The sequence below is a fragment of the Paenibacillus eucommiae genome, assembly GCF_017874215.1.
In the GTDB taxonomy this organism is placed as follows: Bacteria; Bacillota; Bacilli; order Paenibacillales; family NBRC-103111; genus Paenibacillus_AI; species Paenibacillus_AI eucommiae.
Map to the genome: position 1 here is coordinate 57,672 of NZ_JAGGLB010000019.1, position 57,671 is coordinate 115,342.

The 57,671-nt window shown below is 45.3% G+C and carries 52 protein-coding genes, 1 tRNA gene and 1 riboswitch (2 of these 54 cut by a window edge); of the genes, 5 read left to right on the forward strand and 48 right to left on the reverse strand.

The annotated features are described in order from the left end of the window. The 5 genes from ytxC to metA all read right to left on the reverse strand — a co-directional run. Positions 1-484, reverse strand: the 5' portion of a protein-coding gene (gene ytxC / locus J2Z66_RS24515; RefSeq protein WP_209975342.1) for a putative sporulation protein YtxC. 428 nt of this gene lie to the left of the window's left edge; the window shows 484 of its 912 coding nt (coding positions 1-484); its start codon is at positions 482-484; its stop codon lies beyond the left edge, outside the window. A 116-nt stretch (positions 485-600) separates the two neighbouring features. After that, the gene (gene mqnC / locus J2Z66_RS24520) at positions 601-1,737 is read right to left on the reverse strand and encodes a cyclic dehypoxanthinyl futalosine synthase (protein ID WP_209975344.1); all 1,137 of its coding nucleotides are present in this window, start codon (positions 1,735-1,737) and stop codon (positions 601-603) included. 146 nt (positions 1,738-1,883) lie between these two features. After that, positions 1,884-3,059, reverse strand: coding sequence for a trans-sulfuration enzyme family protein (locus J2Z66_RS24525; RefSeq protein WP_209975346.1), 1,176 nt, complete (start codon positions 3,057-3,059; stop codon positions 1,884-1,886). Further along, entirely contained in the window at positions 3,060-4,226 is a 1,167-nt protein-coding gene (locus J2Z66_RS24530) for an aminotransferase class I/II-fold pyridoxal phosphate-dependent enzyme (RefSeq protein WP_209975348.1), read from the reverse strand. 28 nt (positions 4,227-4,254) lie between these two features. Further along, positions 4,255-5,166, reverse strand: a complete 912-nt coding sequence (gene metA, locus J2Z66_RS24535) for a homoserine O-acetyltransferase MetA (protein ID WP_209975350.1) — start codon at positions 5,164-5,166, stop codon at positions 4,255-4,257. Positions 5,167-5,260: 94 nt separating this feature from the next. Further along, a riboswitch (SAM riboswitch) is annotated at positions 5,261-5,390 on the reverse strand. A 486-nt stretch (positions 5,391-5,876) separates the two neighbouring features. Between metA and corA the strand changes: the two genes are divergently transcribed. After that, positions 5,877-6,812, forward strand: a complete 936-nt coding sequence (gene corA, locus J2Z66_RS24540; RefSeq protein ID WP_209975352.1) for a magnesium/cobalt transporter CorA — start codon at positions 5,877-5,879, stop codon at positions 6,810-6,812. A 102-nt stretch (positions 6,813-6,914) separates the two neighbouring features. Here the strand turns inward: corA and J2Z66_RS24545 are convergent, their stop codons facing one another. After that, positions 6,915-7,322: a hypothetical protein gene (locus tag J2Z66_RS24545; RefSeq protein ID WP_209975354.1), complete on the reverse strand. Its 408-nt coding sequence runs from the start codon at positions 7,320-7,322 to the stop codon at positions 6,915-6,917. Positions 7,323-7,436: 114 nt separating this feature from the next. Beyond that, a complete protein-coding gene (locus J2Z66_RS24550; RefSeq protein WP_209975356.1) occupies positions 7,437-8,438 on the reverse strand; it encodes an HRDC domain-containing protein in 1,002 nt (333 codons plus the stop codon). 208 nt (positions 8,439-8,646) lie between these two features. On the opposite strand from J2Z66_RS24550, the gene J2Z66_RS24555 reads away from it, so the two are divergent. Beyond that, a complete protein-coding gene (locus J2Z66_RS24555; RefSeq protein ID WP_209975358.1) occupies positions 8,647-8,940 on the forward strand; it encodes a DUF3055 domain-containing protein in 294 nt (97 codons plus the stop codon). A 94-nt stretch (positions 8,941-9,034) separates the two neighbouring features. Next, complete coding sequence (locus tag J2Z66_RS24560) at positions 9,035-9,337, forward strand: hypothetical protein (RefSeq protein WP_209975360.1); 303 nt, start codon at positions 9,035-9,037, stop codon at positions 9,335-9,337. Between the two features lie 76 nt (positions 9,338-9,413). Here J2Z66_RS24560 and J2Z66_RS24565 read toward each other — a convergent pair whose 3' ends face one another. The 35 genes from J2Z66_RS24565 to J2Z66_RS24735 all read right to left on the reverse strand — a co-directional run bounded on the left by J2Z66_RS24565 (position 9,414) and on the right by J2Z66_RS24735 (position 43,741). Further along, positions 9,414-10,022, reverse strand: a complete 609-nt coding sequence (locus J2Z66_RS24565) for a sigma-70 family RNA polymerase sigma factor (protein ID WP_209975362.1) — start codon at positions 10,020-10,022, stop codon at positions 9,414-9,416. Between the two features lie 31 nt (positions 10,023-10,053). Next, positions 10,054-10,626, reverse strand: a complete 573-nt coding sequence (locus J2Z66_RS24570) for a hypothetical protein (RefSeq protein WP_209975364.1) — start codon at positions 10,624-10,626, stop codon at positions 10,054-10,056. Between the two features lie 237 nt (positions 10,627-10,863). After that, entirely contained in the window at positions 10,864-11,901 is a 1,038-nt protein-coding gene (locus J2Z66_RS24575; RefSeq protein ID WP_209975365.1) for an ATP-grasp domain-containing protein, read from the reverse strand. Between the two features lie 16 nt (positions 11,902-11,917). Then, a complete protein-coding gene (locus tag J2Z66_RS24580) occupies positions 11,918-12,742 on the reverse strand; it encodes an HAD family hydrolase (protein ID WP_209975367.1) in 825 nt (274 codons plus the stop codon). Next, the gene (locus J2Z66_RS24585; protein WP_209975368.1) at positions 12,739-13,878 is read right to left on the reverse strand and encodes a cysteine protease StiP family protein; all 1,140 of its coding nucleotides are present in this window, start codon (positions 13,876-13,878) and stop codon (positions 12,739-12,741) included. Before J2Z66_RS24585 ends, J2Z66_RS24580 begins: the two co-directional genes overlap by 4 nt. Continuing rightward, positions 13,871-15,307, reverse strand: a complete 1,437-nt coding sequence (locus J2Z66_RS24590; protein WP_209975370.1) for a phosphoribosyltransferase family protein — start codon at positions 15,305-15,307, stop codon at positions 13,871-13,873. The genes J2Z66_RS24585 and J2Z66_RS24590 overlap by 8 nt, the downstream gene beginning before the upstream one ends. After that, positions 15,264-16,457 carry an HpcH/HpaI aldolase/citrate lyase family protein gene (locus tag J2Z66_RS24595; protein ID WP_209975372.1) on the reverse strand — a complete coding sequence of 398 codons (1,194 nt, stop codon included), beginning with the start codon at positions 16,455-16,457 and terminating at the stop codon, positions 15,264-15,266. The genes J2Z66_RS24590 and J2Z66_RS24595 overlap by 44 nt, the downstream gene beginning before the upstream one ends. Positions 16,458-16,551: 94 nt before the next feature. After that, positions 16,552-17,292 (reverse strand): MeeY/MeeF family manganese export membrane protein, encoded by a 741-nt coding sequence (locus J2Z66_RS24600; protein ID WP_209975374.1) that lies wholly within the window; start codon positions 17,290-17,292, stop codon positions 16,552-16,554. Positions 17,293-17,324: 32 nt separating this feature from the next. Then, positions 17,325-18,644, reverse strand: a complete 1,320-nt coding sequence (locus J2Z66_RS24605) for a TerD family protein (protein ID WP_209975375.1) — start codon at positions 18,642-18,644, stop codon at positions 17,325-17,327. Between the two features lie 72 nt (positions 18,645-18,716). Continuing rightward, positions 18,717-19,304 carry a TerD family protein gene (locus J2Z66_RS24610; RefSeq protein WP_209975377.1) on the reverse strand — a complete coding sequence of 196 codons (588 nt, stop codon included), beginning with the start codon at positions 19,302-19,304 and terminating at the stop codon, positions 18,717-18,719. Between the two features lie 46 nt (positions 19,305-19,350). After that, on the reverse strand, positions 19,351-19,932 hold the full coding sequence (locus J2Z66_RS24615) for a TerD family protein (RefSeq protein ID WP_209975379.1): 582 nt from the start codon (positions 19,930-19,932) through the stop codon (positions 19,351-19,353). A 39-nt stretch (positions 19,933-19,971) separates the two neighbouring features. After that, complete coding sequence (locus J2Z66_RS24620) at positions 19,972-20,574, reverse strand: TerD family protein (RefSeq protein WP_209975381.1); 603 nt, start codon at positions 20,572-20,574, stop codon at positions 19,972-19,974. Between the two features lie 103 nt (positions 20,575-20,677). Continuing rightward, entirely contained in the window at positions 20,678-21,124 is a 447-nt protein-coding gene (locus tag J2Z66_RS24625; protein ID WP_209975383.1) for a tellurite resistance TerB family protein, read from the reverse strand. A 174-nt stretch (positions 21,125-21,298) separates the two neighbouring features. Then, on the reverse strand, positions 21,299-22,174 hold the full coding sequence (locus J2Z66_RS24630) for a 5'-3' exonuclease (protein WP_209975385.1): 876 nt from the start codon (positions 22,172-22,174) through the stop codon (positions 21,299-21,301). A gap of 99 nt (positions 22,175-22,273) precedes the next feature. Beyond that, entirely contained in the window at positions 22,274-22,834 is a 561-nt protein-coding gene (ssuE, locus tag J2Z66_RS24635) for an NADPH-dependent FMN reductase (RefSeq protein WP_209975387.1), read from the reverse strand. A 128-nt stretch (positions 22,835-22,962) separates the two neighbouring features. Then, the gene (locus J2Z66_RS24640; protein ID WP_209975389.1) at positions 22,963-26,127 is read right to left on the reverse strand and encodes a glycosyltransferase family 39 protein; all 3,165 of its coding nucleotides are present in this window, start codon (positions 26,125-26,127) and stop codon (positions 22,963-22,965) included. 123 nt (positions 26,128-26,250) lie between these two features. Continuing rightward, positions 26,251-26,478: a DUF7667 family protein gene (locus J2Z66_RS24645; RefSeq protein ID WP_209975390.1), complete on the reverse strand. Its 228-nt coding sequence runs from the start codon at positions 26,476-26,478 to the stop codon at positions 26,251-26,253. 171 nt (positions 26,479-26,649) lie between these two features. Continuing rightward, positions 26,650-26,913: a hypothetical protein gene (locus tag J2Z66_RS24650; protein WP_209975391.1), complete on the reverse strand. Its 264-nt coding sequence runs from the start codon at positions 26,911-26,913 to the stop codon at positions 26,650-26,652. Positions 26,914-27,231: 318 nt separating this feature from the next. Continuing rightward, positions 27,232-28,416 (reverse strand): DNA sulfur modification protein DndB, encoded by a 1,185-nt coding sequence (locus J2Z66_RS24655; protein WP_209975392.1) that lies wholly within the window; start codon positions 28,414-28,416, stop codon positions 27,232-27,234. Next, positions 28,416-29,552, reverse strand: a complete 1,137-nt coding sequence (locus J2Z66_RS24660; protein WP_209975393.1) for a DNA sulfur modification protein DndB — start codon at positions 29,550-29,552, stop codon at positions 28,416-28,418. Before J2Z66_RS24660 ends, J2Z66_RS24655 begins: the two co-directional genes overlap by 1 nt. Positions 29,553-29,683: 131 nt before the next feature. After that, on the reverse strand, positions 29,684-30,769 hold the full coding sequence (locus J2Z66_RS24665; protein ID WP_209975394.1) for a site-2 protease family protein: 1,086 nt from the start codon (positions 30,767-30,769) through the stop codon (positions 29,684-29,686). Positions 30,770-30,775: 6 nt separating this feature from the next. Continuing rightward, positions 30,776-31,141: an arsenate reductase family protein gene (locus J2Z66_RS24670; RefSeq protein ID WP_209975395.1), complete on the reverse strand. Its 366-nt coding sequence runs from the start codon at positions 31,139-31,141 to the stop codon at positions 30,776-30,778. 45 nt (positions 31,142-31,186) lie between these two features. Then, positions 31,187-32,164, reverse strand: a complete 978-nt coding sequence (locus tag J2Z66_RS24675) for an RluA family pseudouridine synthase (protein ID WP_209975396.1) — start codon at positions 32,162-32,164, stop codon at positions 31,187-31,189. Then, the gene (locus tag J2Z66_RS24680; RefSeq protein ID WP_209975397.1) at positions 32,161-32,730 is read right to left on the reverse strand and encodes a cob(I)yrinic acid a,c-diamide adenosyltransferase; all 570 of its coding nucleotides are present in this window, start codon (positions 32,728-32,730) and stop codon (positions 32,161-32,163) included. Before J2Z66_RS24680 ends, J2Z66_RS24675 begins: the two co-directional genes overlap by 4 nt. 153 nt (positions 32,731-32,883) lie before the next feature. Continuing rightward, a complete protein-coding gene (locus tag J2Z66_RS24685) occupies positions 32,884-33,408 on the reverse strand; it encodes a hypothetical protein (RefSeq protein ID WP_209975398.1) in 525 nt (174 codons plus the stop codon). A 67-nt stretch (positions 33,409-33,475) separates the two neighbouring features. Continuing rightward, entirely contained in the window at positions 33,476-33,742 is a 267-nt protein-coding gene (locus J2Z66_RS24690) for an aspartyl-phosphate phosphatase Spo0E family protein (RefSeq protein ID WP_209975399.1), read from the reverse strand. A gap of 68 nt (positions 33,743-33,810) precedes the next feature. Then, positions 33,811-35,007, reverse strand: coding sequence for an aminotransferase class I/II-fold pyridoxal phosphate-dependent enzyme (locus J2Z66_RS24695; protein ID WP_209975400.1), 1,197 nt, complete (start codon positions 35,005-35,007; stop codon positions 33,811-33,813). A 13-nt stretch (positions 35,008-35,020) separates the two neighbouring features. Then, complete coding sequence (locus J2Z66_RS24700) at positions 35,021-35,512, reverse strand: Lrp/AsnC family transcriptional regulator (RefSeq protein ID WP_209975401.1); 492 nt, start codon at positions 35,510-35,512, stop codon at positions 35,021-35,023. Positions 35,513-35,670: 158 nt separating this feature from the next. Further along, positions 35,671-36,000 carry a GNAT family N-acetyltransferase gene (locus tag J2Z66_RS24705; protein ID WP_209975402.1) on the reverse strand — a complete coding sequence of 110 codons (330 nt, stop codon included), beginning with the start codon at positions 35,998-36,000 and terminating at the stop codon, positions 35,671-35,673. Between the two features lie 225 nt (positions 36,001-36,225). After that, positions 36,226-37,134, reverse strand: a complete 909-nt coding sequence (cysK, locus tag J2Z66_RS24710; protein ID WP_209975488.1) for a cysteine synthase A — start codon at positions 37,132-37,134, stop codon at positions 36,226-36,228. A gap of 23 nt (positions 37,135-37,157) precedes the next feature. Then, entirely contained in the window at positions 37,158-38,549 is a 1,392-nt protein-coding gene (locus J2Z66_RS24715) for an MFS transporter (protein WP_209975403.1), read from the reverse strand. An 857-nt stretch (positions 38,550-39,406) separates the two neighbouring features. Beyond that, positions 39,407-39,901 (reverse strand): hypothetical protein, encoded by a 495-nt coding sequence (locus J2Z66_RS24720; protein WP_209975404.1) that lies wholly within the window; start codon positions 39,899-39,901, stop codon positions 39,407-39,409. 161 nt (positions 39,902-40,062) lie between these two features. Continuing rightward, a complete protein-coding gene (locus tag J2Z66_RS24725) occupies positions 40,063-40,482 on the reverse strand; it encodes a DUF350 domain-containing protein (protein ID WP_209975405.1) in 420 nt (139 codons plus the stop codon). Positions 40,483-40,577: 95 nt separating this feature from the next. Then, positions 40,578-41,258 carry a PspA/IM30 family protein gene (locus J2Z66_RS24730; RefSeq protein ID WP_209975406.1) on the reverse strand — a complete coding sequence of 227 codons (681 nt, stop codon included), beginning with the start codon at positions 41,256-41,258 and terminating at the stop codon, positions 40,578-40,580. Between the two features lie 116 nt (positions 41,259-41,374). Beyond that, positions 41,375-43,741 carry an endonuclease MutS2 gene (locus tag J2Z66_RS24735; RefSeq protein ID WP_209975407.1) on the reverse strand — a complete coding sequence of 789 codons (2,367 nt, stop codon included), beginning with the start codon at positions 43,739-43,741 and terminating at the stop codon, positions 41,375-41,377. 162 nt (positions 43,742-43,903) lie between these two features. On the opposite strand from J2Z66_RS24735, the gene J2Z66_RS24740 reads away from it, so the two are divergent. Beyond that, entirely contained in the window at positions 43,904-44,263 is a 360-nt protein-coding gene (locus tag J2Z66_RS24740; protein WP_209975408.1) for a phage holin family protein, read from the forward strand. A 295-nt stretch (positions 44,264-44,558) separates the two neighbouring features. After that, complete coding sequence (locus J2Z66_RS24745; RefSeq protein WP_209975409.1) at positions 44,559-44,960, forward strand: cupredoxin domain-containing protein; 402 nt, start codon at positions 44,559-44,561, stop codon at positions 44,958-44,960. A 1,121-nt stretch (positions 44,961-46,081) separates the two neighbouring features. Here the strand turns inward: J2Z66_RS24745 and J2Z66_RS24750 are convergent. The 6 genes from J2Z66_RS24750 to J2Z66_RS24775 all read right to left on the reverse strand — a co-directional run. After that, a complete protein-coding gene (locus J2Z66_RS24750) occupies positions 46,082-46,603 on the reverse strand; it encodes a CvpA family protein (RefSeq protein WP_209975410.1) in 522 nt (173 codons plus the stop codon). A gap of 11 nt (positions 46,604-46,614) precedes the next feature. Further along, positions 46,615-50,547: a hypothetical protein gene (locus J2Z66_RS24755; RefSeq protein ID WP_209975411.1), complete on the reverse strand. Its 3,933-nt coding sequence runs from the start codon at positions 50,545-50,547 to the stop codon at positions 46,615-46,617. Positions 50,548-50,679: 132 nt separating this feature from the next. Next, positions 50,680-53,133: a phenylalanine--tRNA ligase subunit beta gene (gene pheT, locus J2Z66_RS24760; RefSeq protein WP_209975412.1), complete on the reverse strand. Its 2,454-nt coding sequence runs from the start codon at positions 53,131-53,133 to the stop codon at positions 50,680-50,682. Positions 53,134-53,270: 137 nt separating this feature from the next. Beyond that, positions 53,271-54,305: a phenylalanine--tRNA ligase subunit alpha gene (gene pheS, locus J2Z66_RS24765; protein ID WP_209975413.1), complete on the reverse strand. Its 1,035-nt coding sequence runs from the start codon at positions 54,303-54,305 to the stop codon at positions 53,271-53,273. Positions 54,306-55,199: 894 nt separating this feature from the next. Next, positions 55,200-55,272 (reverse strand) — tRNA-Lys (locus tag J2Z66_RS24770). 166 nt (positions 55,273-55,438) lie between these two features. After that, positions 55,439-57,671, reverse strand: partial view of a DUF4838 domain-containing protein gene (locus J2Z66_RS24775; RefSeq protein WP_209975414.1) — the 3' portion only. The gene runs 2,423 nt beyond the window's last position; the window shows 2,233 of its 4,656 coding nt (coding positions 2,424-4,656); its start codon lies beyond the right edge, outside the window — the gene reads right to left on this strand; its stop codon occupies positions 55,439-55,441.

A 57,671-nucleotide genomic window follows, 5' to 3' on the forward strand; every position in this document is an offset into this window, starting at 1 on the left:
GCTCCTCGAGATATTCCTGAAGACGAAACCGCACAAATCCTTCGAGTACGATCAAAGAATGCTCCTGTAAATAACCCGATACCCGAATTGAAATCAGATTGTGCCGTCGTTCTATCAATGTGGATAAGGGGGAAGCATCCTGCGTTCCATTCAGAAACTGTCTGCAGTATCCTTCCACGCTGCGAATATCGTCCTCTTTGTGAAGCTTGTACTTCCTCGTAATTAAATCATGAAGCACGTCCGGCTCCAAATGTTTCAGAATATAGTCGGCTATAGTATCGCCAATAACCTCCATAGGAAATGCCGCCCTCGCCCCTTCAGATCCAGTTCCCTGAATAAGGGAATAATCACTGCCTTGCTGAATGCTCAGCTCAAACCCGATTGGATCTTTATGTACATGTGCAAGCTTATTATCCAAAGCTTGATACAGTTCATTCACACTGGACTCGGCGGAATTTCCCATTACAATCGTGAACAACTCCATATAACTCACTCCCTTGGATGACAGGATGTAATCCCTTATCCAAGTATATGGTCGATTGCGGGCAGATATACAACGAACCATTTTCCAAATCAACCAGTGAATTTCTGGTATATGAATTAATTCTGCATGACGAAGTCATTCGTAATAACCTCAGATTCATCTGAGAAGACGCGCAGCGTCTCATATCTGGTGTTGCGCTGAGCTGGTACTTTACCCGCTTCGCGAATAATTTGCAAGGTGGAGGTAATATTTACTTTATGTGTAGCTCCCGCTGCCGAAACCACATTTTCTTCAATCATCGTGCTGCCGAAATCATTACAGCCATAGTGCAGTGATTTTTTGCCAACCTCAGGTCCCATAGTTACCCAGGAAGATTGAAAATTAGGGATGTTATCCAGCATGATGCGGCTAATAGCCAGTGTTTTTAAATATTCTTCAGGCTTCACCTTATCAGCCTTCATATTCGTATTGTCCGGTTGAAAAGTCCAAGGAATAAAAGCCAGGAAACCAGCCGTTGGAAGCTTCTGCAGCTGTACATCATCCTGAGCATCACGGATGCGCAGCAAATGCAATGCCCGCTCCTCCATCGATTCACCAAAGCCGATTACCATTGTTGCCGTTGTATTCATGCCGAGCTTATGAGCGGTCTGCATAACGTCCATCCAATCGCGCCATGAGCCTTTCATCCGGCTAATTTTTCTGCGGGTACGATCATCCAGTATCTCTGCTCCTCCGCCCGGAAGAGAATCCAAACCGGCATCCCTCAGCGCCCGAACAACTTCTTCTAGCGACAGCCCTTCCGATACATCCTTCATCTTCATAATTTCCGCTGGTGAGAAGGAATGCATCGTGATTTCAAAGCGCTTCTTAATTTCACGGAGCAAATTTGTATAGTAGCTGAAGGGAAGATCCGGATTTGTACCACCCTGCATCAAAATTTCAGTTCCGCCTACATCGAGGGTTTCCTGGATTTTTTGAAAAATGGTTTCATCAGGCAGTACATAACCCTCTTTGGAACCGGGAGCGCGATAAAATGCACAAAATCTGCAGTAAACATCACAAATGTTCGTGTAATTCACATTCCTGCCGATAACAAAGGTGGTGATCGGCTCCGGATGCCATTTCAACATAATTTGATTGGCTGCGTGGCCTATCTTTTCTATTTGATCGGATTCAAACAAAGTGATGCATTCCTCCACATCAATTCGTTGACCAGAGATTGACTTTTGTAAAATACGGTCGATGCTGTTCAAATTGTCCTCACTCCTTCTATTTATACTTACAAGTATTCCATTAATCGTACCATATTCCAACACTACCGTCACGACAAAAGAACAACCAGGCGCTGGAAGCGCTTAGCTGTTCTTTCTATCATTTCTATTGGCCAGGCTTCCTGCTACTAATCTCCCAGCGCTTGTTCCAGATCCTGAATAATATCCTCAATGTCTTCCAAGCCTACGGAATACCGGACAAGACCGTCCGTAATTCCTCTTTGCAGCCTGACTTCCTTAGGCATCGAAGCATGGGACATCATCGCTGGATAGGAGAGAATACTCTCTACTGCTCCAAGACTAACGGCCACAAGCGGAATTTGGATCTTGCTTAGCAGTTTTTTGGCCCGTTCACCAGAGCCTGTATCAAAAGAGACTACTGCTCCATAGCCCAGGGACTGCTTCTCATGAATGTCCCTGCCAGGGTGATTCGGCAGTCCCGGATAATATACTTGCTCAATACCCGGCTGCCCCGACAGCCACTCGGCTAACCGGCGCGCGCCTTTTTCAGACATTTCCATACGTGCCTGCAGTGTCTTCATACCTCTAATTAGCAGCCAGGAATCCTGCACGCCAAGCACATTGCCCATCCCATTCTGGATCTGCTTCATCCTATTACCTAGGCTCTCAGCAGCTGTGACTGCAAGCCCAGCCAGAAGATCACTGTGACCGCCCAGAAACTTGGTTGCGCTGTGCAGCACAATATCAACACCATGCTCGATAGGTCTTTGATGATACGGCGTCATGAATGTATTGTCTAAAATGGTTAACAGCTCATGCTGCTTGGCCCATGACACCAATTCAGCAATATCCGTAATTTTCAACGTGGGATTAGAAGGAGTTTCAATAAAAACAGCCTTGCTGTTTGGCTGCAGCGCAGCACGCACCTGATGGATGTCCGTCATATCAACAAAGGTCGTCTCAATACCCATACGATTCAGAATAGATGTCAATAGCCGGTAAGTGCCTCCATATACATCCTCCGTGCAAATAACATGATCCCCGCTGGAAAGCAGCATAAAAGCTGATGAAATAGCTGCCATTCCTGAAGAAAAAGCAAATCCGCGTGTTCCGCCCTCAAGCTTGGCGATATAGTCCTCCAGAGCCTGCCGCGTCGGATTGCCGGAACGTGTATAATCGTACTCAGGAGGATTGTCCAGAGAAAAATGATGGAAGGTTGAGGCTTGATACAAAGGAACGCTCGAGGCTCCTGTTGCCTTATCAATTTCCGCTCCGAAATGAATCAACCTTGTGCCAAATTTCCCAAGCCCTTTGCTGTCCTCTTGTCCATGCTGCTCACTCATTTAAAGGGCTCCTCCTTCCAGCTCTGCTTGCGCTAAATCAAGTGCTTGGGCCAGATCAGCGACAAGATCATCCACATGCTCAATACCTACGGAAAAACGCAGCAGACGTTCGTCCACGCCAATTTTTTGGCGGATTTCCAAGGGAATATCGGCATGAGTCTGAACGGCAGGATAAGTCATCAAAGATTCCACACCGCCCAGGCTTTCCGCAAAAGCAATCAGCTTAATATGGCGAAGAATGGGCTCGACCAGCTTGGCATCAGTAACCTTGAAGGAGAAAATACCAGTATTGCCCCTGGATTGCTTGTTCTGGATTGCATGGCCCGGGTGGCTCTCAAACGCAGGATAGTACACTTCATTTATTAGAGGATGCTCAAGTAAAAACTTCGAGATTACCGTAGCATTGTATTCATGTCTTTCCATCCGCAGCGCCAGAGTCTTCATTCCTCTCATTAGCAGCCAGCTGTCTTGGGGACCCAGCACCGCGCCTATGGAGTTATGTAGAACTGCCATTTGTGCGGATAATTCCTTGCCTTTGGTCACTATAAGTCCGGCAAGGACATCATTATGACCCCCCAGATACTTCGTCGCACTATGAATAATAATATCTGCTCCTAATTCGATAGGGCGCTGCAAAAACGGCGTAAGCAAGGTATTGTCTACAATAGAATAGACACCTTTCTTACGGGCCCACGAGCAAACCAGCTCTATATCGGTCACCATCATAAGCGGATTTGTAGGCGTTTCAATAAGAATCCCCTTCGTATTCGGCAAATAAGCGGCTTCCAATGCATCCAGATCATTGGTATCGACATAGGTAGCCTTCACGCCAAATCTGGACATGATGGTCTCCAATAGTCGATAGGTGCCTCCATACAGATCGAGAGAGACAATCAGATGATCCCCTTGACTGAATAGTGCGAATATAGTCTGCAGGGCAGCCATACCGGACGAACAGGCAAAACCGGCATCACCAGATTCAAGCTCAGCGATCGCATCCTCCAGAATGGTGCGGGTGGGACTTTTGGTGCGGGCATAATCAAATCCAGTGCTTTGCCCCAGCTTGGGATGGCGGAAAGCAGTAGCCTGATAGATCGGGTAGCTGATTGCTCCAGTATCAGGACTTGATTGAGAACCAATTTGCGCAAGACGACTTTCTATTTTCATACACAGTACCTGCCTCTCTGTCTTTATATCAAATCATAAAATCATAAGGTGTTTCCTGGTATACATAATAATTCAGCCAATTCGAAAACAGCAGGTTCGCATGAGCTCTCCAGGTAATGCATGGCGTTCTGGTAGGATCGTTATTCGGATAATAATTTTTGGGTACGGCAACGGACAATCCTTTATTAATATCACGGTCATATTCCCATTTTAGCGTATGACAGTCATATTCGGAGTGACCCGTAACATAAATGTGCCTTCCATTTTTAGTAGCCGCAATATAAACGCCCGCATCCTCGGATTCCGACAAAATTTCCAATTCAGGATGAAGCTCAATGTCTTCTCTGCGTACTTCCGTATGGCGGGATTGTGGAACAAAGAACATTTCATCAAAACCACGCAGCAACTTCGTATTCGCAATGCCAACCGTATGTGGAAAAACACCAAATAATTTCTCCTCAAGCGGGTATTTCTTCACGCCAAAGTGATGGTACAAGCCTGCCTGGGCAGCCCAGCAAATATGCAAAGTGGAAGTCACATTGGTTTTGCTCCAATCCATAATCTTCTGCAGCTCTTCCCAATAGTGAACGTCCTCGAAATCCATCTGTTCTACAGGCGCGCCTGTAATAATCATGCCATCCAATTTTTCATGCTCAATATCTTCGAACGTTTTATAGAAAGTTGCAAGATGCTCCGCAGAAGTATTTTTGGACTGATGGGTCTTCGGATGAAGCAGAACGAATTCCACCTGTAAGGGTGTATTGCCTATTAAGCGAAGGAGCTGCGTCTCCGTCGTTTCCTTGGTTGGCATCAGGTTCAGCAAAGCTATTCGCAAAGGACGAATGTCCTGTTGATACGCCACAGATTCATCCATAGTAAAGATGTTCTCTCGGTTTAGAATTTCTTTTGCAGGCAAGTTGTCCGGAATTTTAATCGGCATCCTACTCACTCCTTTTTCGTTAATAGTCAAGTTTAAACAAAAAATAGCCTTCTCTATAGAGAGAAAGGCCATTCCTAATAAATATCAATGTCCTTTCTCATCTCCCAGAAACTTCGCCTTAGCGCGTCTCCGCAAGAATTAGCACCGTGCATCCCTTTGCTCGCAAAGGTTTGTCGGTTGCCGGGTATCATCGGGCTAGTCCCTCCACCTACTCTTGATAAGAAATTTCATATTTAGTTGTATATTTAATCTTACTTCTTTAAAATAAAAAGTCAAGTAAATTTCTTGTTATTTTGTATTACGGGGAATTTTGCAGGTTTTTTGCAGATTTTTGTAGAAAAATATCTCTTCTTTTGTTATGCTATAAAATGCCAGATTCACTTCTGGTTTGGATTCGCATGCTTAAACTAGCGTTGAGCAAGCCCAGCAGGGCTTTTTTATTTTGATTACCCTAACACCTTCTACGCCATATCTTAATATTATGTAAAAGGTGAACTTTACATCTTGAACTGTGGAAAATGTAGGGTTATACTATACAAGCAAGTAAATCAGTAAAGGGGGGACTACGCGTGGACGGAGACCCGAGGAGTAGAAGCTTTATGGGAAACATACAATTTCATAGGGTTGGCTTGCAGTCGGTACTCTATCCGTTCGTAGCTTCTTAAGGGATCGTGTAACGGCTGCTTCCAATCCATAAGGGGTGGGAACAGATGAAAACACGATGGGTACAAGACGGCGTATTTACTTTGATTGAGGACGTGAATCTGCTTTTAACACCTCCGGAGAATGGCTTCTTTTGGATAGATGCAGGTGTCGAGGATTTGGAAATTCTCCAAACTTTGTTTCATCTCCATGATTTAGCTGTGGAGGACTGCTGGAGCGATGAAGAACAGCGTCCCAAGATAGAGATTTATGATTCGCACTATTTTATTGTTATTAACAGCATTCGTTTTGACGACGAGGAGATTTTTCTCCGTGCATTAAATATATTTCTTGGAAAGCATTTCATCATTACGGTAACTAGGCAAAAAATTAATGAAATCCGCGCGCTTAAGCCCTTTCTATGGGAAGAGGAAGTAAACAGCCCGGACCGGTTCCTCTATCATCTGATTGATCTTGTCGTCGATAATTACGTAGCGGTAGGTAGCCGGATCGAAGATAAGATTGAAAAGCTGGAAGAAGATATTCTCATGAAAACAAAGAAGACCCATTTAAACGAAATCATCGGGCTTCGCGGGGAAATTTTATGGTTAAAGAAGGTTCTTGTTCCACAAAGGGAAGTTATAGCTACGTTGAACAAGAAGGATCTAAGGCTTATCAACCCGCAGCTGCAAAAATATTTTGGCGATATCTACGAGAACGCTGTGAAAATTGTTGATACATTCGATACACTGCGTGATTTAATGGGCAACTTAAGAGAAGCTTATCAATCCAGCGTCTCCAACAGAGCCAACGAGATCATGAGAGTTTTTACAGCTCTTACGACGATATTCATGCCACTTACCTTCATTACCGGCGTATTCGGTATGAATTTCGAGAATATGATCGGTCTCGACATCAGTCATGGAGACGAATATGTGCTTGGCTTTATGATGTTTATAGGAATTGGCATGTATGTGTTATTTCGCAAAAAAGAGTGGCTTTAGTACGGCCATAAATATAAGTGTTTAAACAGGTATTTCAACAATGTTGAGATACCTGTTTGTATTTAAAAAGATAAAAGCTTAAAAGATTGTTATATACGGAATCTACTGTTTGGGTAGTGTGAGCTCTGTCACTTTGACCATCGTATCATCCAGATCGGATTCAATTAATTTCACGCGGCGGTCAAGCTTTTTAAAATTAACAGTTGTTTCACTGCGGAAAGCATTGAGAATAGATCTGGTTTCCTTCAACCCCGCGGAAATATCCTTCACTTCGGATTTCAAGTCGCCAACTTCCGATGATAAACTGTTCATTTCCGCCTTCAATCCGCCTACTTCCGACGATAAACTGTTCATTTCCGCCTTCAATCCGCCTACTTCCGATGATAATGCCATAAACCCTACTGTGAGTTCCTTTAAATCAGCAGCTAACTCTTCTACTCTCGCATTGGTAGTACCGACCATTTGTATTAATGTTCCTACCATTTCCTCAAGCCGTTTGGTTTCGCCCATATTGCCCTCACCTCTCTTACTAGTATAGCATAATTTGCCGAAAATCGTAGAACTACGGGGAGTTCCCCTCTCTACTTGGTCCTTCTTCGAACCTCAGCAATTATGCCTTCCCCATTAGGAGGCTATGCTTTCCTTTTCTTTACGGAATTTAAGCCGCAATAGGCGAAGCCACTCATACGCATAATCCAGCTCCTTGTCCTTGAGCTCATCAGCGTTAAAAATAAGCTGAAGGATCGGTTTGAGATAACGGTCGCCCTCGGTCTCAAATGCAGTCCATGCCTTCAGCAGATGCTCCTCAGATACTGCTGCCAGCTCCGCCTTGACCAGTGGCTCCATATCGTAGCCCTCACGCTCCAAGTCTTCAATCCACAGCAGCAAATCTCTGCGCTGCATGGACAAGGCCGCTTGAAGACGATCTAATGAAGCTCCTCCGGCAACTAGCTCAAGCAAGTTTCGCTTATTCGTTTCCTTATCGAGTTCCATGCGGATCTTCTCTTCCTTCTGCGCGTGAACCCAAGCCTCAAATTTGTTGTGGTCAATGGCCTGGACTACCCACTCTAACGGGAAGCTGGTTTCTCTCGGCATCTCCCCCGTCAATTTGAGAATTTCTTTGCCGTACATATTCGTCTTCTGCTCGCCAAACCCAGGGATTTGCAGGAGCTCTTCAGTCGAATGCGGAAGAAATACAGACAAAATTCGAAGCATGCGGTTCGTTGCCAATATAAATGGAGCCTTACCCTCCCGGGAAGCTTGCTCCTTACGCCATTTCCGCAGATTCTCATACATCTCTTCATTCGGGTTCATCTCACTGAAATAGTTGAGCATTTGTGTCAGCTTTGTTTTTCCTGAGAGCCCTTGCACACCTTCATAATCCCCTTTAATTAGCGGGCGGAATCCCTGATAAAGCTTCTCCTTGAGACCCTGGCGAAAAGCCGTTAAAAGCTCATCCCAGCTAACTCCCGTATACCAGTTCTCCTGGGCTGGCTTTCCCTGCTCGCTCGGCTCCCGCCATACAACTTGCCATACCCCCTGTACCTCTCCAATCGATACTTGCGCCGATATAACTCTTTCCTCCCCTGCCTGCTTCTCCAATGTGTTCAAAAATACGACGTTCATTCCATTCCTCCTTCAAATTGTCTATGATAGAAAAAAATCCAGAAAACAAAAAACACCCCTCCTACAAAAATCGTAAGATGGGTGCTTCCCAGTCACTAGATTAACCAAATCATACCATAAAATCTAGAGCGAAGCAATATATATATGACGTCAACATATATTATAAATGGTATAATTGATAATGCACTTATACGATGGAGGCGATAGCATGTCTGAATATGATTATTTATACGACCATACAGAGGAAACATCGACACGGTTTGTTTGTTTTGTCGGAGAAACCTTACGGCGCTTTGATTTAGCAATCATTACAACAACCCGGTATTACGGAAAAAAGCTCGTCATTGATCTGCAATCGGGAAGAAGTGCCGTTATGGGGCCAGACGATTTGGAAGCAGAAGGTTATTTGGAATATGCTTATAAAATTAACGAGGAAGAAGCGCAAGAGCTGGAGGGCTTTCTTTCCCAGGTCATGGGAACCGTACATTTTACGGATATTTAAGCAAAAATTGTGGAATACTGGAACCAGACACGACGAAACATCGGGCCCGTAAATAGAGCCGGAAAATACGTCACGCCTTTGGGAGGGTTATTCCATGAACGAGGAGTTTTTAGAGCAAGCTGACAAAGATCAGGAAGGCTTCATCGAGGAAGACCGTGATGACTACACAGATTTGGCCACGGTTGAATCGCAAAGAAATGACTTGGCGGCCGAAGAGTTTCCAGAAGGACCTTACGGCTCCAGTCAGCTGACCGAATCTTTAGGCAAGAGCACCCCTTGGCGCAGAGATCAGCGTCCGCCGAACCGCTTTGTGTATGAGAATCGCGAGCTGCACGAGGGACTTGAACGCGTGTACCCGGGAGATCATAAAACTCACGATGAAACTGAAAATGAGTAAGTGAGCATACAGATGAAGGCCCATTCGAAATCCGGCAGGGAATCGGTTGGGCCTGAGTTGTATTCTATTCTTGCTGCTAAACGGTTAGTATAAACGATGTTATACTATTGGTCATAAAGAGTGTGGAGCCCCACTTTTTCTTAATATAGCTCCTGCCTCTGAACAATCTTGTTTTGATCGTGGTGACTGGAAGATTGACTCTTGCGCTAATCTCCTCCAGTGACATATCGAGAAAATACTTATAGACGATTAAGCTCCTGTATTTAGCTGGTAGCTCTGTAATAATGACACGCACTTGTTCAGTTGTTTCCGTGTCAATAAGCTGCATTTCCGGCGACTTCTCATTGCCTTTGAGCTTCTCAAAATAAGGAACTACGTCTGAGTCATTGCTGCCGCTAGTATCCATCGATGTTTTCGCTTTTTTGCGGCGTAAAAAATCAATGGAAATGTTAGTCCCGATGCTGTAAATCCAGCTGGAAAAATTTTTGGAAACGTCAATCCGGTTTTTATGAAGATACACACGCAAAAAAGTCTCCTGCACAACATCCTCTGAATCTGCTTTATTGCGTAATATCCGAAAAGCCAACCTATAAATCTTGTCTTTGTACAGCTCCAAAATTTTCCCATAGGCTTTCTGGTCACCACTGTTCCATAAGGCCGCAAGCTGATTATCGTTCAAATCCATGTCTGGCCTCCTCTTTGATCTAACCTTCTATTTACCACCTTCTTTGGCTTCCTTCAGATGAATCCTGATCGAACGGCGCATTTAATTGATCATAGGCTTTCGACCATACAGCCACGATAGATTGAATTCGTTTGAAGTCATCATCCGTTGGTCCGTAGCCTTCCATAAACATACTCTCAAGGATCTGCTTGTAAAAACTCATTTTATTCAAAATATACTGCTTTTCTAGTTCTACAATGTCTTCTATGGAATGATTCTCTATAAAAGATTGCATATCAGCAAAGGGATTATGATCAATGATTTGTCTTTCCCTTGGAGGGATCCAAGGTATTTCCTCCGGCTCTGCTTGTAAATTAATACTAGTTTGCAGCTCAGACAAAAGAATATTTTCTTTTGCACACATGACGTGGAAATATTTATTTTTCAGCAAATCAGCGATAACCAATCTGCACATATCTTTGTTTTGAATCAATATCCCTTCGAAAGGATGCAGTGTCCATACATCATCCTTTCGATAGATATTGAAGGTAAACCATTCACTCGCATAAAGAATTCTTGTATTAATCGCCGATTCGCCTACGATTTCAAAAGTAAAATCCAACACGCTGCAATACCTCCCTAATTGATTCGAAGATAACTTATACCTATCTTATCAAATTAGGAGGTTGTAGGGCAATTGTTACTCATTTAACTGGGAAATAGATTCTGCTTTTTCCCAAGCGGCAATAAGAGTCAGAACTACAATAATGCAAAATAAAATGAGTTCACCTATCATACCACACACCTTCAATTAAGCTATTTGGAAAGCTCCATAGTTAATTAGTATGTGCGGAAACCCAATTTATTCTTTTTGCGCTACTCCGCTCATGATCACAGATTTCTCGATATGGCTTGCCAATATCCCATAATTAGGATGCTGCACGTCCACTTGTTCACCTAGCAGCAGCTTCACTGCTAAATAAGGGAAGTTGACCCCTGCCAGACAAGTAACATGGAGCCCACCGGACATTCGCGGGTTAATTTCAAGCAGCTTTGGTATGCCGTTATTGTATTTCATTTGGATGTTGTAGTTAAACGGGATTTTATAAGTTGCCGCTACTCTCTCAGCGATTTCAATGAGCTCAGGGACCTCTTCCATCAATCTGAGCCTGCCACCCGCTTTTCTTCTTGGAACGGCCGCCAGCAGCTCTCCAGACGCCGATGCGAGGCAATCGATGCTGTACTCGAAGCCGCTTAACAGCTCCATCACCATCAGATCATCAAAATGATCAACACTGGACAATATGCGATAAGCATGCTCAGGCGTAATATTTCTATTGATAGGTCCAAATAATTCAGTCAGCTCGTCAAGTTCAGGGTCAATGACTCTAAACCCCATCCCGCCCTCGGAATTCGTAGGCTTAATACAAACTCTATGCCCTTGAGCAGTAAGTGTTTGATACGCAATCATGAATTGGTCTGCTGTTTGCACAACATGATAATCTGGTATTTGCATAATGCCTGTTAGCGCGACCGACTCATAAAACTTCTGTTTCTCCATCAAGCTCTCCAAAAGTGGAATGTCGCTGCAAACCATCACTTTGGTGCCAATTTGCTCAAAGCGATGCACCTGCTTCGCAATTGCCAGCATCTTTAATCTCGGAATAAAAACATCAATCTGATGTCTCTCACAAAATTCAAGGCAAAATTCCACATAAGCTTCCGGCTCCAGAACCGGCTCTACCTCTGCATGGTCCGCTGCCTGTAAGGACATATGAGCGATATCGGGATGAGTAGCATAAAATTTAAATTCCACACCCTCATTGTTATCCCGAATCCAATTCATATAATGATACGCCACAGAAAACCAGCGGTTAAACCAAATTTTTGTCTTTTTCACGGTTAATAGCTCCTTCTTAGCTGAGATGAATCGTATGCTCCTGCAGGATTTGGTCTACAAATTGCAAAATTTCGTCAGCAGCGAAAATACCCGATGCCTCTGTAAATAAATAGTTAGACACTGCCTTTTTCTGTTCTTGTCTGTACAATTCTCCGTGCTTGGGTACTATGGAATAATCCGCGTAATCCAGCATAGATTGATCCAATAAAGAGTCTCCGGATGCAATGACCATCCTCGACTTTGTTAAATTTTTTACATGAGCGATTGCATCTTTCTTGCTTACAGCCATTGGAACTGAATATACCTTTCTTCCCTGAATCGAAACATGCCAGCCCATTTTCTTCAGTTCTTCACTCACCTCAAGCACTGCTTGCATCGGCATTTGATCTCTTTGAATGACGTATGAATAAAATAGCTCATCACAATATCTGGATCCTACTACCCACTCCGGAGTCATGATTTGATTCATGATCCTTGCTGCATCTTCAGCCGGTGAACTGGTCGCTTTCACAAGAGCTCGTATCGACTGGTTCCATTCGTTATCCGGCACCCCGTCAATAAGTATGTTTCCGCCGTTGCTAGTAATAGCAAACCGCGGCCGCAGCCTCTGTTTAAACAGATGAATCCTTACATATTGAGCCATTGTTCTGGTAGTCACGGGTACGAAAAGAAGCTTGCTCATAAGCTCTTGAAGATTCTTAAATGTTTGTACGGACATATAGGATTTAATTTCGCCGTCTATAGCCTCGGCAGAGGTAATACTGAGTTCATCGTTCACACTACTTCCCATCGAGCGCTGTGAATAAATCAAAGTCTGGTCTAAATCGCTAGCAAATATCATTCTGTTTCACCCTTAATCGATTTAATAATTCCACAACAGGAATAGGTAAGCCCGGGATAGACTTCAATAGGAACTCCGCGGTCTTCTGCTAACAAATGAATGTGGGTTAAGTGGGGATTATCCAGACGGTCCACAAGTATTTTCCAAGGCACTCTACGCAGCAGCACTCTTGTCGTTTCACCGACTCCAGGTTTAATGAGGTTGATATCATCAATACCATACTCGGTTTGAATGCTTCGGATATCCTCAAGACCCTTCCATGTAATAACGGGAGGCTCTATATAAAGCTTATCCGCTCCCTGCTTCGCAGCGGCAGAAATTTGCCCGAAAAATGCCTCCACTGCGTGAATAAAATGATTAGAGAGATCTTCATCCAGCCATTCACGATAAAATTTAGCACCATGAAAATCTTCAGGCCCGATAAGATCATCTCTGCAAACAGTCCGGCTCATTAATCCGGATACGGTTGAATTCAGGCATGCGCTTGGAATCAGGAAATCCTCTCTGGTCCCAAATATATCGGTACAATGGCCGGGATCGGCAAGGACGGCAAGATCGTCCTGCAAATGGATTTGATGCTCCCGGGCAAATGTATCACAAGCTTCTATAAGAACCTGACGAATGGCCCCTTTGCCTGTCCAGCCGTCAATGAATTGCAACTGGGAGCCTGGATGCTTCTCCAGCATATAATGAATGGCATTCTCATCGATTCCCTTGCCTCTGATGATCGAGATACTATAATGCGGCAAATCAATTCCGTGAATTTGCGATAAATAGCGCTTGATAAGAATGCCAACGGGAGTGCCCGCTCTTGCCAGCGAAACAAGTACAAGGTTAGTTCCCTTTTTCTTTACGATTAATTCAGCTGTTATCCCAGCTGCAAGCGCCACTTTTTCCGCTGTTGCCTGCAATGTCTCCTCGTAAAGCTTTAAATAGGCCTTTGCGGGCTTGTACTCTACGGGAAGCATCTCTGAATAATGAACACCCGATTGAATAGCACGTTCACGATCTTCTGTTGGCTGCTCCAGCTTAACTTGGCTTAAATCCTTAAGAAGAAATGTCACATCCTCAGCAGGATAGCTGCCCAAAGGAACCGGATCGGCTATATGTCTAGCTCTAACTTGCTGTTTATCCATGGTTCCGCTGTACTCCTTTCCAATCTTGAACTGAGGGAGAAAAAAATACGATATTGATTTTTTTGAGCTGCAAGGAATCTAGAATTTGCATGAAATGTCTGAATGCTTCCGGCTCGGCTTCTCTTTCAAAAAATAAATACAGCTCATCATACATTCCCGGAGAAATATTGTACAAATAATTCAGCACTGCGGGATTGTCCGGCGATGGATACGGATAAGCAGTTTGAACTGCGTAATCTTCACTTCTATTGGCATGGATAGGACTTCTTGTTGTCGATTGATAGTAGATGCCATCACCCATCTCAGCAGCAATCCTCATTGGAAGATACATAAATTCGCCTGTCCCCATGCAAAGTGTTTTATTGCCGATCCGGGTGCTCAGCAAATAGGCTGCTGCTTCGGCTATTGATTTGTCTACTTCCTGGTTCTCATGAGAATCAAGGCCGAATCTGCCGCTGTACTTGAGGTACGGGGAATGATTTTCATACCCTTGATCATTTTGCGAGCTGCAGGGGACATGCTCGAAGAATCGATCAACAAACATAATCTCGATGGAATCACTTCGTTCACTTGAAGCCATTGCACGAATCTCATTCTCTGTGGATAGTACTGGCTCCCCGGAAACATCAATTCCGCCTTTTACCAAGGCTATCGTTCGAATCGTTACGCCCAATTCCATTTCCAACTGCTGATATTTTTGTTCATCCTCTTCAGTTCTCCAATCCAGCAGTGAAAGTACAACATACTTCTTTTTTGGAAATGCGGCTTGAATTTCACGAATGATGTTTAGCGAGGTTTTTCCTGTTGTAATTTCATCATCAACAAGCACGATCGTTTCGGGATCCTTAAGCAGTTTAGGATCATTGGCATAACAATAGTGAGCTACAGCATGAGAATGCTCCTCATTGAAAGAAATAACTGACTCCAGCTGCTTAATATCTTCCCTTGTGGTATGGATAAAGCTGCATGTTTCTTTCCATGCTTGAAACGTATGATATACCGCATGTCCGATTGCTGTCGCAGTCTCTGCGAAGCCGATGAGCGTTACTGGCTGGGAAAGCGAAAGCCCAGACTCTATGATTTCCGAATAAGCCACCTTGGCTTTGGATGGGTCGATTAGTCCTTCAACAGCAATAGCAATAAGGTTTTCAGGTACATCTCCGTCCATTTCCTGCTTTAATAGCAGAGCCAGACATACACCACTCAATAATGAAACATGCGGGTTGACGGGAATATGTTTGCCCAGCACATGGCTGACAAATAAAAAAGCACGTTTCTTGTTGTTTCTCGCAGCCATAGAAAACAAGCGGTCCAGTGGAATAGAATAAGGGTTATGAGTAACAGATACTTGTACTTGAATTTGTTCCAGAATATTATAAGTGCGTTTACTCATGCTTGGGTAGTAAGGAGATAAAATGTTGTCTTTCATGCAGCACCCCATAGATTTGTGATCTCAGCAAAATTCTTTTGGCCCAATTCAAGTGCGGCTTTATTTCATTCATTTTATTCGAGTATTCACTCTTAACGACGCCGTACGTACCATTATTGTTGCTTACAATGCTTGTTGCGTCCATGTATTCTTCGTGGGTTACTGTATATAGAGCCTGTACAGGCCTTATATGGCTTGGATGTATAACCGTCTTCCCTATCAATCCGTTCTGCTTGTCCATAATAACTTCTCGAATTAATCCGTCCATATAGCTGGCAATGTATTCTTTTCTAAGCTTTCTCCCATCCACGCCCAAGCTTTCTTCAAATAAGGTTTCACGAAGCTGAGGCTTGAGGATTCTTTCATGATTGGAGAAATATTCCCATACTGGCCCTGATAAGACATAAGAAGAGTCCGTTCGTCCAAAAAGATTAATGATGCCCGCTATACAATCTCTTATCGGCGTTATATCATAGACAGTCATATCCGGACTGCGCCGCAGACCAAACAAGCTTGAGAAATCGGTAGCTCCAATCCTTACATTCAGCACCATGTCCTTATAATGGTCGAGAATTTGTTTAATGGTCTGCAGGGTATGAGTGCGGCTCTCATGATAAATAATCGAGGCGGATTCCAAAATTGGAAGCCCGTAAAGCATTGGAAGATCAGATCTTCTATTGTGATTATGATCCTCCAGCACCCGGAAATATGCTTCCCCATATTCAGGGATAAATTTAGGAAATACAAAGCCGGTTATAAGCTTTATATGATCTTCAAGTCTAGCAATCAAATATTTCATCTGTTCAACATTTCTTATCCGAATAAATATTAGAGGAAGATGCTCCGAACTAAGCTTACCAGTCTCAAGGAAATCGACCAGCTTAGCGATTTGCTCCAATAGCGATTTCTCGGCAATCTCCACTTGATTGTCTCCTACTGCGTCTTCTAAATCAAGCACTACCGATACCAGTCCATCTATTTTGCCGTTTGCGATGATTTCGGCAATATTGGATTTAGTTGCAGGCATATAAAGAGCGGCACCAACTGAGTAACTGAGAATTTCTTTATCTGAGGTATTATAAAAAGGAACAGGAGGTATATAAAATAGTGAATGCTCTTCTTCGGAACTTAAATAATTGAAATACCTCAAGCGAATTCCTCCTGCTTCTTGTGGTTACGAAATAATCCCTCCATGTAGGAGGGATTATTTCTATAAAATTCATTGCTATTATCCAAAATTACTTCTAAACAGAGTCTGAACCGGATTTTTCTTTCTTTTTGCGTAAATAACTATAGAGGATAGTTCCTCCAAAAACAGCAATAATGAGGGCGAAGAAATAAATATGGTCAAGATGGAATCCGAATGCGCCTGCGATCATCTTAATACCAATGATGAGAATGAGAATAAATGCTGCCTTCTCAAGCTCAGGCATACGCTCAATAAGTCTCAGGAATACTTGAGCCACGCCTCTCATCATAAGTACCCCTAAGATTCCGCCCAAATATAGTACCCATACTTGGTCACTAACTCCGAAAGCAGCAAGGACGCTATCGATACTAAAAGCGATATCCATAATTTCTACAGCCAGAACTGTGCGCCAGAAGGAAAGGCCTTTATTCTTGACTTCTCCATCCCCACCGTCTTTCTTGAGGAATAGATTGCTAATCGCAATCCAGAGAAGATAAAGTCCCCCTGCAACCTTAATCCAAGTTATCGTTACGAGGTAGGTCCCTACTCCAATAGCAATAAACCGGAATATATAAGCCCCTAGAATACCATAGAACAAGGCTCTCTTCTGCTGCTCTTTGGGTAGATGCTTAACCATAACAGCAAGCACTAAGGCATTATCTGCGGATAGCAATCCCTCCAAAATAATCAGGGTACCAATAATACCCCAGTTGACTGGATTGCTAAGTTCTGCAGTAAACTCTGCCCAACTGAAAAAATTAGAGAAATTATCAATCAGACTCTGAAAAAATTCCATTCTCGTGCTCCTCCCACTTATTAGCCCATCAATTACTTACTTCCGGCAACCCATCTAAGCCCCCAATTAAAGGCCTTGTCCAAATCCGGATGACCGGAGAAAAACTGCACTAGTCTCTCAATACTGAAAGTTTCGTTATTCGAATTCTTGATCAAAGCGATCGCACATAATCCCTTGCGGTTGTCATGCTCATTAAGCCTGACCTCAATATCAGGACCACCCTCATGCTTAATAGAAACAACTCCATCAGCTTCGGCCCAATTTGTTGCACCCTCATAAATAAAAGTAAAAATAAGAACACGTTCGATTTCTGAAAGCTTATTTCCGTTAATTCTAATGTTCTCTCCGGTTTTCACTGAACCGGTACGGTCATCACCATCCAACGAAATATAAGGTGCTCTATTCAGTGAGCCAAACTTATCACCAAGAGCCTGAACGACACCCTTCTCCCCGTTCTTCAATTCGTACAAACAAGCGAGATCCAAATCAATCCCTTTATTGCGGCTAAAAAATCCGGAAGGCTTTGATTTTTGATTCCAGTTTAAATTAATCAATATTTCTCCGAGAGAGCCTCCAGCCTTCTTTTCCAGATTAATCTTCTCGCCCTTTTTCTTCAGCTCAATCTTGCTGAGACTAACTGGCTTTGCTGACGGCTGTGGGCTCGCTGGCACAACAGGCGCTGCCGGTGGGGCAGAGGAAGTTGTGGCAGGTCTTGGTGGAATTACGATAGGTGTAGGTGGTTGAGGAACAGGTGCAGGTTCTATCTTAGGGGGCTGCGGCACCGGCTCAGATGCTGGCTCGTCCTTCACTTCAATGCCGAAATTGCCGCACAGAGCCTTCAACCCACCAGAAAAACCTGATCCTATAGCACTAAATTTCCACTCGCCGTTATATCTATATAATTCCCCTACGACAATAGCTGTCTCTACGGAAAATTGATTTCCCAAGTCATAACGAACAATTTCTTGTCCGGTGCCTGAATGCACAATACGCAAGTAAGCGTCTGTTACTTGACTGAATTGCTGCTTAAGCTTCTCCCCGTCGTAGATAGTAAGAGTAACAGCAATTTTTTCAATGTTTGCAGGTACAGCTGACAGTTGTACCGCAAATTGTTTTTTATCTGTAGATGCTGCTGGTTTATCCATATAATTGATAAAGCCTTTATTCGGATTGTTATAAAAAATTAAATTGTCATCATTCGCTACTTTCCCATTTGCGCCCAGCAAAAAAGCGGAAGTATCAAGCTCTACCTGTGCTGGAGCGCTCCACCCTAGTCCAATAACAAGCTGAGATAATCCGGGATTTGTTTTTGTAAGATCTGTTTTTTGTCCTTTGATCAGAGCCACCGTCATAAAAAAGCTTCACCATCCAAACACATAGATTTAGAAGGGGTGATGCAGAAACACATCACCCATAAATAAAATTTATTGCGCATCAAGACCGTAGTTTTTGCAAAGGGCTTGAAGGCCTCCTTGAAAACCACTTCCCACTGCTTGAAACTTCCAATCTTGTCCTTGCGAATCACGATAAAGCTCGCATATCACAACAGCTGTTTCTACAGAAAAATCCTCGCCTAAATCATAACGCAGGATCTCATTGTTTGATTCTTCATTAACAACCCGTACAAAAGCATTCGATACTTGTCCGAAATTTTGTGAACGAGTTATAGCATCATGAATCGTTACTGTAATACCAATCCGATGAATATGCGCAGGGATTCTGGAGAAATCGACCTTGATTTGCTCATCGTCTCCATCGCCTTCACCCGTGCGATTATCGCCGGTATGTTCAACAGATCCGTTTCCGCCAATCAAATTGTTGTAGAAGATAAAATCCTCTGCACCTTTTGCTTTGTTATCAGAATGAAGCAGAAATGCCGAAGCGTCCAGATCGAAGGAATGTCCGCCGCTGTACTTGTTCGTATCCCAGCCTAAGCCGATAACAGCTTTAGTTAGTCCTGGATTTGTTTTTGTAAGATCAATTCGTTGTCCTTTTGATAAGCTAATTGTCACGTGTACTTCTCCTTTCTTAAAGAAAAAGAAATAGACGGCGTTTTACTTAGGATGTTTGCAATCCAAAGTCACGCGCCAGGCCTCCAAGCCCGTCTTTATAACCACTTCCAACAGCACTGAACTTCCACTCACCGCTGTTTCTGTACAATTCACCAATTACGACTCCAGTTTCAATGGAAAAATCTTCTCCAAGGTCAAAACGGATGATTTCTTCATTAGTAGCTTCGTTCACAATACGAACAAAGGAGTTGGATACTTGTCCAAAGTTTTGTGATCTGGTTTCTGCATCATGAATCGTAATGCAAAACGCGATTTTCTCAACTTCAGCTGGAACCGCACTGAGATCGATTTTAACTTGCTCATCGTCTCCATCGCCTTCACCTGTAGTATTGTCGCCAGTGTGCTCGATAGAACCATTCGCATTTTTGGGATTGTTGTAAAAAATAAAATCAGTATCTGATCCTACCTTGCCTGCAGCGTTCAGACAGAACACAGAAGCGTCAAGGTCAAAATCTTTACCGCCATCATATTTATTCGTATCCCATCCAACACCCACGATTACTTTGGATAAGCCTGGGTTTGTTTTCGTTAAATCCACTTTTTGACCTTTGGACAAAGAAATAGCCACTGAAAAAACCTCGCTTTATATAGAATTTTGTTTACTCGTTTAGTTATACCGCTTCACTAATTGTCCAACCGTTGTATCATTACTGCCTTCACCAACAGCTGTAAATTTCCATTCTCCGCCATGACGATATATCTCGCCGACAATCAGAGATGTTTTACCTGTATAGTTCTCTGTCAAATTAAATTTAATCATTTCTTGATCATTTGAACCATTAAGTACTCGAATATATGCCGATTGAATCATACCGAAATCCTGACGCCGATTGACGCAATCATATATGTTCACGACAAATACAATCTTATGGACATCTGCCGGCACTTGGTTCAACTGAACAACAATTTGCTCGTCGTCGCCGTCGCCTTCACCCGTTCTATTATCACCTGAATGAAGAACTGAATTACATATACTTTTTAGATTGCCGAAAAAAACAACATTTTTCTCTTTAGTTAATCTTCCTTGCTCATCAAGAAGTATAGCCGAAGCGTCGCAATCGATCTCAATTGCTGATTTTTTCATTCCAAAAAAGCCTTTTTTCTCAACCATTGCTGGATCCCAGCCTAAACCTACAACCACTTTGGAAAGACCTGCATTTCCTTTAGTTAAATCAATTTTCTGACCTTTTACAAGATTGATAGTCACCAAAGGTCACCTCCCTTCGTATCATTAGACAAGTTTCACTCCTACATACGAATCATATCGAATGAGGTTTCATAAATCAAATTATAATATTTTCATAGGGAGAGCTTTACAGACTGAATTCACCCGGATTTAAGTTCAAAGCCACGCAAATATCTCTGACAACAGCCTGTTCATTTTTGTCAAAATCCCCATCCGCTGCTCCTATAGCACAGCAAACAGCTATAATAACACGGCCAACATCCGGTTTGCTGCTGAACTTGCTAATAATCTTAATCGCTTCCTGTTTACCGACAATTGGTGAGAACTCAAAGTTACCTGCAAAGTAATTGAAGCGGGCGATAACATCATTCACATTAAACACCTTGAGCTCATCACTTCTGCTAATGTAACCAATCATTTTCTCTTTCTCGTCATTGCCGATACTGCCGTCAGCAGCTGCCACTATGGCACAACCAGCAACAACAGCGTCCATGAAATCCTTGTTCTTAAATTTCTTAACTTGATCATTTAAACCTACCTTGGCATTATTAAACCACGTTTTAAAAGTACTCATTTGCACTATTCCTCCTACGGTTATTTGAGAAAAATGATAGTTCTGCCTCTATATTGTAATATACGCTAAACCAGGTGGCTTTCACAAGTTTCGCCTCTAATCGCGATTATTATACATCTAAACTAAGGCAACAAGCTATGTTATGTAACAAATTATAAAAAAAAATAGTAGAACTTACTCTAATAACTTCATGAGACCCTTAAACTCTAGTTCCTCAAACTTACTAACAACTTTGTCACGCTCCATCATCCATAAGCATTCTTCCAGGGCACAAGCAATTGGAACATCCAGGCGGATACGCGCCAGATCGCGACAAAGATGAAGCATGTCAAGCTCAGCCTCCAGCTTTGCTCTCACTCCCTTCGGCAGCGATTCAAGGTTTTCGAGAATCCCTTCGATCGACTCATACTCAAGCAGCAGCTTTACTGCCGTTTTCTCCCCGATACCTTTCACTCCCGGATAGTTGTCCGCAGTATCTCCTGTTAAACCTTTAAGGTCTATAATTTGCTGAGGCGTTAAGCTTTTCTCTGTGTAGAGCGTGTCCAATGTATACACCATATAGTTGGATTGGCCCTTTTTCATAATGATTACTTCCGTGTTCTCGTTCACCAATTGCAGCATATCGTGATCACCGGTAAGAACCTGAACCTTGGTAAAGGGGCTGTATACACTAGCAAGTGTGCCGATGCAATCGTCTGCCTCATAACCCACCAAGCCTACATTGGGAATATTAAAGCTGGCGGTTACTTCTTTCACTAGCTCGAACTGGGGAATAAGCTCTTCAGGCGCTTCACTGCGATTGGCCTTATAGGACAGGTATTTCTCCGTACGGAAAGTTGCTTTCCCCATATCCCAGCAGCAAACGACATGAGAAGGCTTGAAGGTCTCAATAGCATCCCACAAGTATTTAACGAAGCCATATACAGCATTTGTTGGGACACCCGCACTCGTTCTCATAATATAGCCTCTGTAAGATGTGGCATAGTATCCGCGGAATAATAAAGCCATACCGTCAACAAGCAGTACGGAGCCACTGGATGATTCAGACATAGAAGATCTCTCCTTACTAACCAAGTATTGCCCTATTATATCACAAAAGCTGCTCCCCTATCATAAAGAAGAAGGGAAGCAGCTTTCCTATCATTTGATTTATACGGATTGTCTGACGTATCGCTCGGTGTGCCATTTCACTTCCTGAACGAACACGGCTAACGACTCTTCTAAACGCGCGGCAACTAATTCTTCAAGAATAGCTTCTCCTTGTTCACCCCAGGTTACTTCTTTATCAAGCACGTAGACACCTTGTAAAATATTTTGCGCACCCAATACCGAAAGGACCGGTTTAAGCGCATAATCAATAGCGAGCAAATGAGAGATGGTGCCCCCCACAGCCAGCGGAAGGACGACTTTATGGACCAAGCCCTTTTGCGGCAAAAGATCGAGGAAAGCTTTCAAAACTCCTGTATAAGAAGCTTTGTAAACCGGTGTTGCGACAAACACCCCGTCCGCGTCTGCTACTTTGGCTACCGCTTCTACGATCGCTTCGCTGTCGAACTTGGCATGCAGCAGATCCTCAGCAGGCAGGTCGCGCACTTTAATCCATTCCACCTCTTGCCCGGCTTGCTTGAAACTATTTATAGCCAGTTCAATAACACCATGTAAACGCGAAGTAGCAGTTGGACTTCCGGAAATAACTACAATTTTACCCATTTCTCTCCACTCTCCATTGTCTATTATATATCGTAATTTTTAAATTCATACTAGTTTACTTGGTATTATCTTAGCATGCTGTAAAAATACCGTCAACCTTTTTTGCCCAGTGCTTGGCTGCCCTTGATCTAGAAGAAATTCCAGCCCGGCAGCCAGCGCAGCCAGTAGGAGTAATCCTTCGGAATGACTTGCCCGGACAGGAGCGGATAAAAAATGATGAACATTAGCAGGACAGCGCCAAGATATATGTACCCCCATTTTCGGTTAGCCGGTCTTTTCTCCATAAAATTTTTAAGAAAATAGGTCAGGATCAAGATCATAAAAGGTACCATGGCAAAATAGTGATAAATAAAAGTGAGCCTCGGAATAAGCATCCATGGCAAATATTGCGAGCAATAAGCAACCAAAAGCACGGCAAGCTGACGATTTTTTTTGCGGATAGCCACATAGAACGAGAGCAGCACAGCAATAAATCCAGGCCACCATATGAGCGGGTTACCGAATGAAATAATGCTGGAAAGCTTGCCTTCAGGCAGCATGTGACCTTGATAATACCAGATCGGCCTTATCATTAGCGGCCATTCAAACCATTTGGATGAGAACGGGTGCTCCGCATGCAGATTTCTGTGATATTCATAGATATGCTTCTGATAGGTAATGACATCCTTCCATCCATGACCCGGACCCGGCACCATCATGAAAGGAATATAAGACAAGAAGTAAATAATTGCAGGGACAATCACGAACATAACAATGCACCACAGCAAAGTAAGTATTGTATATTTCGGGAACCTGTTCACGATTCGCTGTAAATAGCCTCGTTCTGCCTCAGAAAGAACTGTAGAGACGGTTTCGGCCCGCACAGATGCCCCGGAAGAAGATTTGATCCCGGATCCCTCTTCTGCAGCAGGGAAAACCTCTACGACAGATTTATTCAAGCCGGATGCTCCCAACAAAGTTCGCCGGGCTTTCCGGTACTCTACAAATCGCTCGATCAAGCTGAATAAAAGCAGTACGGCTAGCCCCAATCCACCATAGATGACGATCCACTTGGAGGCCGCTCCAATACCGAAAAACAACCCGGACAAGCTAAGCGGAACAAGCGTCTTCATCAGCGAGTCTCTATAAAAGCTGAGCGTAGTATAGCGGTACATGAAATAAAACATCAGCATAATGAAAAATACACCATATACATCTATTGTAGCTATACGCGTCTGGGCAAAATGCATGAATTCAAAGGTCATCAGAAAAGCGGCAATGAAAGCATATTCGGATTTTCCAAACAGCCTCCTGGCAAAGAAATACATAATCGGAATCATGCCAACGCCGAATAATGTGCCCACGACTCTCCAGCCAAAAGGATTAAGCCCGAACAGCCAAATCCCGGCAGCTATAAATATTTTGCCCAGCGGGGGGTGTGTGCTCTCATAAGGTTCAATCTTCTGCAAATGCTCGTAAGCAGTGCGGGCATGATAAATTTCATCAAAGTAAGAGCCTTCCATAAAGCTTGGTGTATAAGGAACTACTTCGGGCTCATCAAAAACATGCTCAGGAATTCCTAATGTATCAGAGGAACTTTCCAATGGGGTTAGAGTCTGAATAGCCAGCGGTGCATCCGTATTGGCATCAAATATCCCCACTTCATGCAGGTAGAATCCCGGCTTGTCAGCAACGATTTTCACATATCGGGCTTCCAGCTTCGGTTCCTCTGTAACCCAGGTGAACACCTTCGTATGATCCGATTTGATTGTTTTCTGATCTTTCCACTCGATCTTGTCAGTGGAGAACCAGTAAGAATAAGTGCCTTCCCCTGTGCCGGCAAAGCTGTTGATCCTATTGATCGTATGCGGTGCTCCAAGATCGGCAATGATGGCTTCTCCAGTCACTGCAGGCTTCCAAGACGTTGTTGGAGCCTCATGACCGCCTAAACGGTATAGGGCAATGATCGTATATAGCACCACTAAGCCCGCCAAATACCAGCCATCTTTTTTCGTGAAAAATGAGTTGTTTTTCATAACACTTTGAGCCTCCGGAGCTGACTTGATTCTGAAGAGCTTCCATCCCAGCCAGCATGCATAGCCCAAAAGCAATACATTGACAGCTGAAACGACCAGCATCAAGCTATCGTAGCGGGGGATATGATAGCTCTGATTCATACTATGAATCCAAACATCAGCCACATTAATCGAATTGGTCAGGCTGAATCCAAGAAAAAGCACCATGATGCGCCGGTCTTTTATATAGAGGAAGCTTGCTAAAGCAAGCAATAGCCCGTAATACAAATAGCGCTCATGCATCTTGGTCGTACAGACGAACACTGCTGTGATAAACAAGAATGCAATATAAAGCAATGCTCCCGGCTTGGATTTACCTTTTACAAACAAATAACAACAGTAAAACAATGACGCCGCCATCATTACCCAGCCGATCAGCCCGTAAGAAATGCCCAGCACCGTCTCCGAATTCTTGATAAAGTTCCCTCCGAGAAGCGTCAATAAATTGTAGGCATTCAATGAGGCATAAGGGTAAGAGGCTAGTGTGTTAAAATAAAGGCCAAACAACCATCCATAGCCTTTATCCAGGCTAAAGGGAAGCGTCACTAGAGCCATAGTCAAAGCGCCACTCAGTACACATTTTACAAATAGCTTCCAATCCTTGCGGCTCAAAACATCGATTAAGAGAAAGGGCCCAAACAATAAAGCCTGCGGCTTGATTAAGATTGCGACTGCCAGCAAAATGGACGCTTGCACCAGCCTCCCTTTTTGCTGCAGCAGAAGTGCCCACAAAACAAAAATCATAAAAAAGGCATCGACCTGTCCCCAAATAGCAGAGTTCACCAGAACGGCAGGATTGAATGCATACAAAGCAGCAATACCTAGGCACTGCAGCTTGTTAAAGCTGGCACGGCCCCACGCCATAGTGAAAAGCACATACGAAATTACCAGATCAGACAGCATAGCAGGCAGCTTGAATAAAATTAGTGATGCTCCTGAGCCCCACTGCAGGGCAAGTGTTTTATGTACCAAACCTACTACATACAGGACATACATATACCCTGGCGGGTAATCCATAAAATAATCCGGATTCCCATACAAGCCGGGCAATCCAATTGCAGTGGCATGATCGGCCCAGGCCATGAAAGTTTTAACATCCGTGTCATATCCCATCCAAATAGGGGCTAACGCAATACGCAGCCCCAATCCGATAAGAATGAGAATCCAAACACGACGAAAAGCCCAGTGCTTCTCATCGGTTCTAATTATCCGTGCATCTTGACTTACTAAGCTAAACATTCCGAGCTCTCCTTCTCTCCAGACATGGCTATTCCCATTATACCTGCGACTTCCGCTGAAATACAGTATTGTTTGTTGAATGGGAATCAAGAGGGAAAATTCGAAGCTTTACAAGTCCATGCTTCAGTGCTTGGGCTCCATCTTCTCAATGCGGGCGCATATATCATGCAGCCACTCATAATCATGAGTCTGGGAAGCACATAACGATAAATTCTCAAGCATAATCCGGTTCCATATATAGTTGGAATTTGCTTCCAAACAAAGAAGCAGTTCGTCTTGTTCGGCCTGGGTCAGCTCTCTGGCTTTACGTAAAGTCCAAAGCTCCGCCATGCGCTCATGTAAAGCCAGCATGGGTTCCTTATCCTCCTTTTAAGAATAACGCCTTGCGGCGTCCTTTGATGTGCAAATTCGTGACGTTGGTGGTTGGGGGAGGGAATGGCTGTGGGCTCCAGCCGCTGTTAAAGATTTGTTCCCTTGAATGGTATACATGAGGAGGTAGGAACAAATCTTTAAAGGCGGACGCTAACGCTCTTCCTCCCACAGCCATCCCCTCTCTTTAGCTCCAATCGCACGAATCGCACGAGCACCAAGCCCAAACGGACAGCCAGCAAGAGTTTTTCTCTGGGTTGGAGAAGATTTCCTAGCGGGCAAAGGCGCTGGGGAGGAAGAGCGATCGCTGCCCCGCACCAGTGCGAGCTGTTGAGCAAAGTTTGCTACTTTACCGATGTTTTTCATCGTTAAAGCACCAGGTCGGCTCCTAATACTCACTTTAACTATGAAAAACATCGTTAAAATCCCTTTTATCCATCCGGAGAGGCCCACCATCCTCTTTTAATGATGAAAATCATCATTAACGTGGCAGATTCACCTGAAAACCCTACCTTTAACGATCAAAAACATCGTTAAGTGAAGCAGTACCACTCATAATCCCCTAATATGTAATAAAGACGCCTTGCGGCGTCTTTATTGTGCCTGGAGAGAGAGCCGGCTAATGCGATTCCATCGCTTTGATGTCATGTGCCCCGAATGGATCAGGGGAAACAACACGACTTCAAAGACGTTCGCATTCGCTGTTCCAATCCATCTCCCTGACCCTCCCCCTGCTTAGGCAGGGGAAGCGGTTTTCTCTGAATGATCCATATCTGTGGAATCGGTGCCTTCTAGCAAGAAATGAACAAGCTTCGTATGCTTTTTCAATGACTTTTCATGGATAAGGTTGATCTTTCCATTGTCCAATGTTCCGAACACATAGATCAGTTCCTCATTGCTGTGGGTCCAGTCAAATCCATCCAGTACCTGCAGACAACTGCTCCAATTCTCATTGTACACACCATCCTGGAACAAAAAGCGGCTTGCGTACAAAGCTATGCTTTCCTGCATAACCCGATTCGCCGTCGTAAATTGGGCCAATCCGGGTTCCTCCGGCATCATAGGCAGCAGTGTGTAAAAGAATTGGTGCAAAATTTCCACATAAGTGGCAGGCTCTTGACGAATTTTACGCTGAAGCTCGTAGGAGGGCTGCATTTTACCTGAAAACAGCATGGTAGCCATAGCATACAGCCAACTAAAGCAAGTAAAGTTGCGGTTGAAGGATGTTAAGTTACTGCGACGCTCTACCCCTGCAGCCTTCAAATAAACATTATGATCCACTACCTGCTGAATAACAAGATTCAACGGATCAATCGAATCGAACGAATGGCCAAGCTCCTTGCTCACAATTTGCACCTTGGAGTTGATATCGCCGAAAAGCTGCTGCTCCTCTTCCTCCGATAAACCGATATAGATTTGTACGGCCAGTTGTGTGTCCAAGAGGTCAAGCCTTCTCCGCTCCATTTGCTTGATTAAGCCTTCCGTTTGCTCAAGCTCTTGTGCTATCTCTTCTTGCTGGGGAAATCTGCGCTGCTTGATCTTGAGAATAGCTGCTTTCTTTTCAAAGCGCCGGACTTCCTTCTGCATTTGCTCATTTACATAACCAAGAGCGAGGATGCGATGCTGGCCGTCTAATATGCTAAGCTTGGAGCCATGGCGCAAGTAAAGATCGTCTGCCTCTTTGGCAAGCTGCTTAACCTCACGAAGAGAAAGGGTAACAGGTCCGAAAAAAACATGATCAAGCTCCCGCTCCTGCAAGTAATTAGCAATTTTGCGCCGCTGCATAAGGCTTAGCTTTCTCTGAACCATAGGATCAATCGTTGTGTAATTTAACAAATCCTGCACGCTAACAGCAACCGTCGCGAGTCCGAATTTGTCGCAAAACGGGTGAATAGTCATCTTGAGCTGTAATCCATCCATTAGCCGACATCCTCCTTATCGCGAATTAAGAACACATTTTGCTCTTGATAGAAGCCTTTGACAAACTGGTACGCCTTCGTAATACGTGAACGCCGAGGCAAACGGGTTTGTTCATCACCGGCAAATATCGCATTGCAGTCCAAATGAGGCAGAATTCGCAAGGCATGCTCCAGCGCATAGCGGTTAAACTTGCCCGTCTTTGTTGCTTCCTCATGAAAGAAGAGCGCTAGAGCAATCTGGATATTTTCCGACCAGACCACATCTCCCTTGTTGGGTTCCGGTAAATGATGCAGCAGACCATTGAAATATTGCGCGGCCAAGGCCACATGCTCGTGCACGGACTGATCATCAAATTGATAGCCATTGTTCCGCGCTCCAGCTTTCATCCTGCCTTCAAACAACGCTACTAGAATTTCAATCAGCAAGTGATAGGAAAATAAATATTCGGCTGACTTCCCTCTTTCCGAGAAACGGTCCACCGTCAGACTTCTCATCACATGCGACTTCTCTGCCAGTTCAGAAGCAACTACATGATAGAAACGTCTTTGATCGCGAAGCACGGCCAAATTTCCGCCGATTTTGCGAGGAAGCTTGTTAATATCTGAAAATAGTTGTCTTTCTTGCTGGGCATTGATGTCCATATAAATCATGGTAGAGATTGGGAACGCATACAAGCGGCTAAGCTTTTCTGTAATTTCATCCATACGTTCGTATTCCCTGCGGTCTTTGGCCCTGGCCATTTGGCTTTGCAGCATTTCCATTATCCGCTTGAAGGCAGCCAAGCGGTGCTGGCCATCTACGACATACAATTTTTCAATAGGCTGCATCCGTAACACTTGACTCGCGCTATCGTAATAGCCAGCCCCTCTTGCAGAGAAAATAATACCTGGAAAGTAGATGGGCTGTCTGTCTTCCAAATAGAGGTTGATATAATCCATGAGCTTAGACAGGTTGCGAGGAATAATCGCGCGCTGCACCTCCATATCAACCTCATAAATAGAAAACAGCTTGCTTACAGACAATGTGGCGGTTAATGTGGTCTGTCCGAACGTTTGGCCAAGAATGCCTCCAACTTCAACATAGGAAGAGGGCTTTTGTTCCGCTAAAAGTTCGGATAAAGAAGAGATAGAATCCATGTTCATTCCCCTTTCAATATGATCCAATACTTTTCAGTGTAATCAATTTTCCTATGTTTAAACCAAGTTCGACTATTATTTTAAATAATATTGGCTGCCAATACCTAAATCTATGACATCTCCCCCTTGTTTTATGACCATTGAAGCTGCACCTTGTGTACTTCATTGATCATGAAACCCAGAAATAGCGCCAAAGCTAAATAAGCGGAACCATATTTCCATCTTGTAGCGGTGGGTACCTCGTAATAGTTGTCATTCTCATAAGGTGTATAATCAATTTGAACTTGAATGCCCAGATACAGCTCATTATCCTTATGCAACTGCTCAACCTTAACGACCTGGACCTTCTTCACAAGGATGGGCCGCGGCACCTGCACCTTCTGATGGAAGTCCAATGCTTCCCACGCCATATCAATGGTCTGTACGCCCTCCGTCTCCCCTTTTAAATCCGAGTACGTTGTAAACGTCAGCTCTCTGCGATGGTTCTCTCCAGGGATAAAAAATCCCTGCTGCAGCAAATGCTCTGCGGGCAGCTCAAAGCGTGCATTCGTCGTCAAAATTTGCTCGCGCTTTCTATATTTAACGAACTTTTTATACATATCCCAGGCAAAGGTTGCCCAAATAATAAAGAACAGAATGCTTTTTAAATAAATGATCACAACAAGTCCACCCAATAAACCAAGAAGCCATAGCCAGCGCGTAACAGCCGTGGAAATCCGGCCACCGTCAAGAGGGTGGATTGGCAGTAAATTAATCAGGTTTAACAAAAATCCGATATAGGCTATTGAAATCATCAGCCGCGAATCTATACTCAGTCCAAGATAAAAGGCAGCCACAGCGCCAAGAGTACCAATCAATGGGCCTCCAAATGCAATAAATGCTTCGGTGACCGAATCCCTCGGATTTCTTTTCATTGTGATTAATGCGCCAAGAAAAGGGATAAATACAGGGGCCGAGACGGGGAGCTTTTTATATTTAGCAGCTGCTACATGACCCATTTCATGAATCAGAATCATAACAACCAGCCCAATAGCGAATGACCATGGAGCAATGAGTGCATACGCGCCAATGGTGACGAACATGCTGATCACGGCTCCGCCAACCTTACCGAATTTCAATAAAGGAATAATGAGCTTGGCTTGTGTAAGCAAAAATATGCCTAAAGCACCAAGAAACCATAACGGATTCCTTTTATTTGTTGTTTTCCGCTGATCCAAGAATCGTCACCCCTTACCCCAAATTTCTTTAAATGCATCTTCCTTGAAGCCTACGGTCACTTGCTTTCCATCTGTCACAATAGGCCGTTTGATCAGCCTTCCATTGGAAGCCAGTAAATCTAGCATTTCCTGCTCCGTCATGCCGGGAAGCTTATCTTTAAGCAACATTTCCTTGTAAACTTCTCCGGAAGTATTAAAAAACTTCTTGATCCCCAGTCCGCTTAGGGTTAACAATTCCTTGAGTTCCCCCGCCGAGGGCGGTGTTTCAAATAAAGGGATGCTTTCCCCGATCTCGACATTGTGGGCTTTCAACCATTTCATAGCATCTCGGCAAGTTCCGCATTTATCATAACCATATACTTTTACTTTCATAAGTAAACTCTCCTTATCACGTGACAATCTTTTGTCTCTATTGTTCTATTGTTCTATTGATCGCTTTTGTCGGTTTTCTCGATTTTGCTCTGTTTCTTGAAGCCATTGTTTCAAAAGCATTAAATCCTCTGGAAGCGGTGCTGTAAACTCCGTCCATTCCTTTGTACCCGGGTGCACAAGTCCTAGCATGCAAGCATGCAGCGCCTGTCTGCCAAGCACATGCCCTGGAACTGCCGAGGATTCTTCCTCATAGCGTGCAAGCCTGTACATTTTATCTCCCAGCAGCGGATGACCGATATGCTTCATATGCACACGAATTTGATGCGTCCGCCCTGTCTCCAGCCACAAACGTACAAGCGCTGCCCGGGAATATTGCTCCACGACTTCATAATGCGTAACTGCCGAATAGCCGGCAGGGGTTACAATGCGCATATGGGGCTGCTCCGGGTCACGGTCAATCGGTTCATTAATTGTTCCGCCGGGATTGTCCACAACGCCCCAAACGAACGCCAAATATTCTTTTTTCACACTATGAGCTATCATTTGCTCGGAAATTTGCTGATGCACATAAGGCGTCTTCGCAATTGCCAGCACACCGGAGGTTTCCTGATCAAGCCGATGCACCGGGCGAAACCGGCATGCAACCCCTGCCTGCTGCCAATGGAACACCACCGCATTTGCCAGCGTGTTCACGTAATGACCGTTTGTAGGATGAACAATCATCCCGGCTTCCTTAGCTGCGATCAGCAGATGCTCATCTTCATGCACAATGGCCAGGGGAAGGTCCTGCGGTAAAATATCTTCGGACTCCTCCTGCTCCATCCGCAGCTCCACCCGGTCTCCCGCGTGCACATGGACGCTAATAAACTGGCGGACTCCGTTCACGGTAATTCCCTGCTCGGTCAGCTTCAGACGTGAGATCAGTTTGCGGGAAACATGAAGCCTTTTTTGTAAAATAGTTTTTAGAAGAAAACCCTCTTCCTCAACTGGAACAACGTATACTAACGGCTCATAATAGTTCATGATTTAGGTTTGAACACCTCGGCACTGCGAACGTACTCCACATCGGACACACCTTCGCGAAAATTAGCGGTACGGGCTACAGTGAAGAAAAGATCAGAAAGCCGGTTCAGATAACGGCGAACCTCCGGGTTGATCTCCTTCGTACGGGCTAGTGTCACGACTCTGCGTTCCGCCCGCCTGCAAACTGTTCTGCATACATGCAGCGCTGATGAAGCTTTGCTGCCACCCGGTAAAATAAATCGTGTAATATCTGCTGTCTCTGCATCATATTTATCGATCCAGACCTCAAGCGCATCGACCATCCCGGCCGTCACTTTAAATGTGCGCTCTCCCTTTTGAAGAATGGCCAGATCGGATCCGCAATCAAAAAGCTCATGCTGGATTTGCAGCAGATCCTCCCGTAAATCCTCAAAGCACCCCTTATCCATAAAACTGACCGCCTGTCCCAAAAAGCTATTTAATTCATCAACGGTGCCGTAGGCTTCAACACGAATGTCATCCTTATCTACCCTGCCCCCAATAACACTTGTCTGACCAGCATCCCCTGTACGTGTATAAATGTTCATTCCACAGCGCCTCCCTTATTTATTATTTAGTATACACAAGCCCTGCCTTCAGAAAAAGAAAAGCCGATCATTTAAAGGAAAAACCCCCTGTCCCAATAGGAACAGAGGGCTAAGACGATGATTCCCACGAAGGGCTTTTTTCCTTGCAAACGCTTATTTTTCCGCAATGATTTTCATCACTTTCTTAGCTTCCTCTTGTTTCTTGGCATTCATCGGAATAAAAGCTACAAGTCCTTTTCCGTTCAGATCAAGCTCCTTCATCCATTTGGTCTCCTCAAGAGGAATACCATAAAGATGCTTTTCCTTATTACCTTCTTCATCCGTCATTTCCAAAATACCTGTCGGGTAATCCTCAGGGTTAATGACATCATCCAAGGCTACGTATCCATTCTGCGGAGCCATGCCTAGAAACTGCTCCTCCCCCAGAATCATTATCCCGTTGCCGCCTGCCGCCAGCTCTACGACCATTTTCTCCATGGAGAACATAGGCGATGTGTTCAGAGCAACCGTCGGCGCCTCACCAACCTTCTCTTTCAGAGAGTCCCTAAGCTTGTCCGCAACTTCACTAGGAATGCCTTGAGATCCCATCATAAAGATAGGAACATCTTCTTTGGGTCCTCCACAGCCCGCCAAAACAGTGACGATGAGTAGAACCACAACCATTAACTTCACTTTCATTCTCTGCCTGCCCCCTCTGGCTCTCTATACATTGAGCACCATGATCATCATGAGAAAAGCCGGATCATCACCGGCTTTTCTTCACTATTTTCATGTAATCGTTTATTTTGGAATCCAGAATCTTGCTGAGCTCGATAACGGTATCCGAGGTCATTGCGGCACCATCAAAAACCATTTCTTCCAACCTGCATCGCAAATTGTGAATCTCTTCTTCAAGAAGTGCATGGGGGGCGGGTTTCTTTGTCGTCTTGAACAACCAACGCTCATCCGATCTTTTCTCTCGAAGCTGCACAAAATCACTATAATTGGTTAGTTGTTGTCCGAGATAAGCCATACATAATCCCTCCATAACACAAGGATACCAGTTTTTAACGGTATTGAAAATATCTATTCACATAACTTTTATAATTTAGATAGAAAGGTACCCATTCGTTCAAGCGCTTCGTTAAGCTGCGATACAGAAGTGGCATACGAACAGCGGATAAAACCTTCCCCGCCACTGCCAAATACATAACCGGGAACTGCTGCCACCTTAGCGTCATACAACAGTCTTTGCGCAAATTCCTCAGAGCTGAGGCCTGTTGCCCGGACAGAAGGGAAAGCATAGAAAGCGCCTTGCGGCTCATGGCATTCGAGCCCAATCTGACGAAAGCCTCTTACGACCAGACGACGACGCTGGTTGTAGGACTCTACCATACGATCCTTCTCCTCCAGGCCATTCTTCAAAGCTTCGTGCGCCGCAATCTGCCCCATCACAGGAGCACACATAACGGTGTACTGATGAATCTTCAGCATAGCTGAGATAAGATCCCCGTGTCCACAAGCATAGCCCATGCGCCAGCCTGTCATAGCGAAGGCCTTGGAGAAGCCGCTTACGAGAATCGTACGGTCTCTCATTCCAGGAATAGCGGCGAAGCTGACGTGCTTGTTATCGTAGGTGAGCTCTGCGTAAATTTCATCCGAAATCACGATAAGATCATGCTCTTCTACGATCTTGGCAATAGGCAGCCAATCCTCTTGGGTCATGATAGCGCCCGTTGGATTGTTGGGGTAACAGAGAATCAACACCTTGGAGCGCGGAGTTAAAGATGCACGAAGCGACTCTGCAGTCAGTTTGAATTGATTGTCTGCGGTAGTTTCGATGCCTACTGGCACACCTCCGCCAATTACCGCTATGGGAGAATAGGAAATATAACAGGGTTCGGGAATCAGAATTTCATCCCCAGGCGTAATGAGTGCACGGAGGGCAAGATCTATCGCCTCGCTTCCGCCAACCGTAACCAACACTTCATCCGTTGGCTCATAACGTACATGAAAGCTTGTGTGCAAATATTCAGCGATTGCTTCTCTAAGCTCGGGCATCCCGGAGTTAGGTGTATATTTCGTTCTGCCCCGCTCTAAGGAGTAAACCGCAGCCTCCCTTACATGCCAAGGTGTGGAGAAATCAGGCTCGCCAACACCCAAAGAGATAATATCCTTGCTCCCGCTGACCAGGTCAAAAAACTTGCGAATGCCGGATGGAGGAATGTTCCGTACAAGTGGAGACAAATATTCCGTCATCGGTTTACTCTTCTGTAGACCCAACTCTTCTTTTATCATCGCGAATCTCCCTTTATGGCGAGATCAGCATTCGGTGATCATCCTCATGATCGACGAAAATAATGCCGTCTTGCTTGTATTTTTTTAAGATAAAATGAGTTTTAGTAGAAAGCACGCGATCAATCGATGAAAGCTTGTCGGAAACAAAGGCTGCGACATCCTTCAACGATTTACCTTCGATTTCAACCAGCAGGTCATACGCACCCGACATCAAATACAACGATTTCACTTCGGGATATAAGTAAATCCGTTCCGCAATCGCATCAAAGCCGCGGCCGCGCTCCGGTGTAATCTGTACTTCAATTAACGCGGTAACCTTCTCATCATCCACCTTGCTCCAGTTCATGACTGTAGCATATTTGACGATAACCTTCTCGGCTTCCATCTCGCTGATCGCTTCCGCCACTTCCGCCTCCGCCGCGCCTAGCATTGTGGCGATCAGTTCCGCGCTGCGGCGTGCGTCTTCTTTCAATAAATCGAGAATTTTAAGCTTCAAAGTATCCATGGTTGACCTCGCTTTCAATAATGAGCCTCAAGCCCTCATGGCCCTTTCAGTGTCAAATTGGCACCATTGGGGTACATGCTGCAAAATGGCTATATTCCATCTTACAACGAAGTGCGGTTACAATTCAATATAAGCCAAGTTTGCCGCCTGTCTTTTTTTCATAAGCGGGCATTTACAGGGCTATATTTCCATTCGGCCAAAAGCAATTTATACACATTTGATGCAAGTCCACGCTTCTGATAGGCTGGCAGCACATAAATGTCCGCCGAATCTGGCATGGGAGCAGGCCCTTGCGCCAACGTATATCCAAATGCAGCCAAATGTTCATTATCATATGCTGAAATTACTATCATAGGTTCCTTCAAATTTATATCTTTAAAGTGTTTAGAGCCTGTAAGTTTTGAATACTCGCTGCCTAATCGATTTTCTTGAATAAAGGCAGTGAGTTCCGCTTGTTCTGGAGGTTGGTTGATATAAGCAATTTTCATCTTAAAATCCTCCTTTGATAAATAGGTTTCACAGCATATTTATAATTATACATTTAAGTGTATTTTTATTCAATTCTATTCCAATCTCTTTGCCTTTATGCTTTGCAGCTTCTGATGTTTACCTGCTTTTGCAGCAATAGCACCCCCATACCCTAATTAAATGACATCAAGGTTTGGGAGTGCTATCAGTTTGGTAGTGCTATCATGATCATGACACTTGTCTACTCAAAAAATATCCATACTGAGATATCTTTCTCCTGTATCCGGGGCAATACAAAGCACCCTTTTTCCAGCTCCCAGCTTTCGTGCTATCTGCAGCCCTGTCCAGACAGATGCTCCTGCGGAGGGCCCGACGAGAATCCCCTCTTTTGCAGCCAAATCCCTCATAGTCTGGATGGCATTCTCATCTGAAACCTGCACAATCTCATCATATATGTCTGTATTAAGAATGGCAGGAACAAAGCCGGGACTTGTACCTACCAGCTTGTGTGGTCCAGGCTGACCGCCCGAAAGCACAGGAGAGCCTTGTGGCTCGACCACATAAATATCAATGTCCGGGAGCTGTTCGCGAAGTGCTTCGCCCGTTCCTGTAATCGTACCACCAGTTCCAGAGGTTGCCACAAAAGCATCCAAACGGCCTTCCATCTGCTGTAAAATTTCCACTGCTGTCGTAGTGCGATGAATGTCTGGATTAGCCGGATTCTCAAATTGCTGGGGGATAAAACTGCCTGGTATTTGCTGTTGAAGCTCAAGCGCCTTGCTAATGGCTCCAGGCATTCTCTCTGCCGCTGGCGTCAGGACAACATCGGCTCCATAAGCCTTGAGAATATTGATACGCTCCTTTGACATATTGTCAGGCATGATCAATATAGCCTTGTAGCCTTTGGCAGCAGCGTTCATAGCAAGCCCGATGCCTGTATTTCCGCTTGTCGGTTCTATAATTGTAGCTCCGGGTTTAAGCTTCCCATCTTTTTCGGCCTGTTCGATTAAATTATATGCTGCGCGATCCTTAACACTCCCGCTCGGATTGAAATATTCCAGCTTCACATAAAGCTCAGCGTCCCCTTCTTGTACCAAGCGATTAATTCTCACCGCAGGGGTATCTCCAATTAGTTCCGTTATGCTCTGCACCATTCTTCTCTGCGTCAAGGTAACATTCACTCCCTTTTCTCTCCACAATCGTTCCCACTTATTGTAGCGGGAATTGTAGGCTTGTCAAGGGGCCCTTGCTGCAAGTTCGCTGCAAGCTGTTTACGCATGAACCACCAGCTAATAATCATGGAGCTGCCGACTAGCAGCAGGAGCGAATTAATGATAAGAGGCGTTGTACTCCAGGATACAACAGCAATAAACAGCAGTACACTTAATATTCTGCCTATATTCAGAGCCAGTTCACGGAGCACAATGTACTCCTCCCGCTGAGAAGCACTTCGGGCATTGCCTCCAATAAGGTCAAAAACAGCAGAAAGTATCGGGATAGAAAAGAGTGGAATAAACAAGGAAATCCCTATTCCAAAAATAAGCAGGGTGACAAAATTCACTTTCCAGAAAAAAGGCAGGATTAGAGCGGTCATAGCAAGAGAGCCAATCAGCATAGCTCTGCTTCTATAGGCAGGTTTCATATATTTCCCTGTCAACCAGAAGCTAAATAAGGAAACAGCGGAAGTTATGAGCACAAAGCTGCCCAGCCGCGCTTCACTTGCAGTTGTAATGTAAACCATAAGACCGATCATAAAGCCGAAGACACCTTCTCTAAAGCCCTGTGCAACAAGTGCGGCACTGACCGAACGCCATGGCGTCCCTTCTTGTTTGACGCATCGCCAGGGAAGCAGCCATTCATAGCTACCAGCCACCTTGCGCTTCTTCAAAAAAAAGCTGACAAGGATGCCAAGTAAAAAAATCCCCAATGAAATCGAAAAAATAAGCCGATAACCGTTGGCACCAGCCATCCGTACAATAAGTATCCCCGAAATCCATGGAGCTACGATTCCCGCCCCCGACCCGAGAAGTCCTGACCAGCCATTAAAGCGATCGCGGTTATCCGGATCTGTTACTTCAAAATAGACAACGTTAAAGGCCAGCCAAAAAAATCCTGAGGCGATTCCCTGGACAATACCAAGCCAAATCACATAATCTACAGCATGTTTCCCAAGCCAAAGCACCAGCATATAAAAAGAGGCCGATAGTAATACCCCGAGGCGCAAGCAATTCATTTTATTATATTCCTTCACCCACTTGCCAGCCAGCCAAAATGTAACGGCTACAGCTATGTTGGTAGCTAATGCAAACCACCCCAGCAAAGCTAAGTCACTTTTCGCTTTCCACAAATATACCCCTACAAAAGTGCCAGATAGTGCATTGGCTACTCCAAAAAGTCCGCTTACTACAAGCAGCAAAACGGCTTGCGCATGAAGCTTGGGCTTCCCTTTATCTGTACTGGCCTTATTGCCCTTACCTTCCGATGAGCCGCGGCCTTCAAAGTAGCCACCGTCCGCCGTTTTTCCTTTCCACCTGGGATGAACCCTATGCTGAGTATGATCGTGCTGCATAAGCCCCCACCTTTGCCTTGAATTGAGAAATTGAAAGTTTGCTTTCTAAAGCTTTCCCCAATCCGCTTTAAATAACGCGCAAATGATGTAAGAAAAACGTTTTGTGACTTCCTTTGAGGAGCGTGTTCCAGGCTTGGGTGCGTTGGAGAGGGAAGGGATGTGGGCTCCAGCCGCTGTTAAAGATTTGTTCCCTTGAATGGAATGGATGTGAGGTTGGAACAAATCTTTAAAGGCGGACGCTATCGCTCTTCCTCCCACATCCCTTCCCTCTATCTGCTTACAATGCTCAAGAACACCAAGCTCAAACGGACAGTCAGCAAGGTTTTTTCTCCTGGCTGGAGGAGATTTCAGATTCCTAACGGGCGCAGGCGCTGGGGATGATGAGCTGTGAGGATCTGGGATCTGCTGCTTTAGCGATGTTTTTCATCGTTAAAGCAAGAGGTCGTCCTCAGAATCTTACTTTAACAATGAAAAACATCGTTAAAATCACTTTTATCCACCTAGAGGAGCCTTCCGTCCTCTTTTAGCGATGAAAATCATCATTAAAGTGGCTGATTGACCTGGAACCCATGCGTTAACGATGAAAAACATCGTTAAGTGACGCACACATCCATACCTCTACCTTCACCTCTACCTTCACCTTTACCTTCACCTACTGCTAATGACCGCTCTACTATCGCTCTTCCTCCAACATCCCTTCCCTCATCTTCAAAGTGCCAAACTTGCTACACTCAAAAGGACTGCCATTAGAAACAAAAAAAACCGAATAAGCTCCGCAGAAATTGATACACTGCGGGCTTATTCGGGCCTTTTACATTATAAAATTTGTAATCGGAAATATCATCATTTTGGATTGCTTAATCTTTTTTGAGCCGATCTACCATCGAGACCCTGTCGGAATCAGACAAATATTTCTCGACTTTAAAGCAGGCAGGGCACACGTAGACATTCATCGTGAACGGGGCTTTAAGAAAAGGTGCGCCGACTACTTTGGTGATATGAGGCAGAAAGGAATCTACAGTCTGAATCTCATCACCGGCATGGAGCATAAGCTCGTGACAGGTGGAGCATTCCGGAGCCTCTTCCTGTTCACTAGTTAACCGCAAAACCGTTTCGCTGTAGCTGTCAAGAGGCTCGCCATCATCATCCCATGCACCAGCAAAATCCTCATCTTCCTCAACTTCTTCTCCAAGCAGCAGCTGCTGCCCTGTCTGTTTCACCGTCAGCTTGATGCTGCGGTAATCACTCAGCTCATTAAAGCAGTGTGGGCATTCTTCCTCTGGTCCTATCTCTGGATCCCACACGATTTCCGTTTGGCACCAAGGACATATTAGTTCTTCATTTGAATCCATAGCCAAAATTCCTCCAACTATTGTATCAGTCCATTATGTGATCACATATCACTTGAATAAATAATAAACGCCAGCTGCGAAAAAAACAACTGCAAGCGCCAGCAAAGTCCCCCACAAGTATTTCATACTAGAATGCCTCCACCATCTGGATCATTTCAAAATTACGTAATGCAAGCACCAACGACGTATGAAATAGAAACAGAAATCATCATCGCCAGTAAACCTACAGCTCTATTATCTTTCTTGATTTCTTCATCAATTTTAAAATAGGGCGTTAAAAATTCAAAAATAAAATAAGCGGCCAGAAGCAAAACAAAACCAAAACCGGCCCAGATCAAAGTCTGCAGCATCGTAACATCCTTCAGTATGGCAAACCGGAACAGATTACAAATCCCCAGGATTTTCCCGCCAGTCGCCATAGCTACCGAGACATTGCCCGCTTTGATTTCTGCCCAGACTTCATATCTGGTAATCAGCTCGAAAATGGTAAGAAATAAGACAAGCACAAGCACCACTACCGCAAAAAAAGCAAGCGTTGCCAAATAACGGTTATCCAACCACGCATCCAACTCAATATCCATTACTGATTCCCTGCTTTCCCCAAAAAAGTCTGCTTACGGAAACGGTAGAAGAGACCGGGTTTCCCCAGTCCCTCGCAAAGATGCATGCTGTATGATCATTGCTGCTGTTTTCTTGCCGCCAGCTGTGCTTTGAGCACGGCCAGCTCATCCTCAACTCCGCCGCTTTTATCCAGTTGGTCAAGTTCATCATCCAGAGTGCGGCTGGAATCTCGAAGCTCACCACTTGCTTGCGCCTCAGCTTCCATTTGCAGCACCTTCGCAGACATCCGGTCAAAACCTTTAGCCCCATTATCGGTGCCAAAGCCTGACATGGCCTGATTGATCTGCTTTTGTGCTTTGGCAGTTTCAGCCCGGGCGATCAGCAGTTCTTTCTTATTTTTCATTTTGGTAAACTCATCTTTCATTTCAGACAGCTGCCCGCGCAATTGATCGGCATTCTTTTTGGAAATATCATACTGCTCTTTAAATTGATTGCAGCGCGCCTGCTGTTCCTTCTTGTCCTCCAGCGCTCTTCGGGCCAAATCTTCATTGCCCTGCTCCAATGCTTTTAACGCTTGCTCGGTACGCTTAGCAACCAATTCTTCCGATTCATCATATTGCTGCTTGAATTTCTTCTCGATAGCTATTTGTTTGGCAACCGAGGTTTCTGCTTCCAAAATATCTTCTTCCATGTCGCGCAGGAACTGGTTCAGCATCTTTACAGGGTCTTCAGCTTTGTCAAGAAGATCATTGATGGAACCCATAGTTAAATCCCGCAATCTTTTGAATATGCCCATTGACGATTCCTCCTTGAATGTATGTGGTCATAAAAGTTCTGACATCCTCATTTATCTATACATTCATTACATACGCAACAGTTAAAACAGAAGTTTCAAAAAAGCATATTTTTTTCTTAAGCAAGCTCCACGATCGTTACACCTGTACCGCCTTCATTGTAATTTCCTATGCGGTAGCTCTTGACGTGCTTATGCCGTCGTAAATATTCCTGCAAACCCGTGCGTAGAACGCCCGTCCCCTTACCATGGATCAAATAAACCTGACCCAAATTGGACAAAAATGATTCGTCCAGAAAGCGGTCTGCCTCAATGATGGCTTCTTCCAGGTTCATCCCCCGCATATCCAGCTCTGTCCGTGTATTGTCATCTCTTGAGCGCTTGACTGTAGTTGCGGTCTGCATCGGCTTTTTTACCGCCGCGGAGCCTATTCGTTCCAAATCCGCTGTGCGCACCTTCATCTTCATGATTCCTAATTGTACCAGGGCTTCAGTTCCACTTACAACCTCTACAACCTGCCCCTTCTGTCCGAGACTTATCACGCGAACATCGTCACCAGCCTCGATCGTCTCAGGCCGCTTCTTCGCCGCGACTCTTCCTTCTCCGCGCTTTTCGCGCAGCGCCGGTTCCGCCAGATCGAGCCGTCTGCGCGCGTCGATGAGCCGGTGCTCCTTGACGCCGCCTGCTTCCTCAAGCGCCATTCGCCGAAGCTCGGCGATGACCTCCTCCGCCTCGCGCCGCGCCTTCGCAACAGCATCCCGCGCTTCGCGCTCAGCCTTCTCGAGCAGCTTATCCCGCTGGGCATCGAAGCTGCGCTGCTGGGCCTCCAGCTCGCTGCGCAGCGCCTCAGCCTCAATCCGCAGCTGCTCAGCGGTTTGGCGTTCGTTCTCGGCGGCTAAGCGGTTCTCCTCGAGTGAAGCGATCATCGATTCGACGCGTACGTCCTCCTCGGCAACCTGACCTCGGGCATGCTCAATAATCGGCCGCGACAAACCGAGCCGCTCAGCAATCGCAAAAGCATTGCTTCGACCAGGTACACCAACCAGCAGCCGATAGGTTGGGCTGAGCGTCTGAACATCAAACTCCATACTCGCATTGATTGTCCCCGATTTCTGGTAGGCATACGCCTTCAGCTCCGGATAATGCGTAGTCGCAATAATCCGGCAGCCCATTCGATGCATATGATCCAACAAAGAAATTGCCAAAGCAGAGCCCTCAGCTGGATCTGTACCTGCGCCCAGCTCATCAAGCAGAACCAAACTTTTGGGAGTCATATCCCGCAAAATACGAATAATATTAGTCATATGGCTGGAGAATGTGCTTAAATTCTGCTCAATGCTCTGCTCATCTCCAATATCTGCATAGATTGCATCAAACACACATAATTGGCTGCTTTCTTCCGCTGGCACGAAAAGTCCGGACATGGCCATAAGGCTTAACAGACCAACAGTTTTAAGTGATACCGTCTTCCCCCCTGTATTCGGTCCTGTGACGATAATCGTAGAATAAGGACTTCCCAGCTCAAGATCAAGCGGCACAACTGTAGCCGCGGCGATTAAGGGGTGCCGGCCCCGCTTTATTTTAATAAAACCGCGATCATTCAGCAGCGGAAGTGTGGCTTTCATTTCACCAGCCAGTCCAGCCTTGGCAAAATTAAAATCAAGCTCAGCGAGCAAGTCAACATCAGAAACAAGCAGGTCCGCTTGCTCAGCTACCAGCTCGGTTAAGGCTATCAATATTTTCTCAATTTCCACTTCTTCCTTCAGCTTAAGCTCCCTCAGCTTGTTATTCAGCTGCATGACTACCTCAGGCTCAATAAACAGCGTGGCTCCTGAAGCCGACTGATCATGAATCATGCCTCCAAAGCTGGAGCGATACTCCGACTTGACCGGAATGACATAACGGTCATTGCGGATAGTGACCAGAACATCCTGCAGCATCTTCTGGGTAGACGGAGTCCGAATCATTTGCTCCAAGCGCTCTCGAACGCGGGCCTCGCCTGTGCGAAGCTCACTGCGTATCTTTCCAAGTGCAGGGCTTGCGCTATCCATTATCATTGCATTTTCATCAATACAGCCGTTAATCTTATCTTCGAGTGCCTTGTTTTCAGAAAGAAAGTCAGCCTGCTCTTTCAGCATGGGAACCGAATATTCCTCATGCACTGCTGCTATGAAACGCTTCAATCTGCGTGCTCCAAACATCGTGGTTGAAATATCGAGCAGCTCTGCAGGATTCAGCATCCCGCCAATTCTCGCACGATGGAGAGCAGAACGAATATTGCGTACGCCCCCGAAAGGAGCATTCCCCTTAAGCCGCTGCACATTCACCGCTTCATTGGTTGCTTGAAGTCTAAGCTTAACCTGAGTGAAGTCACCTAGCGGATTCAGCATCTCGGCCAACTCTTTGCCTAATGAGGTCGCTGCATGGCTGCTTAATCTATGTAAAATTTTCTCAAATTCTAATGTTTTCAAAATTTTCTCATTCAATGTTTATCCAGCCCCTTTCCTTATATTATAACCAAAGACTTTTCGATTAGCTACGGAATAAACGATTATGGCTAATCCTTCCTCCCATAATTGATGCCTGTCTGGACACAATAACTGGAGTACCTTTTATAAAATCTTACTACCAGGAAGGAGGTTCGAGCGATGCATTTTCTTGGACATGTAGTCAGATTTGTAGTATCCGCGCTAGTGCTGATCGTCGTCAGCTGGCTGGTGCCCGGCTTTCACGTCGGCGGCTTCTGGAGTGCCATTCTTCTCGCTATTGTGATCGCTGTGGGTGCCTGGGTTATTGAAGGAATCTTCGGCAAAAGAATTACTCCATTCGGAAGAGGCATTGTCGGTTTCTTGATTAGCGCCTTGGTCATCTGGCTTGCTCAATTTTTGGTTACCGGAGTTTCAACAAGCCTGATTGGAGCTCTACTAGCTGCCTTAGTGATCGGTATTATTGATTTGTTTATTCCTGTCAGTACGCCGTTCAAAACCAGAACTGAAGCAAGGCATTAGAAAAGATTAGCTTGCATCAACAATAAATTTAGCAACAACACATGAACACATGGTTCAAAATGGTTCAAAATGGTTTCCCATGCACCAGGATCGGTTCAGCGGTATTAGCCGCGGGATCGATCCTTTTTCATTTTATCAGGTAACTCCTTTTCCTTATTTTGCAAGAGAATTTCTGCTCAATTTATTATAAATTCAATGAATCTTCACTAACCCTTCACCTTTTAGACACCGCAAACCTTTCCAAATCATGTTAAAATGAAAGCAGAAATACATTATACACTTTGGAGGGTTTCCAATGAAAAAAATGGCTTTGCTCATCTTAGGATTAACATTAGTTTTTGCTCTGGCTGCCTGCGGAAGCAAAGAAGATAAAGAGACTACCGCCACACCAACACCAGCTGCAGAAACTGGAGGCACCACAGGTAACACTACCGGTCAAAATATTACACTTAAAGCTTCCAATTTCAAATTCAATGAAGCTGAGTACCGTGTTAAAAAAGGCGAAGCTGTTACAATCACCTTGGACAATGAACAAGGCATGCACGGTGCAGCGATTAAAGAGTTTGATGTAAACTTGAAGAAAAATGGCGAAACTATTACATTCACACCTGATAAAGCCGGTTCCTTCCCTATCATATGCTCCATTCAATGTGGTGCAGGGCATAGCACTATGAAGTCAACTTTGATCGTTGAATAATTCTTTTTTAGAACCGCTGCATATTCTGCAGCGGTTTTTTTTCAGTTTAGAAGGTTTGATCGCTTTACAGCGATAAAATATAAGAGGGTTTACCTTTCTAATAGGACTACAAGGTAAGTTCCTGCAGCTGCGCGGCTCTGAAATTGAGCTTGAGCTTCACTTAACGATGTTTTTCATCGTTAAAGGTAGGGTTTCCAGGTCAATCAGCCACTTTAATGATGTTTTTCATCGCTAAAAGGAGAGGAAGGGCCTATCTGGGTGGATAAAAGAGATTTTAACGATGTTTTCATTGTTAAAGTAAGGTTGTCGGGACAACCTAGTGCTTTTAACGATGAAAAACATCGCTAAATCAGCAGCGCTCACCAGTCGCACGCTCAGCTCTTCATCACCAGAGGCTGGAGCCCTTATCCCAAGCTCACCTCCCTCAACTCCCGCAACGCGCCCAAGCCCACAAACATGCACCTTAAAACCTCAAAGCACGCTTCTGACAAGATGAACTGATTGCCCGAAAAACCGAGGAATAAAATCACCTACCCACGGCCAATACCTTTGACTTGCTCAATGTCTTAATTAAACGTGCGCGGTGTGGTGCAGACTTTTGGACTTTTGGACTTTTGGACTTTTGGACTTTTGGATCTTTGCATCTTTGGAACTTAGGAACTTAGGAACTTAGGAACTTAGGAACTTAGGAACTTAGGATTTTATATTCTTAGGACCCGAGGACCTTTACGGACCTCAGAGCCGTTATTTTAGAAATTCAAAGGTTTTTGCCGCTGTTACGGACATGGGAGCCTTTATTGATGCTGAAACCGCGCAAAAATCATGGATTTATGGCTAATAGCGGAACGTATGTCCGTAACTCTCGCGAAAAAGCGATAAATGGTAAAATAGCGGACCTCATGTCCGTAACCATACATCCCTATCCATAAGTATGCCACCACATGTACTAGACCGCAGCGATGCTTACCGGAATGTTGCGATCACCAGCCCAGGCATCGTGGTCAACCTCTTCAAGTAAAGGCTACAAAAATAAACAAGCTGCCTGCCTACTCACATAATGAGAAAGGCAGCAGCTTGTTTATTAACTTGCAATTTTGTGGATACGTTAAGTCTATCTTAAATCATTTTCGAAGAAGTGCTATAAAGGTATCCTTGAAGGTAAGATAGGGTGCAAGAATGGACCCCGACAACAGCTTTTGTGTGGATTCGGAAGGCACTAACATAAGCACATTGACAGCGATAATAAGGATTAAAAGCGCCTCGGCCAACCCTAGCAGCGCCCCGCTCCAACGATTGATCAGATTAAGTCCGGGAGCTTTGAAAAGAAAATTCAGCATTTTTCCGATAACGGACAGGATGATTTTCGCAGCAAAGAATATAATTGCGAAGGATAGTGCATTGAATACATAAGTATCCAAGCTCAGTCCTTCGATAACGGACTCGTACTTCTGATAGCTTTCATAACCAGGAAGCGATAGTTCACTCTGCAGGATTGGAGCAAGCTGGCGAAAAAATCGGAAAGCAATCACATAAGCGATAAAAAAGCCAGCAATGGATATAATCTGAGCTGCAAAGCCCCGCATAAAGCCAAGTATTAGAGATCCGCCAATGACAGCAAGCATGATGTAATCAAGAGCATTCATGTTCGCATCCATTAACTGTCAGTTTCAATCTCAAGAAGCTCGATCCATTCATTGTATTCGATCTGCAGCTTGCCGTATTCCTCTCTCAGTTCGCGCAGTTCAGCTTGAACTTTTTGAAGCTCCTTGCGATCCAGCTCATCATCCTTGTGCATCTTCAGCTTAAGCTCTTCATTTTCCTCACGCGCCTGCCGCAAAAGATTCTCCTGCTCCTTCCGCGCTTGCTCCAGCAGGATTTCCTTTTCCAAACGAGACTGCTCGAGAAGGGCCTCTTTTTCTTTCTGGACTGCCGCTAGAAGAGCCTCTTTCTCCGAATTCGCCTGCTCCAGAAGGGCTTTCTTCTCCGCATCTGCCTGTTCTTGAAGAGCTTCCTTTTCCTTATTGGCCTTCTCAAGAGCAGCTGCTTGTTCGATTCGTGCTTGCTCCAGAATGGCCTCTTTCTCCCTGACCACTTTTGCAAGAGCCTCCGCCTGTTCTCTTTGAACTTGCTCAAGAATTGTTTCTTTCTCCTTACTTACTTCCATCAGAGCAGCAGCTTGCTCCATTCGGGCTTGCACAAGAACTGCCTCTTTTTCCATATATGCCTGCTCCAAAAGAGCTGCCTTTTCTGATTCTAATGCATGGGCTTGCTGAAGAATGATTTCCTGTTCTTTACGGTTCCGCTGTAATAATTGTTCTTTTTCTTTTTCCGTCTGTTCCTCAAGCATCGTAAGCAGCTGCATCAGATCTTCATTTTCTGTGCGCGTCTGCTGCAGTATATTTTTTTCACTGCGAACCTGCTCGAGAAGGACTTCCTTCTCCCGGGCAGCATGCGCCTCAAGGGTTTCTTTCTCCTTCACAGCTTGAGCTTGGAGTGCTTCCTTGTCTTTGGCTGCCTGTGCCAGAAATGCTTCTTTCTCCTTCACAGCTTCAGCTTGGAGTGATTCCTTATCTTTGGCTGCCTGTGCCAGAAGTGCTTCTTTCTCCTTCACAGCCTGAGCTTGGAGTGCTTCCTGATCTTTAGCCGCCTGTGCCAGAAGGGTTTCTTTCTCCTTCATAGCTTGAGTTTGGAGAGCTTCCTTATCTTTGGCTGCCTGTGCCAGAAGTGCTTCTTTCTCCGTTACAGCTTGATCTTGGAGTGCTTCCTTGTCTTTGGCTGCCTGTGCCAGAAGGGTTTCTTTCTCCTTCATAGCTTGAGTTTGAAGAGCCTCTTTATCTTTAGCTGCTTGTTCCAAAAGTGCTTTCTCTGCCTGAAGCTGCTGAATGAGCTTGTTCTTTTCCGCATTGGCCTGCTCCAGAAGGTTCCTTTTTTCTATACTTGCCTGCTCTAAAAGGACTTCTTTCTCTTTTTTTGCCTGTTGAAGGACCGCTTCCTGATCTTTGATGCTCCGTTGCTGCAATTGCTCCTTCTCGGTCTTGGTCTGCTCTTCAAGCAGATTGAGCAGTTGCATCAGGTCATCATTTTCCGCACGGATTTGCTGTAATAAAGCGTCTTTCTCTACACGAACCTGCTCAAGAGAGGTCTCTTTCTCCACACGTGCCTGCTCAAGCAGCGTATCCTTCTCTGCTTGGAGCTGCTGTTCGAGATTATTTTTTTCAACCTTAGTGTGCTCGATCAGAATGTTTTTCTCAATTTCAGCCTGCTCCAGGAGAGCTTTCTGCTCTTCACGGGCTTGTTGGAGAGTAGCTTCCTTCTCCCTGAGACTGCTTTGTAACAATTCTTCTTTCTCCGCCTTCGTCTGTTCTTCCAGCAGTGTAAACAGCTGCATCAGCTCATCATTTTCCGACCGGGCTTTTTGAAGCAAACCATCTTTTTCAGTTGTAATCCGCTCAAGGAGTGTTTCCTGCTCTCTACGAGCTTGTTCTTGAAGGGCTGCTTTCTCAGCTTCAAACTGCTGCAAAAGATTTTCCTTCTCCATATTCACTTGTTCAAGAAGCTGGCTTTTTTCTAGTTGAGCCTGCTCAAGAAGAGCTTCTTTTTCTATGTTTGCTTGCTGCTGATTGGCTTCTTGTTCCGTGAGACTAAGCAGCAGCAGCTCCTCTTTCTCTGCATTTGCCTGTTCTTCAAGCTTAAGCTGCTTTATAAGCTCAGCTTTTTCCAAACGGGCTTGCTGCAGCAGGCTATCTTTTTCTTTACGGACTTGCTCAAGAAGGAGCTCCTGCTTTTCTCTCGCCTCTTTTTCCTTTCGAGCCTGCTCCAATAAAACCGTTTTCTCTGCTTGATGCTGCTGCACCAGGCTTTTTTTCAAGGCATCCGCTTGCTCCAGAAGCTTACTTTGCTCCACTCGGGCCTGCTCTACCAGGGCTGCTTTCTCCTCGTTTGCTAGCTGAAGATTTAGTTCTTGCTCCAACAGACTCTGCTCCAGTAACTCTTCTTTTTCCTCATTCGCCTTCTTCAGAAGAGCCGCTTTTTCCGCATCTGCCTGCTCGATAAGGACGGCCTTTTCCACGCGGGCTTGCTCAAGAAGTGTCTCTTTTTCAATACGCGCTTGTTCCAAAATCACGGTTTTCTCTTCATTTGCTCGCATAATGCTAGCTTCCACCTCAGCAAGATTACGCTTCAGCAAAGCCTCTTTGTCGGTCTCAGCCTGTTCTTCAATAAGCTTGATCATCTGCACAAGGTCATCATTTTCTGCTTGAGCCTGCTGCAGCAAACCTTCTTTTTCTTTGATTATCTGATCTACAAGGATATCTTTTTCCCTATTAGCTTGCTCTAGTAGAGACTCTTTTTCGGCATTAGCCTGCTTGAGAAGGTCTTCTTTTTCCGCGATTGCCTGCTCTAATAAAGCTTCATTCTCTGCATTTGCCTGCTCGATAAGAGCAGCTTTTTCTGCATTTGCCTGCTCGATAAGAGCAGCTTTTTCCGCATTTGCTTGCTCTGTAAGAGCTTTTTTCTCTGCATTTACTTGCTCTAAAAGGATTTCCTTTTCCATGATTGCCTGCTCTAATAAAGCTTCATTCTCTGCATTTGCCTGCTCGATAAGGGCAGCTTTTTCCGCATTTGCTTGTCCTAGAAGTGTCTCTTTTTCCTCATTCGCTTGCGCCAGAAGTGTCTCTTTCTCCACACGAGCCTGCTCCAGGACAGCTGCCTTCTCCGCTTTAAGCTGCTGCAAGAGATTCCGTCTGTCTAAACGTGCCTGCTCTAAAATGACTTCCTTCTCTTCGCTTGCTTGCTGCAGCTTGGCTTCTTTTTCGGCCAGGCTCTGCTGCAATAACAGCTCGTTCTCTTTCTCTGCCTTGGCCTGTTCCTCGAGCTGCTTCAGCTTTTGTATGAGCTCATCATTTTTTGCGCGAGCCTGCTGCAGCAATGCATCTTTCTCCGCACGGGTCTGCTGTAGAAGGGTTTCTTTTTCCGCATTAAGCTGCTGTAGAAGGTTCTTCTTCTCCACGCGGGCTTGCTCCAGAAGGTTTCTTTTTTCCGTTCGGGCTTGCTCTTGGATAGCCTCTTTTTCTTTATTCGTTTGCTGAAGCAAGGCTTCCTTCTCTGTCTTATTTTGCTGTGTGAGCTTTTCTTTCTCGCTCTTTGTTCGCGCTTCAAGCAGCTTTAGCTGCTCTTCCATCCCTTGGTTCTGTTTCTTTAGCTTGGCTGTCTCCTGAGAAATAGCGTCATACTTTGCGGTATGCTCCTTCAGGAGCTGAAGATTCTCTTCATGCTTCTGCTGAACTCCCTCATGAGTTTCCAGCAATCGAACATATTCTTCTTGCAAAGTTTCTGCCTGCTTCTGCTCTTTGCGCAGTTGATCTACAGTGTCAGTAGTACGCAAGTTTTCGTCGGCCATGTTGACAGCAGCAAGCACTGCAATTCGCTGCGAATCCATCCGCGGATATCCTTTGGCAATACGGAGCATCTGCTCGTTCACAAGATCTGCAACTCGTTTCATGTAATTCGGGCTGGTAGTTGCCATAAGCTTATATGAACTGCCATATATATCAACTGTAATTTTCGTTTTTTCATCGGGATTGCTCATAAAAGGTTTCCTCCTCAAATCTTTGCCTCAGCAATACCAGCACGAAAGCTTCATACTTTAGATAAAAAGCTGGTTATATCGAGTAGTTCGATACAGCCAGCCTATTTTCCTGCCCTTAGGTGTTTGGTTTTGTTATTTTCTTAGTTCAGCAGCAAATTTCTCTTCCAAAGCGCGAACTACGCTGCCATGCAGCTCTGTTACTTCCTCATCCAGCAGCGTGCGCTCCGGGTGACGGTATAGAAGTGCGAACGCTACACTTTTTCTGTCAGCCCCCAGCCGCTCTCCTGTAAAAATATCAAAAACCTGCAGTGATTCAAGCAATGAACCGGCAATTTCCCGGATCGTGCTCTCCATATGTCCGACAGCTACCGCTTGCCCGACCACAACTGCCATATCCCGTCCGATTGCCGGATAGCGCGGAAGCAACTTGTAATCAATTTCGGAACCAGCGGCGGCTATAATGGACTCCATTTCGACCTCCAACACATACGTATCCTCAAGATCGCGACGCTGTTGAAGCGCTGGATGCAGCTGGCCAATCCGGCCAATCAGTTTGTTTCCATCTTCGCTGTTCAAGTAAAGCTCTGCCGTTCTACCTGGATGGAAGCCTTCCGGCTGCGCCGATTCGTAAACCAGGCCTTTTATACCCAGATAATCAATTAGACGATCGAAGATTCCTTTTAGATCATAAAAATCTATGTTCTCCGACTTCTGACCCCAATGGGCTTGCCTGCGCTTGCCTGCCAGTACAATGGACAGCAACAGCTTCTCCTGCGGGAGGTCCGTTAAGGTTTCCTCATCCGTAACAAACACATTTCCCATTTCAAAAATAGCCAGGTCACTCGTGCTGCGATTGCGATTATAGCTTACTACCTCCAGCAGGTTAGGCATTAGGCTTGTACGCAGAGTGCTCCGCTCCTCGCTCATCGGCATAGCCAGGGCAATCGGCTGTGACTGTGGATAAAGCCCCGGGAAATCTGCTTTTTGAGCAGGGTGAGTGAAGGAATACGTAATCACCTCGTGCAAGCCGCTTTGAGTGAGCAAGTTACGAGTGATGCGGCGGATGGCTTGTTCTTTATTCAAGGAACCAGGTGTGGTGACTCCTGTCATTAATGTTGTTGGAAGATTGTCGTAGCCATAAAGACGGGCTACCTCTTCAATGAGATCAACATCGCGGGTAATGTCGCCGCGGCGGCTTGGCACATGTACAAGCAATGTGTTCTCGCCCTCATTGTCATAAGTGAAATGCAGACGATCAAGCGTTTCCTGCATCTCAGAAAGTGATAACTCCGTGCCAAGGTAAGTATTCACCTTGGACAGTGCAAGCTGAATGAGAACAGGCTTATGCTCTCCGGCAACAGCTTCGACGATGCCTTCAGCGACGGTGCCATTGGCATATTGAGCCATCAATGCTGCAGCGCGGTTTAAAGCCGGCAGCACCGCTTCCGGGTTTACTTCTTTCTCGAAGCGCAGGCTCGCTTCAGAGCGAAGGCCAAGCTGGCGCGAGGCTTTGCGTACGGAGCTGCCCGCGAATTTGGCGGACTCCAGCAGGATGCGCGTCGTCCCCTCTGTCACCTCGGAGTTGGCACCGCCCATAACACCGGCTAACGCCACAGGCTTCGTACCGTCCGTGATAAGCAGCATATGCGGCTCCAGCGTCCGCTCAGCGCCGTCCAGCGTGACAAGCTTCTCTCCGGGCTCAGCAAGACGCACGTCGATGTGCCCGTTCTCCAGGTTGTCTGCATCAAATGCATGCAGCGGCTGTCCATACTCGAGCATCACGAAATTGGTGATGTCGACAATATTGTTGATGGGGCGGATTCCTGCCCCCATTAAGCGGTTCTGCAGCCATAGCGGCGAAGTTCCGATTTGCACGCCCTCGATGAGACGAGCAGCGTAGTGCGAGCATTGCTCGGCAGCCGTAATGCTGACGCTGATGCGATCAGCAGCTTGAACGACAGCACCGCCGCTGGCGCGAAGGGTCTGCTCGCTATCCGGCAGCTTGATGCCCCGGCCCAGAATCGCAGCAATCTCATAGGCGGCGCCCAGCATGCTCAGGCAGTCGGAACGATTCGGGGTAAGATCGAAATCGAGAATCTTGTCGTCAATATCAAGTACTTCGAGGATCGATCTGCCAATTTCCGTATCCTGCGGAAGGACAAGAATGCCTTCCTGAATTTCTTTGGGCAGCAGCTTGTCGTTGAGCCCGAGCTCCTTCGCGGAGCAGATCATTCCTTGCGATTCCATGCCGCGCAGCTTGGCGCGCTTGATCTCCAAACCACCTGGCAGCACAGCGCCCACAAGTGCGACTGGAACTTTTTGTCCGGCATCGACGTTCTTGGCTCCGCAAACAATCTGCAGGTCTTCGCCTTGACCCACATCCAGGATGCACACACTAAGCTTATCCGCATCAGGATGCTTCTCCCGTGATTTCACGTAGCCAACAACGACTTGGGTAACTCCTTTGTTAAGATCCTCAACGGTATCTACTTCAATCCCGCTGCGAGTCAGCTTCTCGGCTAGCTCTTCTGCTGTAAATCCGGAAACGTCCACATATTCAGACAACCATTTATAGGATACTTTCATTGCTGCACTCCTCCTAATAGCTTTCGTAAGAAAGCTAACTTCGTAAGCATAATCTTTGATCTTCGTTTGAGCGTTCTTTAAGAACGCTAACTTCATAAGCATGTTCTTTGAGCTTTTATACTTTTTCTTTTATCTTTTTATATATGAACGAACTGCTTTAAGAAACGTAAATCATTCGTGTAAAAATGACGGATATCCTCAATGCCATATTTCAGCATCGCAATCCGCTCCGCTCCCATACCGAAAGCAAAACCGCTGTATTCATTCGGATCATAGCCTGACATTTCCAGTACGCGAGGATGCACCATGCCTGAACCTAGAATCTCAATCCAACCTGTATGCTTACAGATTCTGCAGCCTTTGCCGCCGCACATCATGCAGGATACGTCCACTTCTGCACTCGGCTCTGTAAAAGGAAAGAAGCTGGGGCGGAGACGAATTTCCGTGTTTGCACCGTATAGCTCTCTTACGAATTGCAGCAGCGTCCCCTTCAAATCGCTCATACGGATGTTGCGGTCGATGACCAGGCCTTCAATTTGAGAAAATTGATGGGAATGGGTCGCATCATCATCATCTCTGCGGTATACCTTGCCGGGAGAGATAATTTTGATCGGCACCGCACCTTTACTCGCTTGCATAGTCCTCACCTGAACCGGGGAGGTTTGTGTGCGCATAAGAATCTCATCTGTAATATAGAAGGAATCCTGCATATCTCGGGCAGGGTGCTCCTTAGGTAAGTTCAGCGCCTCAAAGTTATAATAATCCCGTTCCACTTCAGGCCCTTCCGCGATAATGAAGCCCATTCCGAGGAAAATATCTTCGATTTCCTGCACAACCTTGTTAATCGGATGCACGGCACCTAGCGGTGATGGACGACCTGGAAGTGTTACGTCGATCGTCTCAGCGCGCAATCTGTTCTCGGTCTCCTGTGCTTGATAGGCAGCCTGCTTTTGTTCAATAACAGCTTCAATTTCAGCACGCACATCATTCGCCACTTGTCCGATGAGCGGACGTTCCTCAGCGCTTAGCGCCCCCATACCGCGGAGCACCTCAGTGAGAGGTCCCTTTTTTCCTAAATATTTGATTCGCAGATCATTAAGCTCCTGTTGGCTATTTACCCCGCCAAGCTCCTGCAATGCCTCCTGCTTTAATGCTTCCAAACGAGCTTTCATCGTTGTGCCCTCCTACATAAAATCATATTTTCGCTGTCTCGTCGGGACGGTTTTCACTTTTTTTCGCACAAAAAAAGACCTCCCCATCCCGGATAAGGGACGAAAAAAGCCGTGGTACCACCCTTGTTAGATCGCCCGCCGTTCTGCTGCTTGGCAGCATAGCGAAGCTGAATCTCACTTCATTGAACATAACGGACCTGTGTGTCCGGTTCCCCCTACTGAAGCCGCCTCTATGGGCTCACTTGTTCAAAGGACTGCTCGGGAGCGAACTTCGGCAGCCTGTTTCTTTGGGGATGCTCTCAATCTCTGGCTTCCCTTCCCTGTAAAGAGGCACTGCTTACTCTTCTCCGTCGATGCATTTGCTAAGTATTTTGGTTTACCAATTATTATATTGCAAAATGCAGGTAAGATGCAAGCTCTTAAATGGAAATGTGCAATTATAGGAGCTTGGCTCTCGGCTGACGAGATTTCCTAGCGGATGCAAGCGCTGGGTATGAATAGCGCGCGCAGCTGTGAAGGATCTGCTACTTTAACGATGTTTTTCATCGTTAAAAGCACCAGTCCTTTCCACATCCTTACTTTAACGATGAAAAACATCGTTAAAATCCCTTTTAAGCACCCAGATATGCCATTCATCCTCTTTTAACGATGAAAATCATCATTAAAGTGACGGATTGACTGGAAACCCTTAATTTAACGATCAAAAACATCGTTAAGTGAAGCACACGACTCATTTTGCGGGAGGCGTACTGCTACGAGGTGGGCTGCTACAGAAGTCTCTTCCCCAAAAACTTGAATTTATTTGAAGTTCAATTAGAAAGGGTAATCCCTCTGATTACTTTCCAATAACTCAAAAAAAACTTCTACCAAGACGATACTTGGTAGAAGTCATGATAGGCCCGGTGGGGGTCGAACCCACGACAAGATGATTAAGAGTCAACTGCTCTGCCAGCTGAGCTACGGACCTGAACATGAATATTTTATCATCTTTTTAATGAATATTCAAGTCCGCGTCAGAACCATTCCGGCAAACTCTTACCATTCGATACTTGAGAATACGCCATCCGTTACAATTTCCATTATCGCAAAATTATATATTTATTCCATTTTAATCATAAATTATATATTATTAATTAATTATCCAACCGATACAAACCAACATCATCAATAAACAACTGTTCTCCGGCACTAAAGTAATAAAGCGGGAACCCGAATTGAACTTTGTTCACTGCTGCAGTTACTTCAAATACAGTCCGCAGCGGGACCCATGTCCCCTCATGTCCTGCCAGCGATATTCTCTCAGTTACTATGGAACTGAGTGTGGCATCACTTTCATCTTTCAAATTGATATACCATTGAATAGTACCGTTTGGAGTCGAATTTATCGGTACGTAGTAGTAAACTACCGCTTCGTATAATCCAGGCTCGACGGAAATGTCCTGTAACGGCCCGCCCACCGGATTGATGTCCGAGGCCACAAGACTGTACTCGCCTGATCTCACCGCTGCCTGGGTGCGGCTCATCCAGCCGCTACCTTCTGTCCAATAACTCCATGAGGTCGCTTGCGCAAGATTCCCGCTATCGCCGATTTCAAAGGAAGCATTCGCCACTAAATTCGTCAAATTTGTCGCTGGTGCTACCACAAATGGTAAGGATTCAACAGGCGTTGAATGCTGGTAAGATACCTTATAGCCAACGCTCTGTTCAATTGATGAAGCAGGAACTCCTGGAACAGTCAAGGTAGCCGTACGAGTAGCTTCATTCCATGATATAGCGCTTGGCGTTATCGATACAGCAGTTTCATTATTCATTTGCTGCTGAATGATAAAGCTGCTCACCTCAGGTACTTCAGCCGGTTCACGGTCGAATACGGCTTCGATCTGACCGTTCTCCGCTTGCACAGACGTGATGACTGCCTGATCATCGGCTGCGTCCAAGCGATACAAAGCGACGTCATCGATAAAGACTTTTTCACCAGGTTTGAAATACCATAGTGGAAAACCAAATTGGACCGTACTTATTTCTCCCGTTACCTCAAATACCGTTTCCAATGCCGTCCATTTCCCTTTGTTTGGTGATACTGGTGTTTTCTCCGTTACAATCGATTTGATCAATTGATTATTGCTATCCTTTAAATTAATGTACCATTGCAGCGTTCCTTCCATAACAGAATCTGCTGATGTGTAGTAACGTACTATTGCCCCATAGGTTCCAGGCTCCAGTGTGGTAATATCCTGCATCGGACCGCCAACAGGGAATATTCCATTAGCAACAAGACTGTATTGTCCGGATTTCACAGTTTCTTGGGTTCTAGTCGTGTAGCCTGTGCCTTCCGTCCAGTAGTACCAAGAGGATGCCTGCCCACCTGAACCGATTTCGAACGATGGGTTTGTTATTAAATTGAGCTTGTTTTTTGCGATGGCCAACAAGAGCAAGGCATTGTCGCGGACAAAGGGTTGATCACTTTCCGCCAATTCTTGAAGCCGTTCCATAAAAGCGGTACTTCCGGGAGCCGTCTCGACCCAATCAACGAGAGCGGAAAAAATGCCTTCGCGTGCACCGGTCCAAGCCCCTCCGTAAATCGGAGGATGAAGTGGAATATTCAGAATAGGGTCGTCTTTGAATTGTTCCAATAATTCCATACGCTTCTTTGCCATTTCCATACTAATGCCGCTATCTTTCATTAACTCCAGCAAGGTCAATGCTTCCTGTTCATTCGTTGGACTAGGGACTGCGGCATTATCGTTATACGTGTAACTAAGCACCGATGCCTCGTAAAACTCAAAAGCGAGCATGAGCTTCTGTGCCCGAACCTTCTGCTTATCCGATTGGGACTTGGCAACAACCTGTTCCATTAAAAGACGACTTGCGGCCATATCTTCTTTCGTTACAGCCTTCAAATAGCTAGAATCAAATAAATTCAAATAATTATATCTTTCTGGAGAGCTGGCCCAATCCAGATACCACTCCGTTGTAAATATACGCGTCGTCCAGAACTGCTCCCAGTACTCATAGTACTGCTTCAAATAAGGTGCCGCTTCGGCCCCTACTGTTCTCACGTACCATTCGTCCAAAAGATCATCGACATTAAGATCAGGATTCCATTGCAGCTTGGCGGAAAGCCAAGGTTTGGCTCCTTCTCCGAAGTTCGGATACAATTCAGCTACATGAGCGATAACGCCGTGATCCTTTGCATACTTATAAACCTCAGACATTTGTTGCGGATAAACACGCGGTACATTATAGGGAGAACCATACAAATATTCATAGAACGCCAGATTCGATGCCGCTTCCCTCCACTTTTCGGTATGCTGTTTTCCGAGATTGCCCATCGCGGGATCCAACCAGGACATCCGATCATCTGTA

Excerpts from the sequence above, each read along its gene's own strand:
- J2Z66_RS24525 (WP_209975346.1), bottom strand. The coding sequence starts at position 3,059 with ATGAGTGAGCAGCATGGACAAGAGGACAGCAAAGGGCTTGGGAAATTT.
- J2Z66_RS24530 (WP_209975348.1), bottom strand. The coding sequence starts at position 4,226 with ATGAAAATAGAAAGTCGTCTTGCGCAAATTGGTTCTCAATCAAGTCCT.
- metA (WP_209975350.1), bottom strand. The coding sequence starts at position 5,166 with ATGCCGATTAAAATTCCGGACAACTTGCCTGCAAAAGAAATTCTAAAC.
- corA (WP_209975352.1), top strand. The coding sequence starts at position 5,877 with ATGAAAACACGATGGGTACAAGACGGCGTATTTACTTTGATTGAGGAC.
- J2Z66_RS24545 (WP_209975354.1), bottom strand. The coding sequence starts at position 7,322 with ATGGGCGAAACCAAACGGCTTGAGGAAATGGTAGGAACATTAATACAA.
- J2Z66_RS24550 (WP_209975356.1), bottom strand. The coding sequence starts at position 8,438 with ATGAACGTCGTATTTTTGAACACATTGGAGAAGCAGGCAGGGGAGGAA.
- J2Z66_RS24555 (WP_209975358.1), top strand. The coding sequence starts at position 8,647 with ATGTCTGAATATGATTATTTATACGACCATACAGAGGAAACATCGACA.
- J2Z66_RS24560 (WP_209975360.1), top strand. The coding sequence starts at position 9,035 with ATGAACGAGGAGTTTTTAGAGCAAGCTGACAAAGATCAGGAAGGCTTC.
- J2Z66_RS24565 (WP_209975362.1), bottom strand. The coding sequence starts at position 10,022 with ATGGATTTGAACGATAATCAGCTTGCGGCCTTATGGAACAGTGGTGAC.
- J2Z66_RS24580 (WP_209975367.1), bottom strand. The coding sequence starts at position 12,742 with ATGATATTTGCTAGCGATTTAGACCAGACTTTGATTTATTCACAGCGC.
- J2Z66_RS24585 (WP_209975368.1), bottom strand. The coding sequence starts at position 13,878 with ATGGATAAACAGCAAGTTAGAGCTAGACATATAGCCGATCCGGTTCCT.
- J2Z66_RS24590 (WP_209975370.1), bottom strand. The coding sequence starts at position 15,307 with ATGAAAGACAACATTTTATCTCCTTACTACCCAAGCATGAGTAAACGC.
- J2Z66_RS24600 (WP_209975374.1), bottom strand. The coding sequence starts at position 17,292 with ATGGAATTTTTTCAGAGTCTGATTGATAATTTCTCTAATTTTTTCAGT.
- J2Z66_RS24605 (WP_209975375.1), bottom strand. The coding sequence starts at position 18,644 with ATGACGGTGGCTCTGATCAAAGGACAAAAAACAGATCTTACAAAAACA.
- J2Z66_RS24625 (WP_209975383.1), bottom strand. The coding sequence starts at position 21,124 with ATGAGTACTTTTAAAACGTGGTTTAATAATGCCAAGGTAGGTTTAAAT.
- J2Z66_RS24630 (WP_209975385.1), bottom strand. The coding sequence starts at position 22,174 with ATGTCTGAATCATCCAGTGGCTCCGTACTGCTTGTTGACGGTATGGCT.
- ssuE (WP_209975387.1), bottom strand. The coding sequence starts at position 22,834 with ATGGGTAAAATTGTAGTTATTTCCGGAAGTCCAACTGCTACTTCGCGT.
- J2Z66_RS24640 (WP_209975389.1), bottom strand. The coding sequence starts at position 26,127 with ATGTTTAGCTTAGTAAGTCAAGATGCACGGATAATTAGAACCGATGAG.
- J2Z66_RS24645 (WP_209975390.1), bottom strand. The coding sequence starts at position 26,478 with ATGCTGGCTTTACATGAGCGCATGGCGGAGCTTTGGACTTTACGTAAA.
- J2Z66_RS24650 (WP_209975391.1), bottom strand. The coding sequence starts at position 26,913 with ATGTTTTTCATAGTTAAAGTGAGTATTAGGAGCCGACCTGGTGCTTTA.
- J2Z66_RS24655 (WP_209975392.1), bottom strand. The coding sequence starts at position 28,416 with ATGGATGGATTACAGCTCAAGATGACTATTCACCCGTTTTGCGACAAA.
- J2Z66_RS24660 (WP_209975393.1), bottom strand. The coding sequence starts at position 29,552 with ATGGATTCTATCTCTTCTTTATCCGAACTTTTAGCGGAACAAAAGCCC.
- J2Z66_RS24670 (WP_209975395.1), bottom strand. The coding sequence starts at position 31,141 with ATGAAAGTAAAAGTATATGGTTATGATAAATGCGGAACTTGCCGAGAT.
- J2Z66_RS24675 (WP_209975396.1), bottom strand. The coding sequence starts at position 32,164 with ATGAACTATTATGAGCCGTTAGTATACGTTGTTCCAGTTGAGGAAGAG.
- J2Z66_RS24680 (WP_209975397.1), bottom strand. The coding sequence starts at position 32,730 with ATGAACATTTATACACGTACAGGGGATGCTGGTCAGACAAGTGTTATT.
- J2Z66_RS24685 (WP_209975398.1), bottom strand. The coding sequence starts at position 33,408 with ATGAAAGTGAAGTTAATGGTTGTGGTTCTACTCATCGTCACTGTTTTG.
- J2Z66_RS24690 (WP_209975399.1), bottom strand. The coding sequence starts at position 33,742 with ATGGCTTATCTCGGACAACAACTAACCAATTATAGTGATTTTGTGCAG.
- J2Z66_RS24695 (WP_209975400.1), bottom strand. The coding sequence starts at position 35,007 with ATGATAAAAGAAGAGTTGGGTCTACAGAAGAGTAAACCGATGACGGAA.
- J2Z66_RS24700 (WP_209975401.1), bottom strand. The coding sequence starts at position 35,512 with ATGGATACTTTGAAGCTTAAAATTCTCGATTTATTGAAAGAAGACGCA.
- J2Z66_RS24705 (WP_209975402.1), bottom strand. The coding sequence starts at position 36,000 with ATGAAAATTGCTTATATCAACCAACCTCCAGAACAAGCGGAACTCACT.
- cysK (WP_209975488.1), bottom strand. The coding sequence starts at position 37,134 with ATGGTGCAGAGCATAACGGAACTAATTGGAGATACCCCTGCGGTGAGA.
- J2Z66_RS24715 (WP_209975403.1), bottom strand. The coding sequence starts at position 38,549 with ATGCAGCACGATCATACTCAGCATAGGGTTCATCCCAGGTGGAAAGGA.
- J2Z66_RS24720 (WP_209975404.1), bottom strand. The coding sequence starts at position 39,901 with ATGGATTCAAATGAAGAACTAATATGTCCTTGGTGCCAAACGGAAATC.
- J2Z66_RS24725 (WP_209975405.1), bottom strand. The coding sequence starts at position 40,482 with ATGGATATTGAGTTGGATGCGTGGTTGGATAACCGTTATTTGGCAACG.
- J2Z66_RS24730 (WP_209975406.1), bottom strand. The coding sequence starts at position 41,258 with ATGGGCATATTCAAAAGATTGCGGGATTTAACTATGGGTTCCATCAAT.
- J2Z66_RS24740 (WP_209975408.1), top strand. The coding sequence starts at position 43,904 with ATGCATTTTCTTGGACATGTAGTCAGATTTGTAGTATCCGCGCTAGTG.
- J2Z66_RS24745 (WP_209975409.1), top strand. The coding sequence starts at position 44,559 with ATGAAAAAAATGGCTTTGCTCATCTTAGGATTAACATTAGTTTTTGCT.
- J2Z66_RS24750 (WP_209975410.1), bottom strand. The coding sequence starts at position 46,603 with ATGAATGCTCTTGATTACATCATGCTTGCTGTCATTGGCGGATCTCTA.
- J2Z66_RS24755 (WP_209975411.1), bottom strand. The coding sequence starts at position 50,547 with ATGAGCAATCCCGATGAAAAAACGAAAATTACAGTTGATATATATGGC.
- pheT (WP_209975412.1), bottom strand. The coding sequence starts at position 53,133 with ATGAAAGTATCCTATAAATGGTTGTCTGAATATGTGGACGTTTCCGGA.
- pheS (WP_209975413.1), bottom strand. The coding sequence starts at position 54,305 with ATGAAAGCTCGTTTGGAAGCATTAAAGCAGGAGGCATTGCAGGAGCTT.